The sequence below is a fragment of the Curtobacterium sp. LFS084 genome (assembly GCF_047977705.1).
Taxonomy (GTDB): domain Bacteria; phylum Actinomycetota; class Actinomycetes; order Actinomycetales; family Microbacteriaceae; genus Curtobacterium.
Genome location: NZ_JBFPFM010000016.1, coordinates 1 through 57,671, shown reverse-complemented (window position 1 = coordinate 57,671; position 57,671 = coordinate 1). Strand labels below are relative to the sequence as shown.

The 57,671-nt window shown below is 70.9% G+C and carries 42 protein-coding genes (1 of these 42 running past the window's edge); 12 read left to right on the top strand and 30 right to left on the bottom strand.

All coding sequences use genetic code 11. The features are described 5' to 3' along the window. Positions 1-676: the 5' portion of a pyridoxal phosphate-dependent aminotransferase gene (locus tag ACNQOV_RS10545; RefSeq protein WP_416394446.1), read on the bottom strand. Its footprint begins 509 nt before the window's first position; only the first 676 of its 1,185 coding nucleotides appear in the window; its start codon is at positions 674-676; its stop codon lies off the left edge, out of view. 191 nt (positions 677-867) lie between these two features. Between ACNQOV_RS10545 and rpsT the strand changes: the two genes are divergently transcribed. Continuing rightward, positions 868-1,128: a 30S ribosomal protein S20 gene (rpsT, locus tag ACNQOV_RS10540; protein WP_022905736.1), complete on the top strand. Its 261-nt coding sequence runs from the start codon at positions 868-870 to the stop codon at positions 1,126-1,128. A 469-nt stretch (positions 1,129-1,597) separates the two neighbouring features. Here rpsT and holA read toward each other — a convergent pair whose 3' ends face one another. From holA to ACNQOV_RS10475, 13 genes are all read right to left on the bottom strand, one after another. Further along, complete coding sequence (holA, locus tag ACNQOV_RS10535; RefSeq protein ID WP_416394444.1) at positions 1,598-2,617, bottom strand: DNA polymerase III subunit delta; 1,020 nt, start codon at positions 2,615-2,617, stop codon at positions 1,598-1,600. A 9-nt stretch (positions 2,618-2,626) separates the two neighbouring features. Continuing rightward, positions 2,627-5,170, bottom strand: coding sequence for a ComEC/Rec2 family competence protein (locus ACNQOV_RS10530; protein ID WP_416394443.1), 2,544 nt, complete (start codon positions 5,168-5,170; stop codon positions 2,627-2,629). 11 nt (positions 5,171-5,181) lie between these two features. Beyond that, positions 5,182-5,943 carry a helix-hairpin-helix domain-containing protein gene (locus ACNQOV_RS10525; protein WP_416394442.1) on the bottom strand — a complete coding sequence of 254 codons (762 nt, stop codon included), beginning with the start codon at positions 5,941-5,943 and terminating at the stop codon, positions 5,182-5,184. Between the two features lie 247 nt (positions 5,944-6,190). Beyond that, entirely contained in the window at positions 6,191-8,731 is a 2,541-nt protein-coding gene (gene leuS, locus ACNQOV_RS10520; protein ID WP_402262205.1) for a leucine--tRNA ligase, read from the bottom strand. 125 nt (positions 8,732-8,856) lie between these two features. Further along, positions 8,857-10,605, bottom strand: coding sequence for a thiol reductant ABC exporter subunit CydC (cydC, locus tag ACNQOV_RS10515; RefSeq protein ID WP_416394441.1), 1,749 nt, complete (start codon positions 10,603-10,605; stop codon positions 8,857-8,859). After that, positions 10,602-12,251, bottom strand: a complete 1,650-nt coding sequence (gene cydD, locus ACNQOV_RS10510; RefSeq protein ID WP_416394440.1) for a thiol reductant ABC exporter subunit CydD — start codon at positions 12,249-12,251, stop codon at positions 10,602-10,604. The genes cydC and cydD overlap by 4 nt, the downstream gene beginning before the upstream one ends. A gap of 9 nt (positions 12,252-12,260) precedes the next feature. Next, on the bottom strand, positions 12,261-13,265 hold the full coding sequence (cydB, locus tag ACNQOV_RS10505) for a cytochrome d ubiquinol oxidase subunit II (protein ID WP_402262197.1): 1,005 nt from the start codon (positions 13,263-13,265) through the stop codon (positions 12,261-12,263). After that, complete coding sequence (locus ACNQOV_RS10500; RefSeq protein ID WP_416394439.1) at positions 13,265-14,677, bottom strand: cytochrome ubiquinol oxidase subunit I; 1,413 nt, start codon at positions 14,675-14,677, stop codon at positions 13,265-13,267. The genes cydB and ACNQOV_RS10500 overlap by 1 nt, the downstream gene beginning before the upstream one ends. 272 nt (positions 14,678-14,949) lie before the next feature. Beyond that, positions 14,950-15,885: an ABC transporter substrate-binding protein gene (locus ACNQOV_RS10495; protein ID WP_416394438.1), complete on the bottom strand. Its 936-nt coding sequence runs from the start codon at positions 15,883-15,885 to the stop codon at positions 14,950-14,952. Further along, positions 15,882-16,622 carry an ABC transporter permease gene (locus tag ACNQOV_RS10490; protein ID WP_416394437.1) on the bottom strand — a complete coding sequence of 247 codons (741 nt, stop codon included), beginning with the start codon at positions 16,620-16,622 and terminating at the stop codon, positions 15,882-15,884. The genes ACNQOV_RS10495 and ACNQOV_RS10490 overlap by 4 nt, the downstream gene beginning before the upstream one ends. Further along, a complete protein-coding gene (locus ACNQOV_RS10485) occupies positions 16,619-17,341 on the bottom strand; it encodes an ABC transporter permease (protein WP_022907005.1) in 723 nt (240 codons plus the stop codon). Before ACNQOV_RS10485 ends, ACNQOV_RS10490 begins: the two co-directional genes overlap by 4 nt. Beyond that, the gene (locus tag ACNQOV_RS10480) at positions 17,338-18,207 is read right to left on the bottom strand and encodes an ABC transporter ATP-binding protein (RefSeq protein WP_022907004.1); all 870 of its coding nucleotides are present in this window, start codon (positions 18,205-18,207) and stop codon (positions 17,338-17,340) included. The genes ACNQOV_RS10485 and ACNQOV_RS10480 overlap by 4 nt, the downstream gene beginning before the upstream one ends. A 201-nt stretch (positions 18,208-18,408) precedes the next feature. Continuing rightward, positions 18,409-19,056: a TetR family transcriptional regulator gene (locus ACNQOV_RS10475; RefSeq protein ID WP_416394436.1), complete on the bottom strand. Its 648-nt coding sequence runs from the start codon at positions 19,054-19,056 to the stop codon at positions 18,409-18,411. A gap of 146 nt (positions 19,057-19,202) precedes the next feature. Between ACNQOV_RS10475 and ACNQOV_RS10470 the strand changes: the two genes are divergently transcribed. Next, a complete protein-coding gene (locus ACNQOV_RS10470; protein WP_416394435.1) occupies positions 19,203-20,267 on the top strand; it encodes an App1 family protein in 1,065 nt (354 codons plus the stop codon). A 55-nt stretch (positions 20,268-20,322) separates the two neighbouring features. Continuing rightward, entirely contained in the window at positions 20,323-22,212 is a 1,890-nt protein-coding gene (locus ACNQOV_RS10465) for a glycoside hydrolase family 15 protein (RefSeq protein ID WP_416394434.1), read from the top strand. A gap of 102 nt (positions 22,213-22,314) precedes the next feature. On the opposite strand, the gene ACNQOV_RS10460 is transcribed toward ACNQOV_RS10465, so the two are convergent. The 6 genes from ACNQOV_RS10460 to ACNQOV_RS10435 form a co-directional block, all read right to left on the bottom strand. Beyond that, positions 22,315-23,694 (bottom strand): glucose-6-phosphate dehydrogenase, encoded by a 1,380-nt coding sequence (locus ACNQOV_RS10460; RefSeq protein ID WP_402262177.1) that lies wholly within the window; start codon positions 23,692-23,694, stop codon positions 22,315-22,317. Positions 23,695-23,853: 159 nt separating this feature from the next. After that, positions 23,854-24,270 carry a cytochrome c oxidase subunit 4 gene (locus ACNQOV_RS10455; protein ID WP_402262175.1) on the bottom strand — a complete coding sequence of 139 codons (417 nt, stop codon included), beginning with the start codon at positions 24,268-24,270 and terminating at the stop codon, positions 23,854-23,856. Between the two features lie 4 nt (positions 24,271-24,274). Continuing rightward, on the bottom strand, positions 24,275-26,014 hold the full coding sequence (gene ctaD, locus ACNQOV_RS10450; protein ID WP_402262172.1) for a cytochrome c oxidase subunit I: 1,740 nt from the start codon (positions 26,012-26,014) through the stop codon (positions 24,275-24,277). Positions 26,015-26,026: 12 nt separating this feature from the next. Continuing rightward, complete coding sequence (gene coxB, locus ACNQOV_RS10445) at positions 26,027-26,926, bottom strand: cytochrome c oxidase subunit II (RefSeq protein ID WP_022905380.1); 900 nt, start codon at positions 26,924-26,926, stop codon at positions 26,027-26,029. Positions 26,927-27,184: 258 nt separating this feature from the next. After that, the gene (locus ACNQOV_RS10440; RefSeq protein WP_022905381.1) at positions 27,185-27,559 is read right to left on the bottom strand and encodes a HesB/IscA family protein; all 375 of its coding nucleotides are present in this window, start codon (positions 27,557-27,559) and stop codon (positions 27,185-27,187) included. A gap of 58 nt (positions 27,560-27,617) precedes the next feature. Beyond that, positions 27,618-29,063: a dipeptidase gene (locus ACNQOV_RS10435; protein WP_416394432.1), complete on the bottom strand. Its 1,446-nt coding sequence runs from the start codon at positions 29,061-29,063 to the stop codon at positions 27,618-27,620. Positions 29,064-29,116: 53 nt separating this feature from the next. Between ACNQOV_RS10435 and ACNQOV_RS10430 the strand changes: the two genes are divergently transcribed. Then, positions 29,117-29,692 (top strand): DUF3043 domain-containing protein, encoded by a 576-nt coding sequence (locus ACNQOV_RS10430; RefSeq protein ID WP_416394431.1) that lies wholly within the window; start codon positions 29,117-29,119, stop codon positions 29,690-29,692. 610 nt (positions 29,693-30,302) lie between these two features. Here the strand turns inward: ACNQOV_RS10430 and ACNQOV_RS10425 are convergent. Genes ACNQOV_RS10425 through hisD form a run of 3 tightly spaced genes read right to left on the bottom strand, consistent with a single transcriptional unit; the run spans position 30,303 to position 33,175 of the window. Next, the gene (locus ACNQOV_RS10425; RefSeq protein WP_416394454.1) at positions 30,303-31,370 is read right to left on the bottom strand and encodes a quinone-dependent dihydroorotate dehydrogenase; all 1,068 of its coding nucleotides are present in this window, start codon (positions 31,368-31,370) and stop codon (positions 30,303-30,305) included. Between the two features lie 5 nt (positions 31,371-31,375). Next, a complete protein-coding gene (nrdR, locus tag ACNQOV_RS10420; RefSeq protein ID WP_416394430.1) occupies positions 31,376-31,855 on the bottom strand; it encodes a transcriptional regulator NrdR in 480 nt (159 codons plus the stop codon). Between the two features lie 12 nt (positions 31,856-31,867). Next, positions 31,868-33,175, bottom strand: coding sequence for a histidinol dehydrogenase (gene hisD, locus ACNQOV_RS10415; protein WP_416394429.1), 1,308 nt, complete (start codon positions 33,173-33,175; stop codon positions 31,868-31,870). A gap of 53 nt (positions 33,176-33,228) precedes the next feature. Between hisD and ACNQOV_RS10410 the strand changes: the two genes are divergently transcribed. The 5 genes from ACNQOV_RS10410 to ACNQOV_RS10390 all read left to right on the top strand — a co-directional run bounded on the left by ACNQOV_RS10410 (position 33,229) and on the right by ACNQOV_RS10390 (position 39,956). After that, positions 33,229-34,581, top strand: a complete 1,353-nt coding sequence (locus tag ACNQOV_RS10410) for a hypothetical protein (protein WP_416394428.1) — start codon at positions 33,229-33,231, stop codon at positions 34,579-34,581. Then, on the top strand, positions 34,578-36,023 hold the full coding sequence (locus ACNQOV_RS10405; RefSeq protein WP_416394427.1) for a glycosyltransferase family 2 protein: 1,446 nt from the start codon (positions 34,578-34,580) through the stop codon (positions 36,021-36,023). The genes ACNQOV_RS10410 and ACNQOV_RS10405 overlap by 4 nt, the downstream gene beginning before the upstream one ends. Then, the gene (locus ACNQOV_RS10400) at positions 36,023-38,623 is read left to right on the top strand and encodes a glycosyltransferase (protein ID WP_416394426.1); all 2,601 of its coding nucleotides are present in this window, start codon (positions 36,023-36,025) and stop codon (positions 38,621-38,623) included. Before ACNQOV_RS10405 ends, ACNQOV_RS10400 begins: the two co-directional genes overlap by 1 nt. Before the next feature lie 102 nt (positions 38,624-38,725). Then, a complete protein-coding gene (locus ACNQOV_RS10395; protein WP_022905388.1) occupies positions 38,726-38,881 on the top strand; it encodes a hypothetical protein in 156 nt (51 codons plus the stop codon). Between the two features lie 22 nt (positions 38,882-38,903). Further along, positions 38,904-39,956 (top strand): glycosyltransferase, encoded by a 1,053-nt coding sequence (locus tag ACNQOV_RS10390; RefSeq protein WP_416394425.1) that lies wholly within the window; start codon positions 38,904-38,906, stop codon positions 39,954-39,956. A gap of 40 nt (positions 39,957-39,996) precedes the next feature. Here the strand turns inward: ACNQOV_RS10390 and ACNQOV_RS10385 are convergent, their stop codons facing one another. Together ACNQOV_RS10385 and ACNQOV_RS10380 are read right to left on the bottom strand one after the other, a co-directional pair. After that, entirely contained in the window at positions 39,997-41,658 is a 1,662-nt protein-coding gene (locus ACNQOV_RS10385) for a glycosyltransferase family 2 protein (RefSeq protein WP_416394424.1), read from the bottom strand. Then, on the bottom strand, positions 41,655-43,742 hold the full coding sequence (locus tag ACNQOV_RS10380; RefSeq protein ID WP_416394423.1) for an acyltransferase family protein: 2,088 nt from the start codon (positions 43,740-43,742) through the stop codon (positions 41,655-41,657). Before ACNQOV_RS10380 ends, ACNQOV_RS10385 begins: the two co-directional genes overlap by 4 nt. Before the next feature lie 148 nt (positions 43,743-43,890). Here ACNQOV_RS10380 and ACNQOV_RS10375 point away from each other — a divergent pair, with 148 nt between their 5' ends. After that, entirely contained in the window at positions 43,891-45,495 is a 1,605-nt protein-coding gene (locus ACNQOV_RS10375) for an endonuclease/exonuclease/phosphatase family protein (RefSeq protein ID WP_416394422.1), read from the top strand. 6 nt (positions 45,496-45,501) lie between these two features. Here ACNQOV_RS10375 and ACNQOV_RS10370 read toward each other — a convergent pair whose 3' ends face one another. The 3 genes from ACNQOV_RS10370 to ACNQOV_RS10360 are packed head-to-tail and all read right to left on the bottom strand — an operon-like array spanning position 45,502 to position 49,772. Then, positions 45,502-48,195, bottom strand: coding sequence for a bifunctional glycosyltransferase/CDP-glycerol:glycerophosphate glycerophosphotransferase (locus tag ACNQOV_RS10370; protein WP_416394421.1), 2,694 nt, complete (start codon positions 48,193-48,195; stop codon positions 45,502-45,504). Positions 48,196-48,225: 30 nt separating this feature from the next. Further along, positions 48,226-48,954 (bottom strand): ABC transporter ATP-binding protein, encoded by a 729-nt coding sequence (locus ACNQOV_RS10365; RefSeq protein WP_416394420.1) that lies wholly within the window; start codon positions 48,952-48,954, stop codon positions 48,226-48,228. Next, a complete protein-coding gene (locus ACNQOV_RS10360; RefSeq protein ID WP_416394419.1) occupies positions 48,951-49,772 on the bottom strand; it encodes an ABC transporter permease in 822 nt (273 codons plus the stop codon). Before ACNQOV_RS10360 ends, ACNQOV_RS10365 begins: the two co-directional genes overlap by 4 nt. A gap of 169 nt (positions 49,773-49,941) precedes the next feature. Between ACNQOV_RS10360 and ACNQOV_RS10355 the strand changes: the two genes are divergently transcribed. Further along, positions 49,942-51,312, top strand: coding sequence for a glycosyltransferase family 4 protein (locus ACNQOV_RS10355; RefSeq protein ID WP_416394418.1), 1,371 nt, complete (start codon positions 49,942-49,944; stop codon positions 51,310-51,312). Beyond that, positions 51,309-52,763: a glycosyltransferase family 2 protein gene (locus tag ACNQOV_RS10350; protein ID WP_416394417.1), complete on the top strand. Its 1,455-nt coding sequence runs from the start codon at positions 51,309-51,311 to the stop codon at positions 52,761-52,763. The genes ACNQOV_RS10355 and ACNQOV_RS10350 overlap by 4 nt, the downstream gene beginning before the upstream one ends. 57 nt (positions 52,764-52,820) lie before the next feature. On the opposite strand, the gene ACNQOV_RS10345 is transcribed toward ACNQOV_RS10350, so the two are convergent. Both ACNQOV_RS10345 and dnaE read right to left on the bottom strand, forming a co-directional pair. Further along, positions 52,821-53,603, bottom strand: a complete 783-nt coding sequence (locus tag ACNQOV_RS10345; RefSeq protein ID WP_402262124.1) for a hypothetical protein — start codon at positions 53,601-53,603, stop codon at positions 52,821-52,823. Between the two features lies 1 nt (position 53,604). Continuing rightward, on the bottom strand, positions 53,605-57,087 hold the full coding sequence (dnaE, locus tag ACNQOV_RS10340; protein ID WP_042723464.1) for a DNA polymerase III subunit alpha: 3,483 nt from the start codon (positions 57,085-57,087) through the stop codon (positions 53,605-53,607). Positions 57,088-57,671 lie beyond the last annotated feature (584 nt).

Below are 57,671 nucleotides of genomic sequence, written 5' to 3'. Positions count from 1 at the left end.
TCGCCAGGCTGGCGTGGCGGGTGCCGTAGGTGAAATACTCGTAGACCTCGTCGCTGATCACCCAGAGGTCGTGGCGCTTCGCCAACGCCAGCAGATCGCGGAGGGTCTGCTCGCCGAACACCGAGCCGAGCGGGTTCGACGGGGAGTTCACCACGAGGACGCGGGTGCGCTCGGTGATGCTCGCCTCGAGGGCCTGCAGGTCCGGCTCGAACCCGTGCTGCGGTTCGAGGCGGTACGGCACCGGGGTCGCCCCGATGATGTGCGCGTTCATGGTGAAGGTCGTGTAGCCGGGGTCGGGGACGAGGACCTCGTCGCCCGGGCTCAGCACGAGGGTCATCGCCTGGAACAGCGCCTGCGTCGCCCCGATCGTCATCCAGATCTGCTCGAGGTCGGCCTCGATGCGGTTCTCGCGGCGGAGCTTCTCGCGGATGGCCGCCCGCAGCGGGGCGATGCCGCCGTTCGGCGTGTAGTCGGTGCGGTCCTCGGTCCAGGCACGACGGGCGGCCTCGCCGATGTGGGCGGCGACGGGCACGTCCGGCTCGCCGATGACCAGCATCGCGATGTCTCCCTCGGTACCGCGGTCGGCCTCGTCCGACTGCATGCGGGCTGCTTGCTCGAACACCCGGCGGATGCCGGAGGCGGGGACGGTCTCGATGCGGCGCGCGAGCGATGGCATGCTCGTCACGGTAGCGAACGGTTGTTGCGGCACGGTTTCGGCGTTTCGGTGCTTTGGTCCAGACGCTCCGGCCTGGTAATGTTGGGGGCTGGCTTCCGCGTTCCCCGCCCACGGGTGGAACGCGATGCGACCAAGGGCCCCTCTACCCAGCGGTCGCGACCACCCGTAGAGACGAACAAGGAGCAACACGCATGGCGAACATCAAGTCGCAGATCAAGCGCATCAAGACCAACCTCAAGGCCCAGGAGCGCAACAAGGCCTACCGTTCCGAGCTCAAGACGGTCATCCGTCACACCAACGAGGCCGTCGTCGCCGGCGACAAGGACAAGGCCGTCGCGGCCCTGACCCTCGCCTCGAAGAAGCTCGACAAGGCCGTGAGCAAGGGCGTCATCCACAAGAACCAGGCCGCGAACCGCAAGTCGGCCATCGCGAAGAAGGTCGCGTCGCTCTGACGCACGGACCCTCTGGTCTGAAGGCCCCGCACCGTTCGGTGCGGGGCCTTCGTCGTTCGCGGAGTGCGGGTTCGCCACGCGGAGGGTGGGATGTGCCGGCGCGGGCGGGGTGTGCCGGCGCGGGCGGTGGTGTGCCGGCGCGGGCGGTGGTCTGCCGGCGCAGGCGGAGTGTGCCGGCGTCGGCGGGGTGTGCCCGCGCCGGTGCCGGCGCAGGCGGTGGTGTGCCGGCGCGGGCGGTGAGCGGGCAGTGTTCGTCCCGCTCGGCGTGCGCGCGCAGCAGGTACCGCCCGATGGGCGGAGCTGAGCGGCGGGTCGTGCCCGGTCGCCGTGCCGGTCCGAGCGGTCCGGATCGCCGGCTCGGGTCCGGCAGGTCGGCCGCGGACGGTCGGCTCCAGCGGAGCAGCTCCGGCGGAGCAGCTCCGGCGGGTGGGCTGTCGCCCGTCGGTGATTCCTGGAGGCGCGGCTCGGCTCAGCGCGCCTCGCCGCGCCGGGCGATTGTCCGGACCATGACCTCGAGCGCGTAGTGGGCGTCGCGCGACCCGCCCTTCACCGCGGTGTCGGCCTCGGCGATGCTGATGATCGCGTTCGCGAGGCCGGACTCGCTCCACCCGGCGACGTCACGCTGGGCGCGCTGCACCTGCCACGGCGCCATGCCGAGCGCCGACGCCGCCTGCCCGCTCGGGCCGCGGAAGGCGCTGACCTTCGCCATCGTGCGGATCTTCGAGGCGAACGCCGCGACGACCGGCACCGGGGCCTCGCCCGTCGACAGCGCGTGCCGGAGCTCGACGATGGCCGGTGCCGAACGCCCCGCGAGCGCGATGTCGGCGACCTTGAACGCGTTGGTCTCGACGCGACCGCCGTAGTACTTGTCGACGACCTTGTCCGTGATCTCCGCCGCCTCGTCGGCGAGGAGCTGCCGGCACGCCGCGGCGAGCTCGGCCAGATCGTCGGCGAAGGCCGCGACGAGGGTGCGCACCGCCGACGGGGCGATCTTGCGCCGGGCAGCCCGGAACTCGGCGGTGACGAAGTCGATCCGGTCCGTCTCGCGCTTGAGTTCGTCGCACAGCACCTCGATGCCGCCGCCCACACCGCTGCGGATCGTGTCGAGGAGCTTCTTCCCGCGCACGCCACCGCCGTGTCGCAGGACCAGGGTGACGTCGTCCGCCGGCGCACCGAGGTACGAGATGGTCTCGGTGATGAACGCGTCGGTGCACTTCTCGACGTTGGTGACCCGGACCAGACGCGGTTCCCCGAACAGGGACGGGCTCGCGAGGGTCGCCAAGAGCCCCGGCGCGTACTGGTCGGCTTCGAGGTCGTGGACCTCGAGCGCGGGGTCTTCACCCACGAGCAGGTCGCGGAGCACGCCGCTCGCACGCTCGGCGAGGAACGGCTCGGGCCCGGTGACGAGCACGACCGGCGCCGGGCGGATCCCCGACCAGGGCACCTGGTCGATCTTCGCTGCGGCGCGTGCGGGCTTCTTGGCGGGCATGTCTCGATCCTACGGGCGACGGCCGACGCCGAGCGCTCCGCCCGGACGCCCCTCGCCGACACCGGACGCCGCGCAGACGCCGGACACCGACCTGACACCGGACACCGCCCCGGCACCGGACACCGCGCCGGCGGCCTGCCACCGACGTCGGGAGTCCCGCCCCGGTGCGAGCGCAGGGACCGACGGATCGCGCTGCGGGGACCCGGGAGCACCCCGCGGGGACCCGGGAGCCGAGCGCTCGGTCCACACCCGGAGCCCGCCCGAACCGTCCCGCCCGACCACGATCGTCCCGAGCAGATCGGTCCGGTACGCCCGGGTCCCGGCGGCGTCGAGCATCTCGAGCGCCGACCGGGTCGGGTGCCCGTACGTGTTGTCAGCACCGACACCGATGAGCCCGACCGCTGCCGCCGTCTCGCGGTACAGGAGCGGGTCCTGGTCGGCGGATCCGTGGTGTGAGACCTTGACGACGTCGATCGGGACCCGGTCGGCATCGTCCTCGGCGTCGAGGACACCCCGGAGCCGCCGCTGCGCCGTCTCCCCCAGGTCGCCGAGGAACAACCCGCTCACGCACGACGGGCAGTCGGGTCCGGGCTCCGTGCGGAGGACGAGGCTTGCAGCGTTGCCGCTCTCCCCCGCTCCCGCACGCGGCCACAGCAGCCGCCACCGCAGGGGCCCGAGCGTGCCCGCAGTGGTGTCGTCAGCCGTCCGGACGTCGATGCCCGCGTCCACGAGCGACCGGCGGACCCGCTCGTCCTCGGGGCGGCCGGTGGGCCCGACCAGCGCCGTCCTCACACGGTCCGTCACCGATGCCACCGCGCCGACGTGGTCGCGGTCGAAGTGCGTCAGGACGAGCAGGTCCACCCGGTCGACACCGAGGAGGTCCAGGCAGGCGCCGAGCCGTTCCGGGTCGTCCCCGACGTCCACCATCGCGACGCCGGTCCCGCCGCGGATGACCACGGCGTCACCCTGCCCGACATCGCACGCCGCGATCGCCCAGTCGCCCGGCAGCCCCGCGCGGACGACGATCCGCGGCACGGCGACCGACGCGAGTCCGATCACCGCGACGGCACCCGCGGCGACGAGCAACCGGAACCGGACCGCGCCCGGTGTCAGGACCGCGACGGCGATGCAGGCGCTCACGACGGCTGCGGCGGCCACGCCGGTCACACCCGCGGGCCACGGCGCCGCCGCGACAGGGAGCGCAGCGGCGCCGTGCGCGATCCCGCCGATCGCCGTGGCCGGCGCCCAGGCGATGGCGGCGAGCACCGACGCACCCCACGGCCACAGCGGCGCGAGCACGCAGGCGCCGAGCCCGACCACGGTGACGATCGGCGCGAGTGGCTCGGTGAGCAGGTTGGCCGGCACCGCGTAGGTCGGGAACGCAGCCGACAGCGGGATCGTCACGGGCCAGCAGGCGACCTGGGCCGCGACCGGGATCGCGAGTGCCGCCGCCAACGGCGTCCGGAGGCGCGTGGCGAGGACCGCGGTCAGCGGTGGACCGAGCACGACGATCCCGCTCGTCGCGAGCACCGACAGGGCGAACGCGAAGGAGCGGGCGTACCAGGGATCGGCGACGAGCATGCCGACCACGGCCAGGGCGATCAACGGCACGCCCCGGACCGGGCGACCGGCGAGGTGGACCACGAGGACGACCACCGCCATCACCGTCGCGCGCACGATCGACGGGTCCGGCCGGACGAGGACGACGAACGCCGCCAGGAGCGCGATCGCCACCGCAGCGCGAGCGACGCGGGAGAGTCCCACGAACCGGCCGAGCACGACCACGAGGCCCACGATCACCGCGCAGTTCGACCCGGACACGGCGGTCAGGTGGGTGAGCGCCGAGGTCTCCATCGCCGCCTCGGTTCCGGGGTCGAGTCCGCTCCGGTCGCCGATCGCCAGGCCCCGCAGCAACGACGCTCCGGGTTCCGGCAGCGCCCGGGTGACCGCCACGAACGCCTGCCGTGCCCGATCGGTCGCGGCGAGCAGCCCCGTCGGCGGCGTGGTCCGGACGGCTCCGCGCAGGAAGGCGACGTACGCCGTGGCGTTCCCCGGTTCGTCCGGCTCGAGCACGGCCGCCCCGCGCAGCCGGGAGCCGGCGGCGATCGGTCCGTCGGCGCCGGTCCCAGCCGGGACCACCCGGACCGGGACGTGCAGTCCCTCGGTGTCGCCCGCGTCGACGAGGGTCCCGACGACCGAGCGGTCCCCCGGCGCGAGGTCGCGGGTGAGCACGACCTCCACCGTGACCGTCCCCGCACCGTCCAGCGCGACGGGACTCCGGCGGGCGTCGCCGACCACCACCGCGACCGCCACCACGGTGCAGAACGCCGCCGCGACGACGACGATCCCGACGAGGCCGACGAGGCCGACGGCACGCTGTGGACGCCGGACGCAGAGCCAGCCGATGCCCCCGCACACCGCCGCCGCACCGATCAGCACGACCCATCCGGCACGCTCGGGCGACCCGACGAGCAGCGCGGCCCCGACCCACGCGGCCGCCGCAGGCAGGGCCACGCGCAGGTCGCGGACGCCGGGCGTCGTCTCGACGGCCACCGGGAGGCCGATCAGACCCGCACGCGGTCGCGGAGCTCCGCGAACCGAGCGTCACCGATGCCGCTGACGTCGAGCAGGTCCTCCACCGCGGCGAAGCGTCCGTGCTCGTCGCGCCATGCGAGGATGCGACCCGCGAGCGACGGGCCGATCCCCGGGAGCGTCTCGAGCGCGGTCTGGTCCGCCGAGTTGAGGTCGACGACGGTGCCGCTGGACGCACCGGTGGCCCCAGCCCCGACGTCGGCGCCCGCGCCCGGCGGACCGTCGACGGGCTCCGGGATCGCGGTCTCCCCCGTCGCCGGAACGTACAACCGCTCGCCGTCGGCCAGCACGCGCGCGAGGTTCACCCGGCTCAGGTCGGCATCGTCACGCGCACCGCCCGCCCGGTCGACCGCGTCGGACACCCGGCTGCCGGCGGTCAGGGTGACGAGGCCCGGCCGCGCGACCGCTCCGAGGACGTGCACCACCACCCGGTCGGCCACGGCCGAGGCGGACGGCGACGACCCGCGGACGCCCGGGGACCCAGGACCGCCCGTCGCCGCGGTGGACGACCGGACGGACGGCGCTCCGGTGACCGTCAGCGCACCACCGCCGTCGTCCGGTGCGGACGAGCCCGACCGGGCTCCGAGCAGCACCACGACCAGGGCGATGACGACCACCACGGCAGCCAGGAGCACCGCGGCACGGGGCGACACCGCCAGCGCGGCGAACCGCGACGAGGACGAAGACAAGGACGAGGGCGACGAGGACCCGGACCGACCATCACCAGACGACATGCCGGCACGCTACGGACGCACCACGCCCGACCGGGGGCCCGCCCGGAGACCGGTGGACCACCGGACGGTCCGCTCGCCTGTGGAGGAACGACCGGACCAACCAGACCGACCAGACCGACCGGAACGACCACACCGACCGGAACGACTGAACGGGCCGGAACGACCAGACGGACCGGACCGACCAGAACGACCAGCCTGACCGGACCGCCCGGACCGACCAGCCCGACCGGACCGACCCGCCGGAGCGCTACCCCTTGATGGCGATGTTCACGAGCTTCGGCGCCCGCACGATCACCTTCACGATCTCGCGCTCACCGATGTACCGCTGCACGTTCGCCGACGCCCGCGCCATGGCCTCCAGCTCCGCGGGCTCGATCGACTTCGACACCTCGAACGAGTCCCGCACCTTGCCGTTGACCTGCACGACCGCCGTCAGCGACTCCTGCACGAGCAGCGTCGGGTCGGCCTTCCGCCACCCGTACGTGGCGACGGTCGGCTCGTAGCCCAGCTTCTCCCACATCTCCTCGCCGACGTACGGCGCGAAGACCGCGAGCCCGAGCGTGATGGTCTCGACGGCCTCGCGCACGGCGGGGTCGGCCGCGCCGGGCCCGTTGTCGATCGCCTTGCGGGTGACGTTCACCAGGTCCATCAGCCGCGCGATCACGACGTTGAACTTGAACGACTCCATCATCCCCGGCGCATCGGCCAGGAAGCGGTGCGTGACCTGCCGCAGCGCACGGTCGCCGTCGGCCCAGACGACGTCGGGCGACGAGGTGACGTCGAGCGCCAGTCGGTAGGCACGGGCGAGGAAGCGTGCCGAGGCGGACGGCGAGACGTCCTCCCAGTTGATGTCGTCCTCCGGCGGACCGGCGAAGCCCATCACCAGGCGGATGGCGTCCACCCCGTTCGCGTCGAGCTCGTCACCGAGCGAGACGCCGCCCTTCGACTTCGACATCTTCGAGCCGCCGGACAGCACCATGCCCTGGTTGAGCAGCGCCGAGAACGGCTCGGTGAAGTCGAGGTAGCCGAGGTCGAACAGGACCTTGGTGACGAAGCGCGCGTAGAGCAGGTGCAGGATCGCGTGCTCGATGCCGCCGATGTACTGGTCGACGGGGGCCCACTTGCGCGCGACCGCGGGGTCGAACGCCTGCGTGTCGTCGTTCGCGGCGAGGAAGCGCAGGAAGTACCACGACGAGTCCACGAAGGTGTCCATCGTGTCGGTGTCGCGGAGCGCGGGGGTGCCGTCCACGGGGTTCGGGACGTTCACCCAGTCGGTCGCGCCACCGAGGGGCGAGGTGCCCTTCGGCTTGAGGTCGAGGCCGTCGGTCTCGGGCAGCCGCACCGGCAGCTGGTCCATCGGCACCGGGTGCTCGGTGCCGTCGGCGCCGTGGATGATCGGGATCGGGGTGCCCCAGAACCGCTGGCGCGAGATGAGCCAGTCGCGCAGTCGGTAGGTCTTCGCGGCGCGTCCGGTGCCCCGCTCCTCGAGCAGGGAGATCGCCGCGCTGATGGCGTGCTGCTTCGACATGCCGTCGAGCGGGCCGGAGTTGATCATCCGACCGGTGCCGGTCAGTGCCTCGCCGGTGGACACCGGGTCGAGTGCCGGGAGCTCGGTGTCGGGCGTGATCACCGGGATCGCCCCCGTCACGGCGGCGTTGGTGTCCACCACGACGCGGACGGGCAGGTCGAACGCCCGGGCGAAGTCGAGGTCGCGCTGGTCGTGCGCCGGCACGGCCATGACGGCGCCGTGGCCGTAGTCGGCGAGGACGTAGTCGGCGGCCCAGATCGGCAGGCGCTCCCCCGTCAGCGGGTGGATCGCGAAGCGGCCGAGCGGCACGCCGGTCTTCGGGCGGTCGGCGTTCTGCCGGTCGATCTCGGAGGTCTTCTGGGTGGCGGTCAGGTAATCGGCGAACGCAGAACGCACCGAGTCGTCAGCAGGTTCGACCAGCGAAGCGGCCAGGTCCGAGTCCGGCGCCACGACCAGGAACGTCACCCCGTGGATGGTGTCCGGGCGCGTGGTGAACACCGTGACGGGCTCGTCACGCCCCTCGATCACGAAGTCGACGTCGGCACCGACCGAGCGACCGATCCAGTTGCGCTGCTGGGCGATGACCTTCGCCGGCCACCGACCCTCGAGCTGGTTGAGGTCGTCGAGCAGCCGGTCGGCGTACTCGGTGATCTTGAAGTACCACTGCGTCAGCTTCTTCTTGACGACGACGGCGCCGGAACGGTCCGAGGTGCCGTCCGGCAGCACCTGCTCGTTGGCGAGGACGGTCTGGTCCACCGGGTCCCAGTTGACCCAGCTGTCCTTGCGGTAGGCCAGGCCCTTCTCGTACATCTTGAGGAACAGCCACTGGTTCCACTTGTAGTACTCGGGGTCCGAGGTGTGGATCTCGGTCGTCCAGTCGAACGAGGGCGCGTACCGCTTGAACGACGCCTTCTGCTGCTCGATGTTCGCGTAGGTCCAGTCCTTCGGGTCGACCCCGCGCTTGATCGCCGCGTTCTCGGCCGGCAGACCGAACGAGTCCCAGCCGATCGGGTGCAGCACGTTGAAGCCCTGCTGCCGCCAGTACCGCGCCACGAAGTCGCCGAGCGCCCAGTTCTCGGCGTGCCCCATGTGCAGGTCGCCGGACGGGTACGGGAACATCTCGAGGATGTACTTCCGGGGACGCGTGTCGTCGAGGTCGGTCGTGAAGAGCCCGAGCTCCTCCCAGCGCGGCTGCCACTTCTCCTGCAGACGACGGAAGTCGTAGGCGTTCGGGTCCTCGGGGTACGGCTCGGTGGTCACGGAACTCTCATTCAGTCTGGAGGCACGGATCACGTCCGTCGGACGCGCTCCGGTGGTCAAGGATATAAGGCCGGGAGGAACGGATCACCGCACCGGCGTCGGCCCGCCCCCGGCGGGTGGTCGGCTCACGCCGCCAGGAGCCGCCCGTCGCGCATCCGCAGGGTCCGGTCGACGAGGTCCGCCGCGACCGGCACGTGCGACACGATGACGACCGTCCTGCCGCCCTGCCGCGCGGCCCCGACGAGGTCGCGGAGCACGGCGTCACCGAGGTCGGGGTCGATGTCGGCCGTCGGCTCGTCGAGCACGAGCACCGGGAACGCGTGCAGGAGCGCCCGGGCGAGCGCGAGCCGGTGCGCCTGCCCACCGGAGACCAGTGCCCCGCGCTCCCCCACGCCCGCGTCGAGGCCACCGCGACCGTGGACCCAGGCGGCGAGACCGACCCGGTCGAGGACGGCGAGCAGCTCGTCGTCGGTCGCGGTGTCGCGGGCGAAGAGCAGGTTCTGCCGGACCGACTGGTCGAACACGAACGGGTCCTGCTCGATCAGGCCGACGCGCGCCCGGACGGCGTCGGGGTGCATGTCCCGCGCCTCGACACCGTCGAGCGTGTAGGAACCCTCGTGGTCGACGAACCGGACGAGGGCGTCCACGAGCGTCGACTTGCCGGCGCCGCTCGGGCCCTCGAGGACGACGACCTCGCCGGGGTGCAGGTCGAGCGACACCCGGTCGACGGCGGCGGCCGCGGCGCCGGGCCAGCGCACCGAGACGTCACGGAGGGCGATGGTGACCGGACCGTCGACCACGAGCGAGGCGGGGTCGGCGTCGGCGTCCGGCTCGGGCACGATGCCCGCCGGCACCTCAGCCGGGACGACCCGCTCGACCCGGTCGGCCGCTGCGCGGACCCGGCGGAACGTCAGGACCGCGAGCGGCACGCCGCCGACGACCTCGAACAGCGCGAGCGGGACGAACACGGCGAGGGCCCAGAGCGGCCCGTCGAGCGCTCCGGTGACCACCGCGGGCGCGCCGACGGCCAGGATCCCGACGACCGCGCCGCCCCCGACGAGACCGACGAGCGCACCGACCAGGGACTCGACCGTCCCCCGACGCCGCACCGCCCGGGTCACCCGGGCGTCGAGCCCGGCGATGTGCTCGAGCCGCTCGTCGAGCGTGCCGTACGCGGCGAAGACGTCGAGCGTCCGCACGGTGTCGAGCACGAGGTCGGCGACGTGGCCGCGGTCCGCCGCGGTCTGCTCGTCGGAGCGCCTGGCGACCGACAGGGTGACGACCGTGCCGAGCAGCGCGGCCACGGCGAGGGCGACGAGCAGCACGACCGCCGCCGGCACCGACACGACGGCGACGGCGATGACCGAGAGCAGCGCCGCCACCCCGGCGGACACGAGCGGACCGACGACCCGGATCGGCAGGTCCTGCAGCCGGTCGGTGTCCGTGACGAGCCGGGTGAGGAGGTCACCGCGGCCGGTGGCGCCGAGTCCCGCCGGCGCGACCGAGGACAGCCGGCGGTACATCTCGGTGCGGACGACGGCGAGCTGCCGGAACGACGCGTCGTGCCCGGCGAGGCGGTCCACGTAGCGCAGGGCCGCCCGGCCGAGCGCGAACGCACGCACGCCCACCATGACGAGCGTCAGGTACAGGATCGGCGGGTGCTCCGCCGCCCGGGTGATGAGGTAGCCGCTCGCCGCGAGCAGTGCGACGGCGCAGACCGCGCTGAGCGCGCCGGCGGCGACCGCCTTCGCCCACCCGGCGCCGTGCGGCATCGCGAGCCGCAGGACCGAGCCGTCCCGCGCGGCCCCGCCGCCACGCCGTCGGCGCGTCGGACGGGGGCCGACGTCGGGGGTCTGCCGTGCCTCCTGGCTCATGCGCGCACCCCGTCCACCGGGGTGACCGTGACCGCACCACCGGAGCGCACGTCGACGCGCACGTCCGCAGCCGCGACGACCGCGGGTCGGTGGCTCGCGACGACGACGACCGCGCCGTCGTCGGCGAGACGTCGCAGCGTGCGGACGACGTGCGCCTCGGCGTCGGCGTCGAGCGCGGACGTCGGCTCGTCGAGCAGCACGAGTCGCGTGTCCGCGCGCCGGACGCGGTACAGCGCCCGCGCGACGACCACACGCTGCGCCTGCCCGCCGGACAGGCCGCTGCCGCCGGAGCCGACCGGGAGGCACGGGTCGAGTCCCAGCCCCGCCTCGCGCAGGGCGGTGCGCACCGCCGCGTCGTCGGGGGTCGCGCTGAGCGCGACGTTCTCGGCGACGGTGCCGCGGACGAGTCGGGGGCGCTGGTCGGCCCAGGCGGTCCGCTCGGTGACCGTGCTGCCCCCTCGACCCGGCACGGTCACGGTGCCGTCGTGGGGCAGTGCGCCGCGGATCGCCGCGATGAGACTGGACTTGCCGGACCCGCTCGGACCGGCCAGCACGACGAGCGTGCCCGGCCCGGCCCGCAGGTCGAGCGGCCCGATCACGACGTCGGGACGGCGGACGGTGAGCCCCTCGAGCACGAGGTCACCGGCCGCGGGGAGGCCGCCGGGCCGTGCCGCGGGTGCCGTGGTGTCGTCGAGGACGTCGAGGACCGCCGACGAGGCCTCGACACCGTCCTGCGCCGCGTGGAAGTCCGCACCCACCTGGCGGATCGGGGCGAAGGCCTCCGGTGCGAGCACGAGCACGAACATCGCGGCGCCCAGCCCGAGCGAGCCGTCGACGAGCCGGATGCCGATCGACACCGCGACGAGCGCGACGGCCAGGCTCGCGGCCAGCTCGAGGGCGAACCCGCTCACGAACGAGAGCCGGAGGACACCGATCGTGCCACGCCGGTACTCGTCGGTGACGACACCGATCCGGCCGACCTGGCGCCGCGCGCGGCCGAACACCTTGAGGGTGGCCAGTCCCTCGACCGCCTCGGTGAAGGCACCGCCGAGCGTCGCCAACGCGTCGGACTGCTTCCGCTGCAGCGCCTGGGTGGCGAGGCCGATGAGGATCATGAACACCGGGATCACCGGCAGGGCGCACAGCACGACGAGACCGCTGGTCAGGTCGCCGAGGCCGATCGCCACGAGGAGCACCGGTGTGGCGATCGCGGTGAGCGCCAGCTGCGGCAGGTACCGGCCGAAGTACGCGTCGAGCGCGTCGAGGCCGGGGCCGAGCGTGGTCGCGAACGCCGAACTGGAACGCTCGGCGAGCCACGACGGCCCGCGTTCCGCCGCGCGGGCGAGGACCGTCGCCCGCAGCTCGCTCTTCACCGTCGCCGCGGCGCGGGCGGCGAGGTCGTCGGTCGCCCAGGCGGCCACCGCGCGGACGAGGAACGCCGCGGCGAGGAGCGCGAGCGCCGGGACGAAGGCGCCCGGGACGCTGCCGTCACGGACCGCGTCGACGCCGAGGGTCACCGCCGCCGCGATCCCCCACGCGATCGCGATCGTCGCGAGCGTGCGGAGGACCCCGGTGCCGGCGGCCGCGACGATGAAGCCGCGGGCCGTCCGCGACAGCCGCAGCAGGCGCGGGTCGAGCGGCTTCACCGTCGCCGCCTAGTGCGCGGCCTGGGTCACGTGGGCCCGGGTCACGCGCTTGCGGAAGATCCAGTACGTCCACGCCTGGTAGGCGAGCACGAGCGGCACGAAGATCAGCGCCACCCAGCTCATCACCGTCAGCGTGTACGAGCCGCTCGAGGCGTTGTACACGTTCAGGCTGTTCGCCGGGTCGTTCGTCGCGGGCATGACGTCCGGGAAGATCGCGGTGAACATCGCCAGCACGATGGCGGCGATCGTCAGCGCCATCAGGGCGAACGCGCGCCCCTCCTTGCCCCAGGCCGTGCAGAGCACCGCCAGCACGAGGGCGAGCGCGGCGACGACCGACAGGACGATCGAGGTCGGGGTGGACCGCACGAACGCCATCCACACCAGGAACGCTGCGCCCACCACGATCGTGAGCACGCCGGCACGGGTCGCGAGGCGCTTCGCCCGCTCCCGCATCTCGCCCTCGGTCTTCAGCGCGACGAACACGACACCGTGCGTGAAGAACACGAGCAGCGTCGCGAGACCGGTGAACAGCGCGAACGGGTTGAGCAGGTCGAACAGCGTGCCGGTGTAGTTGTGGCCGGCGTCCATCGGGATGCCGCGGACCACGTTGCCGAACGCGACGCCCCAGAGGAACGACGGCACCGCGCTGCCGACGATGATCATCAGGTCGAACCGGCGCTTCCACTCCAGGTGCTTGTTCTGGTGCCGGTACTCGAACGAGACGCCGCGGGCGATCAGCGCCGCGAGGATGAGCAGCAGGGCCAGGTAGAACCCGGAGAACATCGTCGCGTACCACTCCGGGAAGGCCGCGAACAGGCAGGCGCCCGCGACGATCACCCAGGTCTCGTTGAGGTCCCAGACCGGCCCGATCGTGTTGATCAGGACCCGACGGTCGGTGTCGTCCTTGCCGAGGAACGGCAGGGACATGCCGACCCCGAAGTCGAAGCCGTCGAGGACGAAGTAGCCGACGAAGAACAGGCCGACGATCGCGAACCAGAGAACGGGGAGATCCATCAGTAGACCGTCACTTCGTGCTTGACCTCGCCGGTGGCCTCGTCGACCTCGGCCGGTGCGCCGGGGCCCTCCTGCGCCACCTTCTTGATGAGCCGGAACTCGACCACCGCCAGCGAGCCGTAGATGAGCGTGAACACGATGAGCGAGATGAGGACCTCGACCCCGGTGACGTTCGGCGAGACGCCGTCGCTCGTCTTGAGCAGCCCGAACACGAGCCACGGCTGGCGGCCCATCTCGGTGAAGATCCAGCCGACGATCATGGCCGCCATCGGCAGCGGGACGGTCCAGGTGGCGATGCGCCAGACCCACCGCTGCGTCGGGAAGCGGCCCTTGCGGGTCAGCCAGAGCCCGACGAGCGAGACCAGCACCGCGCCGACGCCGAGGGCGATCATCCAGCGGAACGACCAGTAGGTGACCCAGATGATCGGCTTGTAGTCGCCCGGGCCGTAGACCTGGGAGTACTGGGCCTGCAGGTCGTTGATGCCCTCGACCGTGCCGTTGAAGGTGTGCGTCGACAGGAACGACAGCAGGTACGGCACGCGGATCGAGAACAGCTCGTGCACGCCGTCGGGGGTGCCGAGCGTGAAGATCGAGAACGACGCGTCCTTGCCGGTGGCGGTGTTGTAGAGCGCCTCGGCCGCGGCCATCTTCATCGGCTGCGTGTCGACCATGGTGAGGCCGAGCTGGTCGCCGGTGAGGACCGTGAGGGCCCCCGCCGCGAGCATCGTCCACATGCCGAACTTCAGCGCCGGCATCATCGTCTCGAGGTTCTGGTTCCGCGCGAGGTGGTACGCGGCGACCGAGATGATCACCGCGGCAGCGACCATGAAGCAGGCGAAGAGCGTGTGCGGGAAGGCGGCCAGCGCGACCTTGTTGCCGAGCACGGCCCAGATGTCCGTGAGCTCCGCGCGGCCCTTGGCCTCGTTCATCGCGAAGCCCACCGGGTGCTGCATGAACGCGTTCGCGGCGATGATGAAGTACGCCGACATCATGGTGCCGACGCTCACGCACCAGATGCTCGCGAGGTGCAGCCCCTTCGGCAGGCGGTCCCACCCGAAGATCCAGATGCCGATGAACGCCGCCTCGAAGAAGAAGGCGAGGATGCCCTCGAGCGCGAGCGGGGCGCCGAACACGTCACCGACGAAGCGGGAGTAGTTCGACCAGTTCATGCCGAACTGGAACTCCTGCACGATCCCCGTCACGACGCCCATCGCGAAGTTGATGAGGAAGATGCGCCCGAAGAACCGGGTCAGCTGGAGGTAATGCGCGCGCCCCGTGCGGTACCAGGCCGTCTGGAACACGGCCACGACGACGGCCATGCCGATCGTCAACGGGACGAAGAGGAAGTGGTAGATCGTCGTCAGACCGAACTGCCACCGCGACAGGAGGAGCGGGTCGAGGATGTCGTTCATGCGGCGTTTCCGAGCCGGTTCGCCGCGCGCTGTTGGTGCACGTCAGTTGCTTCCTGTGGAGGGGAACTTCTGGTGTCACTGGCCGTTGGGACACCACCACGTTACCTCCCGGACACATGGTTCGACAAGTTGTAGAAACCCGCTCTGCACGAACGTGCAGGAGAGTTGCACGGCACAACCGTGCGGAACACTGGTGCATGCGCCGTGTGCACCAACGACGACAGGTGCCGGGCAGATTGCCCGACACCTGTCGTTTTGTGGTGCTGTGCGTGCTACAGCAGGTCGTTGTCCTGCAGGAACGCCTTGGCGACGGAGGCCGCCGACTTCTGGTCGACCGAGTTCTGACGGTTGAGCTCGATGAGCGCGTCGGTCGTGAGGAGCTTGTTCACCTTCTCGATGGCGTCCGCCGCCTTCGAGTCGAGGTCCTTCGACACGATCGGGGTGACGTTGTTCGCCGGGACGAGGTGCTTCGGGTCCTCGAGGGTGACGAGCTTCTCGGTCTTGATCGAGGCGCTGGCGGAGTAGATGTCCGCGACCTGCGAGTCACCGTCCTGGATCGCCTTGATCGTCAGCGGGCCGCCCGAGTCGTTCTGCTGGTTGACCTCGCCGGTGATGCCGTACTTCTCCTTGAGGCCCTTCGGACCGTAGGCGGCCGTCGCGAACTCCGGGTTGGCGGCGATCGAGATCGTGCCGCCGATCTTCGAGAGGTCGGCGATGGACTTCAGGTCGTACTTGTCCGCCGTCGCCTGGGTCACCGTGTAGGTGTCGGCGTCGGAGGCGTCGGCCGACGGCAGCGCCTTGACGTCCGACGGCAGCGCCGACTTCAGCGCGGAGTTGATGCCGTCCGTCGTCGTCTCGGTCGTGGTGTTCTTGCCGTCCTCCTGCAGGAGGTAGTTCAGCAGGTTGCCGTTGTACTCCGGGAAGACGTTGATGCTCCCCTTCGCGATCTCGGGCCAGTACGCCTTGCGCTGACCGATGTTGAGCTTCTTCGTGACGGTGAAGCCCTCGTGCTCGAGCTCCTGCGCGTAGAGCTCGGCGATGATCTCGTTCGACGGGTACGCCTGCGAGCCGACGACGATGGTCTTGGAGTCCCCGCCGCCGGAGCCGGAGGAGAGCGGGTCGCTCGACGAGCAGCCCGCGAGGGCGATGGCTGCCGCGGACGCGACGGCGATCGTCGCGGCGAGACGCCGGGTCGTTGCTGTGATCACGGGTGGGTTCCTTCCACAGGGGTTGATGCTCGTGGTGCTGAGCTTCGGGAGCTCCGACGCGACAGACGCGCCGACCCGGCGGAGACACCCGCGGGGACGGCGAGCCGCTGCAGCGCGGCGAAGACGATCTCGAACGCGATGGCGAGGGCGATGACCAGGAGCGATCCGCCGAGCACCTCCGCGTAGTCGGAGTTGGCGATGCCGGAGAAGGCGTAGCCGCCGAGTCCGCCGGCGTTGATGTAGCCGACGAGGGTCGCGGTGGCGACGACCTGCAGCACCGCCGCACGGATGCCGCCGACGATGAGCGGCAGGGCAAGCGGGATCTCGACCTTGCCGAGGACCTGCCAGCCGGTCATGCCCTGCGCCTTGGCGGCGTCGATCGTCACCCGGTCGATCGCCTCGACGCCCGAGTAGGCGCCGGCGAGCACCGACGGGATGGCGAGGACGACGAGGGAGATGAGCGGGGCACCGAGCCCGAGGCCGATCGCCAACGCCAGCAGGGTGAGGAGGCCGAGCGTCGGGAGCGCGCGGATGCCACCGGAGACACCGACCGCGATCGAGCGGCCCTTGCCGGTGTGGCCGATGGCGAGACCGAGGGGCACCGCGATCACCACGGCGATCGCGACCGCGAGCAGGGTGATCCAGACGTGCTCCCAGAGCCGGACGCCGACGGCGTTCTGCCCGACGTTGTTCGCCGGGTCGAAGATCCAGGCGATGCCCTGTGCGAAGAGGTTCATGCGGACACCTCGTTCGCCCGGACGTCGTCGGCGGCACGACGGCGGACGGCACGGGCCGACCGGCTGCTCCCCCGGGTCCACGGCATCACGAGCCGGCCGATCCCGACGAGCAGCACGTCGAACACCAGCGCGAGGACGATGGTGAGGACGATGCCGGTGAGGATCTCGGCGCTGATGGCACGCTTGAGGCCGTCGGTGAGCAGGAAGCCGAGGTTCGGCACGCCGATGAGCGCACCGACCGTGACGAGGCTGATCGTCGACACCGACACCACGCGGATGCCGGCCAGCAGCACCGGACCGGCGAGCGGCAGCTCCACCTTGAAGAACCGCTGCGTCGGCGAGTACCCGAGCGCCTCGGACGCCCCGACGACGTCCTGGTCCACCGCGTCGATCGCGTCGGCGGCGGACCGGGCCATCAGGGCCACGCCGAAGATCGTCATCGCGATGACGACGTTCACCGGGTCGAGGGTGCTCGTGCCGATGATCGCCGGCAGGACGAGGAAGAGCGGCAGCGCCGGGATCGTGTAGAGCAGGCTCGCCACGACGACGATGGTCGACGCGGTGCCGCGCGCGACGCCGCTGCGCTTCCGGAGCCGCGAGACGAGCAGGCCGATCGGGACCGACAGCAGGAAGCTGATGACGATCGGCGGGATCGACAGCCAGACGTGCGCGATCAGGTTGTCACTGATCGTGTCCGTGTTGCCGAGGACCCAGTTCACGCGTCACCCCGGGTCTCCTGGGGCACTGCCGCGGCCGCGTCGACGACCTGCACCGGACCGGTGAGCACGCCGGCGGCGCGCCCCTCGCCGTCGACCACGATCGGGCCGGTCGGCGTCTGCTCGACGCGGAGCGCACGGCGGCCACGGCCGGCGCCGATGAAGTTCGCGACGAAGTCGTCGGCGGGCTCGGCCAGGATCTCGGCAGGGGTGCCGAGCTGGGCGATCTCGCCGCCCTTCTTCAGGATGACGACCTGGTCGCCGAGCTTGAAGGCCTCGTCGATGTCGTGCGTGACGAAGACCACCGTCTTGCCGAGCTCGCGCTGCAGCCGGATGAGCTCGTCCTGCAGGTCGTTGCGGACCAGCGGGTCGACGGCACCGAACGGCTCGTCCATCAGCAGGATGTTCGGGTCGACCGCGAGCCCGCGGGCCACACCGACGCGCTGCTGCTGTCCGCCGGAGAGCTGGGAGGGGTACCGGTTCGCGAACGCGCGGTCGAGGCCCACCGTGTCCATCAGCTCGAGGGCGCGCTGCCGGGCGTCGGCCTTCGAGACGCCGGTGAGCAGCGGCACCGTGGCGATGTTGTCGACGACCTTGCGGTGCGGCAGCAACCCGGCGTTCTGCATGACGTAGCCGATGCTCCGACGGAGCTTGACCGGGTCGACGCCCGCGACGTCCTCCCCGTCGATCTCGACGGCACCTGCGCTGGGGTCGACCATGCGGTTGATCATCCGGAGCAGCGTGGTCTTGCCACAGCCGCTCGACCCGACGAAGACCGTCGTGGTCCTCGAGGGGATGACGAGGCTGAAGTCGTCGACCGCGTTGGTGCCGTCCGGGTAGGTCTTGCGCACCGAGCGGAACTCGATCATGGGTGCCCTTCTGTTCGGAGGTAGCCCGACTCCGAGTGAGAGTACCCGTCGGGTGCGACACCCGTTCCCCCGTGACGGCGTGTGTCGCCTCCTGGACAGCGCGAACGGCGTCCGGACGGGGCGACGCCCGCACCCCTGGCCGGGGTGCGGGCGTCGTCGGATCACCGGTCGGGACGCCGCTCGGGCGCGCCGCGCAGCGGGTCAGGAGGCGGCGATCACCGCTTCGAGGTGGGCCCGGCTCATCGTCCGGTACTCCTCGATCAGCGCGGTCTCCGGGTTCGCCGGGTCGCGGTGGGCGCGGGCGAGGACGGCGTGCGACGACTCGGCGAGGACCACCCAGGTGCGGGCGAGGCGCTCGGTCGTCGGCATGCCGAACCGCTCGTGCATGATGTGTGCGACGGCGCCGCCGAGCGCCGCCATCCGGTCCTCGGCGTCGCCGGTGCCGGTGTCCGCCGCGTCGCCGAACCGGATCGCCCGGAAGCCGGGCTCGGTGCGGTACATCTCGGCGGTGACGTCGATGAGCGCGTCGCAGGCCTGCTGCCAGGTCGTGGCACCGCTGGTGTCGAGGGCGGTGATGAACCGCTCCGCGAGTCGCTGGGTGCTGCGGATCGCCAGCGCCTCGACGACGGCGATCCGGTCCGGGAAGTAGCGGTAGACCGTGCCGATGGACGCTCCGGCGCGCTCGGCGACCATGGCGGTGGTCAGGCGCTCGAACCCGATCTCGTCGATCACCCCGGCGGCCGCGTCGAGGAGGCCGGCGAGGCGCGCCGAACTGCGGGCTTGGACCGGCTCGTTCCTGAGCAGTGATGATCCCCCCGGCAGTGCGTTCGATACCTCGGTGACGAGCACGTGTTCTCCTCTTGCGCGGGCAGCGCTTCTCAAGTGGGTGGCTGACGGACCAACTGTCGCAGAGACCGGCTGGAATATCGCTGCGACTCTCCCAGTACACGTGTGAGGTCGTACGTGAGCCAGGTCCGACGTGGAATGATGGCACGATGCCCGACCCGACGCCCCACGAGCCGTCGCTGGCCGAGCCGATCCTCCACCGGGCCGCCCGCATCGAGGACGCCGTCCAGGAGTTCCGCGAGCACCGCGCACGCCGCCGCGGGCTCGTGCCGACGGTGATCCCCTACAACGGCTACGGCGCACCGGGCTGGATCCGCGTCCTCTGCCGGGTCCTGCTCACCCGACGCGGGCTGGCGTCCGACGCCTCGTACTACGGCGTGCGCGGGTGGCGCAGCTTCACGAGCGTCGCGGTCGACGCGGCCGAGGTCACGATCACGGCCGGCGGCACCTCGCACGTCGTGCAGTCGGACCGCGGCGGGGTCGTCGACACCATCGTGCCGATCGACCTCGAACCGGGCTGGCGCACGATCAAGCTGTCCGCCGGCGGCATGCGTGACGTCGAGGCGGACGTCTTCATCGTGCACCCGGACACCCGCTTCGGACTGCTGTCGGACATCGACGACACCGTCATGGTGACCTCGCTCCCCCGCCCGATGCTGGCCGCGTGGAACTCGTTCGTGCTCACGGAGCACGCCCGCCGGCCGGTCCCGGGCATGTCCGTCCTGTACGAACGGGTGCTCGCGCAGCACCCGGGCGCCCCGACGGTCTACCTCTCCACCGGCGCCTGGAACGTCGCGCCGACCCTGCAGCGCTTCCTGAGCCGGAACCTCTACCCCTCCGGCACCCTGCTGCTGACCGACTGGGGCCCCACGCACGACCGGTTCTTCCGGAGCGGGCAGCTCCACAAGCAGCAGAACCTCGAACGGCTCTCCCAGGACTTCCCGGACGTGCAGTGGCTGCTCGTCGGTGACGACGGCCAGCACGACGAGACCCTCTACGGCGACTTCGCCCGGGCGCACCCCGAGAACGTCGCCGGCGTCGCGATCCGCCAGCTCTCCACGAGCGAGGCCGTCCTCGCCGGTGGTCGTTCGCGTGCGCAGGAACGCTCGCGCGAGTCCCAGGCTCCGTGGGTCTACGCACCGGACGGCGCGGGCATGTGGTCCGAACTCGCCCGCGTCGGCATCACGCGCGCCGATCCGAGCGACCCGGCCTGAGCCATCCCTCAGCAGGAGCCACCGCCAGCGGGGGCGACGGTGGTTGGATCGGCCCATGAGCCCGGCTGACACCCCCACGAACCGCATCGAGGACCACGCCCTGATCGGCGACACCTACACCGCCGCGCTCGTCGGGCGGGACGGCACGATCGACTGGGCGTGCCTGCCCCGGTTCGACAGTCCGTCGACCTTCGCCTCGATCCTCGGCACCGAGGACCACGGGCACTGGACCCTCGCCCCGACCGACCCGGACGCGACCGCGAAGCGCCGGTACGACCCGGACACGCTCGTCCTGTCGACCGTGTGGACGACGGGGACCGGGGTGGTCGAGGTCACCGACTTCATGCCGATCGGGGCGCACCGGGCGAGCATCGTGCGCCGGGTGCGGGGCCTGCGTGGGTCCGTCGAGGTCCGGCAGGTGCTCCGGATCCGCTTCGACTACGCCCGGGCACTCCCCTGGGTGCGGCAGATCGGCGGCGACGAGGACCCCGCACTGCTCGCCACCGCCGGCCCCGGCTCCGTGATCGTCCGCGGCGTGCGCTTCCACGCCGACGACCACCGGCACTCCGCCACGAGCACCGTGCACGACGGCGAGGTGCTCGACACCGTCCTCACCTGGTACCCCTCGCACCGGGAACCGCCGGCGCCGCTCGACGTCGACGCGGCCCTGCACCGCACGGTGCGCTGGTGGCGGGACTGGATGTCGACCGCACGGACCGACGGCCGGTACGCCGAGGCCACCCGTCGGTCCCTCGTGATCCTCCGCGCGATGACCCACGCCGAGACCGGTGGGGTCGTGGCCGCCGCGACGACGAGCCTGCCGGAGGATCCGGGCGGCGAACGCAACTGGGACTACCGCTACGTCTGGCTGCGCGACGCCTCCCTCGCGCTCGCCTCGCTCATCGCGCACGGCTACCGGGACGAGGCGGCACACTGGCGCGGATGGCTCCTCCGCGCCATCGCCGGCGACCCCGCCGACGTGCAGATCATGTACGGCATCGCCGGGGAGCGCGAGCTCCCCGAGCGCGAGCTGTCGAACCTGCCCGGCTTCGCCGCCTCGACCCCCGTCCGCGTCGGCAACGGCGCCTACACGCAGTACCAGGGCGACGTCTTCGGCGAGGTCCTCGCCGCACTGCACGACGCCCGCGAGCTCGGCGTCGAGGAGAACGCCGACTCGTGGGCGCTGCAACGCGCGCTCCTCGGCTACGTCGAGGAGCACTGGCAGGAGCCCGACAACGGCATCTGGGAGATGCGCGGCCCGAGGCGGCACTTCACGCACTCGCGGGCGATGATCTGGGCGGCGTTCGACCGCGGGGTCGCCGCGGTCGAGGAGTTCGGCCTCGAGGGTCCCGTCGACCGCTGGCGCACCCTGCGCGGAGCGGTCCGCGCCGAGATCGAGGAGCACGGCTGGAACGCCGAGCGCGGCAGCTACCGGCAGCACTACGACACCGACGAGGTCGACGCGAGCCTGCTCGTGCTCCCCCAGATCGGCTACCTGAAGGCCGACGACCCGCGCATGACCGGCACGGTCGCCGCGATCGAGCAGGACCTCCGCACCGGCGACGACGGCCTCGTGCTCCGGTACCGCACCTCGTCAGGCTTCGACGGGCTGTCCGGCAGCGAGCACCCGTTCCTCGCGTGTTCGTTCTGGCTCGTCGAGCAGTACGCCGCGTCCGGCCGGGTGGACGACGCCGAGCGGCTCATGGACGTGCTCACCGGGTACGCGAACGACGTCGGCATGCTCTCCGAGGAGATCGACGTCGCCACCGGGCACCACATCGGGAACACCCCGCAGGCGCTCTCGCACCTGACGCTCGTGTCCGCGGCGGACGCGATCGCCCGGGCCCGCGGCACGGCCGCCGGCCACCGCACCCGCCTCGCCGTCCACGACGGCGGCACCCGGTCGTGGACCGGCGAGGGTGAGCGGGCGGGCACACCCGCCTGACGTCGTGGTCGCGACCGCAGACGGACGGGAGGCACGGTGCCAGCCGGCACCGTGCCTCCCGTCCGTCAGCAGCGCCCGATCAGGGCGCCGACGTCACGTCCGTCAGGACGAGGACTCCCAGTCCGCCGGGCCGCGCGAACCCGCGCGGTACTCCTCGAGCGGGACCTCGTCCGCCTTCCAGGCGTCGACGACCGGCCCGACGATCTCCCAGCAGCGCTCGGCCACGTCACCGCGGATCGAGAGCAGCGGGTCGTCGTGGAAGATCCCGTTCAGGACCTCGCCGTAGGGGGTCAGCTCGCCGTCGGCGAAGGACGAGGACAGCGTGACCTGGCCCATCTCGAAGGGGTTGCCACCACCGTTCGCCGACACCGTCAGCTCGATCTCGTCCGGGTTGAGCACGATGCGGAGCGTGTCCGTCTTCGGGCGACCCGAGAGGCCGGAGGGCAGGCGCGTCACCGGCTTGAAGGTGATCAGGACCTCCTTGCGGCTGGCGCCGAGGGCCTTGCCGGAGCGCAGCGTGAACGGGACGCCCTTCCAGCGCGCGGTGTCGACCTCGACCGAGATCTCGGCGAGCGTCTCCGTCTGGCGCGACTTGTCGACGCCGTCCTCGTCCTGGTACGACGGCAGCTCCTTGCCGTCGATCGTGCCGGCCGTGTAGACGGCACGACGCGAGGCGACCTTCGGGTCGCCGCCCTTGAGCTCGGTGGAGCGGAGCACCCGCGCCAGCGACGAGCGGAACTCGACCGCGTCGATGTCCGACGGGGCGTCCATCGTCACGATGCCGAGGATCTGCAGCAGGTGCGACTGGATCATGTCGACCATCGCGCCGGCCTCGTCGTAGTACTGGGCGCGGTTCTCGAGACCGAGGGTCTCGTCGTAGAAGATGTCGACCTTCTCGATGTTCTCGGCGTTCCAGATCGGCTCGAACAGGCGGTTCGCGAAGCGCAGGCCGATGATGTTGAGGACCGTGGTGCGACCGAGGAAGTGGTCGGTGCGGTGCACGCGCTCTTCCGGCACCAGCTTGAGGACCGTCTCGTTGAGGGCTCGGGCGCTCGCGACGTCGGTGCCGAAGGGCTTCTCGAACGCGAGGGTGGTGCCCTCGGGGAGCTCGACCTGCTGGAGCGCCTCGCAGATGTCGGACGCGATCTGCGGCGGGAGCGCGAAGTAGAGGATCGGCTCGGCGTCGGCGTCGGCCGCGGCGAAGAGCGCCTTGAGGTGCTCGGGGTCGGTCGGGTCACCCTGGATGAACTGCGTCGAGGCGAGGGTCGCGTCGACCTCCGGGCCCTTCACGTCCTGCGACGCGAAGGACTTCGTGACGACGTCCTTCCACTGCTCCTCGCTGCGGGCGCTGCGGCCCGTGCCGATGAGCTGGACGGGGACCGCTCGACCGCTCTGCAGGAACGTGCCGAGGCCCGGCAGCAGCAGGCGGGAGGCGAGGTCGCCCGTCGCGCCGAAGATGATGAGAGTGCGCTTGTCGGTCACCGGAGGTGACTCCTTTCGCTGGTGTGGGGGTGGTCCGCTTGAGGCCAAGCCGTGGGCGGACTGGTTGATTCCCGAACGGGTCGGGGAGTTCGTGTCCGGACGCACTTCGGGCGGCACCGGTGTGGTGCCGCCCGAATGTCAGGTGCGCTGCGGGTCCGGTCAGTGACCGAAGTTGCCGCGGTAGTACTCGTAGACCCAGCCGACGAGGGTGACGGCCACGCAGGCGAGCCCGATCGGCACGATCCAGAGGCCGGCTGCGACACCGAGGAAGCAGAGGCCGGTCGCACCGGCGAGCAGGATCGGCCACCACGACCACGGGCTGAAGTGCCCGAGCTCGGCGTCGCCGTCCTCGATGTTGGCGTCCGGACGGTCCTCGGGCAGGACGCCGCCCTGCGAGGACATGACCTTGCCGAGGTAGAACGCGATGAACGCGGACATGATCCCGGTCAGGCCGATCGAGACGGTCCCGACCCATTCGGGACGGCCGTAGCTGATCAGCGACCAGATCGTGTACGCCGCGTCGGCGAGGATGAAGAAGACGAACAGGATCCAGAACAGGTTGGTGTTGGCGCGCATGGCCTTACTTCACCTCGCCCTTCGCGGCGTCGTAGGTCGGGGCGTCGGGGGCGTCCTTCGCCGGGCCCACACCGATCGGCACACCGGCCTCGGGGTGGTTCAGGTCGAACGCCGGCGACTCCGAACGGATGCGCGGGATCGACGTGAAGTTGTGCCGCGGCGGCGGGCAGCTGGTCGCCCACTCGAGCGAACGGCCGTAGCCCCACGGGTCGTTCACGGCGACCTTCGGTGCGTTCCGGGCGGTCACGTAGACGTTGAAGATGAACGGCAGGAACGAGATCGCCAGGATCATCGAGCCGATCGTCGACAGCTGGTTCATCCAGGTGAACCCGTCGTTCGGCAGGTACGTCGCGTACCGACGCGGCATGCCGATGACGCCCAGCCAGTGCTGGATGAGGAACGTCGTGTGGAAGCCGATGAACAGGAGCCAGAAGTGGATCTTGCCGAGACGCTCGTTGAGCATCTTGCCGGTCCACTTCGGCCACCAGAAGTAGAACCCGGCGAACATCGCGAACACGACGGTGCCGAAGACCACGTAGTGGAAGTGCGCGACGACGAAGTACGAGTCGGACACGTGGAAGTCGAGCGGCGGCGACGCCAGGATCACACCGGTGAGACCACCGAACGTGAAGGTGATGAGGAAGCCGACCGACCAGAGCAGCGGGGTCTCGAAGGTCACCGAGCCGCGCCACATCGTGCCGACCCAGTTGAAGATCTTCACGCCGGTCGGGACCGCGATGAGCATCGTCATGAGCGAGAACCACGGGAGCAGGACGCCACCGGTGACGTACATGTGGTGCGCCCACACCGTGACCGAGAGGGCCGCGATCGAGATGGTCGCGTAGACGAGGGTCTTGTAGCCGAAGATCGGCTTGCGGCTGAACACCGGGAAGACCTCGGAGACGATGCCGAAGAACGGCAGCGCGATGATGTACACCTCGGGGTGGCCGAAGAACCAGAAGAGGTGCTGCCAGAGGAGCGCCCCGCCGTTCGCCGGGTTGAAGATCTGCGCGTTGAACACGCGGTCGAGACCGAGGCCGAAGAGCGCCGCCGCGAGGACCGGGAAGGCCATCAGCACGAGCAGGGCCGTGACGAGGGTGTTCCACGTGAAGATCGACATGCGGAACATGGTCATGCCCGGTGCACGCATCGTGATGATCGTGGTGATGAAGTTCACCGCGCCGAGGATCGTCGAGAAGCCGGTCATGCCGAGGCCGAAGACCCAGAGCGTCCCGCCGAGGCCGGGTGTGAACGTCGTGTCACTCAGTGGTGCGTAGGCGAACCAGCCGAACGACGCGGCACCCTGCGGGGTGAGGAAGCCGCCGACCGCGATGAGCGCGCCGAAGACGTAGAGCCAGAACGCGAAGCCGTTGAGACGCGGGAACGCGACGTCGGGGGCACCGATCTGGAGCGGCATGATCGCGTTCGCGAAGCCCGAGAACAGCGGCGTCGCGAAGAGCAGCAGCATGATCGTGCCGTGCATCGTGAAGAGCTGGTTGTACTGCTCCTTCGTCGCGACCACGTGCAGGCCGGGCTCGAAGAGCTGGGCGCGGATGACCAGGGCCATCACACCCGCGAGCAGGAAGAAGATGAACGACGCGATCAGGTACATGTACCCGATGGTCTTGTGGTCGGTGGACGTGATCCACCGGACGATGATGTTGCCCTTGCGGCCGACTCTCGACGCCTGGAAGTCCAGGGTCGTGGAGCCTGCCGCCGGCTGGCCGACGAGCGACGTGGTCATCTGACGGAGCCCCTACTCGTTCTCGGACGCCGTCACGGGCGCCTTGTTGTTCGGTTCGTTCGTGTTGGTGTTGTACTCGTTGCCGAGCAGACCCACCTTGCCCTGCTTCTCGAGCGAGTCGAGGTACTCCTGGTACTCGGTCGGCGTGACGACCTTCACCTGGAAGAGCATGAGCGAGTGGTACTCACCGCAGAGCTCCGCGCACTTGCCCTGGTAGGTGCCGAGCTTCTCCGGGATGAAGTACTCGTCGTTCTGCTTCCCGGGGATCATGTCCTTCTTGTAGAGGAAGTCGATGATCCAGAACGAGTGGTTGACGTCGCGCGAGGAGAGCTCGATGTGGACCTTCTTGCCCTTGGGCAGGTAGAGGGTCGGGAGCTGCGACTCGTCGATCGCGCCGTTCGCGTTCTCTTCTTCCTGGGCCTGGATGCCCTGGTAGTAGACGCTCTTGGACTTGTCGTCCTCGTTGATGTAGTTGAAGTCCCACGCCCAGCGCTTGCCGTAGACGTGGATGGTGGCGTCGGCGTTCTTGAACGGCTGCTCGATCGCGGTCTGGTCCTTCGCGGTGAAGGCGAAGAAGCCGAGCACGAGGATGAGCGGCACGATCGTGTAGAAGATCTCGAGCGGCATGTTGTACCGCATCTGCACCGGCAGGCCGGTCTGGCCCTTGCGGCGGCGGTAGACGATCGCGGCCCAGATGATGAGGCCCCACACGATCAGACCGACGGCGAGGAGCACGACCCAGCTGGTGGTCCACAGGCCGACGATGCGGCTCGTGTGGTTGGTGACGTCCTTCGTCTCCTCCGTGCCGGGGAGCCATCCGTTCAGCTGCTGCTGCGTGCAACCAGCCAGTGCGATGACCAGACCGACGGCCACCGGGACGGCCGCCCAACGTATACGGCGATTCGAACGCACTGTTACCTCTCGGAAGAACGTGAAACCGGAGCAGGCCGCGACGTGAAGGTCGCGCATGGCTCGCTCCCAGCTTGGTTGGAACACTCCTAGCTTACTCGCAGCTCGGGGCCGCTCGCGCACACGCGACACACCTCGGGCCGCTATCCGCAACGGCCCAGGACGGGTTTTCCCTGGTCGTGCCGCATGCCGCGCCCGGGAACGAACGAGCGGGGAGCGACCGTGTCGGTCACTCCCCGCTCGTGTCGGGTCGACGGGTGCTCAGTGGAAGCTGTCACCGCACGCGCAGCTGCCCTGCGCGTTGGGGTTGTCGATCGTGAAGCCCTGCTTCTGGATGGTGTCCTCGAAGTCGATCGAGGCACCGTCGAGGTACGGCACGCTCATCTTGTCGACGACGACCTCGACGCCGCCGTCGAACTCGGCCGTGGCGTCGCCGTCGAGCAGGCGCTCGTCGAAGTAGAGCTGGTAGATCAGGCCCGAGCAGCCGCCGGGCTGCACGGCCAGACGCAGACGGAGGTCGTCGCGACCCTCCTGCTCGAGGAGGCTCGCCACCTTCGCCGCGGCCGCGTCGCTGAGCAGGACGCCGTGCGACGGCGCCTCGGTCGTCGGTGCGTTGTCGGTGATGGTGTCGCTCATCCGCGCGTCTCCCTCCGTGCGGTGTCGATCACCGCGCTCGGATCGATTGTAAGCACCGTCAGCCGCGAGTCGCGAGACGCGCCAGCAGGATCGCCTCCGACGCGATGGCCCGGTGCAGCACGCCGAGGTGCTGCGACTCGTTCGGGCTGTGCGCCCGGGTGTCCGGGTCCTCGACGCCGGTGACGAGGATCTGCGCGTCCGGGAACTGCGCGGCGAGGTCCGACACGAACGGGATCGACCCGCCGATGCCCTGCTCGACCGCCTCGTTGCCCCAGCCCTCGCGCATGGCGACCCGCGCCTCCTGGACAGCCCAGCCGGCGGTGTCCACGAGGAAGCCGTCGCCGGCGTCCGGCTCGGAGATCTCGAGGCGCGCGCCGAACGGCACGTGCGCGCGCAGGTGCCGTTCCACCGCCGCGTACGCGTCGGTCGCCGCCTGCCCGGGCGCGACGCGCACCGACACCCGCGCCGAGACCGTCGGCAGCAGCGTGTTCGACGCGTTCGCGACGCTCGGGACGTCCATGCCCGTGACCGTGATCGACGGCTGGAACCACATGCGGGACAGGACCTCGCCGCGACCGACGGGACGCACGCCCGGCAGCAGTGCGGCGTCGGCGGCGAGCTCGTCCTCGGTCCGCGTCGGCACGTCGGCCTCGTACGCGGTGAGGCCCTCGACCGCCACGGCACCGTCGTCGTCGTGCAGGGAGGCGAGCAGCCGCACCATCGGGATCATGGCGTCCGGAGCCGCTCCCCCGAACATGCCGCTGTGGCTCGCGTGCTCGAGTGTCGTCAGCGTCAGCTTGAAGGTGACGTTCCCGCGGAGGGACACCGTGATCGACGGGACCTCGGTCGACCAGTTGTCGCTGTCCGCGACCACGATGACGTCGGCGGCGAGGTGCTCCTGCTGCTCGCGGAGGAACGTCCGGAACGACCGGGAGCCGAACTCCTCCTCGCCCTCGATGAACAGGACCACGCCGAGGTCCAGGTCGTCGCCGAACCGGGCGTGCAGCGCCCGGAGCGAGGCGATGTGGGTCATCACCCCGGCCTTGTCGTCCGAGGCGCCGCGCCCGTACAGGCGGTCGCCGCGCAGGGTCGGCTCGAAGGGCGGCGTCTCCCAGAGCGCGTCGTCGCCCTGCGGCTGGACGTCGTGGTGGGCGTAGAGCATCACGGTGGGCTTGCCGTTCCGGGCCGGGCGCACCGCGAGGACGGCGGGCTGGCCGAGCTCGCCGCCGGCGGCCTCGACCGTCGCCGTGTCCCCCTCGACCGCCGACCGGACGATCCGGACGGCGTCGTCCGCGAACACGCCCGTCGACCGCGCCAGGTCCGCGACGGCCTCGGCGCTGGCCCGCACGTTCGCCGGGTCGAACGCCGACCAGGACACCGACGGGAGCCGCACGAGGGCGGACAGGTCGGCGATCGTCGTGGGCAGCGATCCCTGCACGTGTTCGCGGAGGGCGTCGAGGAGTGCGGGGTCGGTGGCGGCGGCGTGCTGGTCGGTGTCGGTCATGTCCCGTAATCTAGAGGACGATCCAGCACGCAGACCGCAGTCAGGAACGCACCGTGGCGAAGGCAGCCCCCAAGACCAACACGACCGTCAACCCGTCCGAGGCCGAGCTCCTCGAACAGGGGAAGGGCCGTCCGACGCCGACCCGTCGCGAGCGCGAGGCGGCCAACCGCCGTCCGATCGTTGGCGGCTCCGCCGAGGACAAGAAGGCCGCTCGTGCCCGCCTCGCGAACGAGCGCGAGAAGGCCCGGGTCGGCATGGCCAACGGCGAGGAGCGCTACCTGCCGGCGAAGGACCGCGGCGAGCAGCGGAAGTTCGTCCGCGACTGGATCGACGCCCGCTGGAACGTCGGCGAGATCATGATGCCGGTGCTCGTGCTGTTCCTCATCGTCGGGTTCGCCGCCTCGCAGACCGTCATCGCGTCGTACTCGCTGCTGCTCGTCTGGGCGTTCGTGGCGCTCTTCGTGCTCGACTGCCTCGTGCTCTGGCTGTCCTTCCGCAAGAAGCTGACGGCCAAGTTCGGCACGATGCAGCGCGGGACGTTCCTCTACATCCTCACGCGTGCGTGGCAGCTGCGCTTCCTGCGCCTGCCGAAGCCGCAGGTCAAGCGCGGGCAGTACCCCACCGTCTGACCCCTCCACGAAGCGCCGTCCGGTCCGCCGGGCGGCGCTTCGTCGTGCGCGGGCAGTGGGTCCGATGCGGGCGCGGGCCCGCTGCCTCCCCGCCGAGCGGGCGAAATACGTCCCGCTCGCGGCCTCCAGGCGGCAGTTCTCGCCCGCTCGCCGAACCTGAGCGGCACGTCGTGCCCGCTCGCCGCCGCCCGCTCGTCGAACGTGAGCGGCAGTTCCCGCCCGCTCGACGAACGCGAGCGGCACGTCGTGCCCACTCGCCGCCGTCCACTCGCCCCGCCCGCTCGCCGAACGCGAGCCGCGCATCGCGCTGCCGACCACCTGCGGATCGACGCGCCGACCACCCACCGGACTGGAGGCGCGGTGCACCCCAGCCCCGCGCCTCCAGTCCGTCAGGCGCGCGCCGTGGGCTCGCGACTCGTCCGATCCGCACCGGCGAGGTCGCGAGAAGTGCCGCTCCGCGGCGCGCGCGACGGCACCTTGCGCGACCTCGCGGCAGCGCGCGCGGCGTGTCTCGCGACCTCGCCGCAGCGCGCGCGGCGTGTCTCGCGACCTCGACGACGGAGGTGCGACCTCGCGCGGCGACCCGGACGCGGGGAACGAGACCCGGCGCTCAGCGCGCGGCGCGCCGCAACCGCCGGCGCCGCAGCCGGTTGATCCGCGCGGCCCAGGTCGGCCCCTCGTAGAGGAACGCCGTGTAGCCCTGCACGAGGGTCGCCCCCGCGTCGATCCGGTCCTGCACGTCCTGCTCGCTCGTGACGCCCCCGACCGCGATGACGCAGAAGTCCTCGGGGACGGCGGCCCGGACGCGACCGAGGACCTCCAGGGAGCGGGCGGCGACCGGTGCGCCGGACAGTCCCCCGGCGCCCATCGCCTCGACCTCGGCCGCGGGGGTCCGGAGTCCCTCGCGCGAGATCGTGGTGTTGTTCGCGATGATCCCCGCGAGCCCGATCGACACCGCGAGTCCGGCGATCGCATCGATCTGGTCGTCGGTGAGGTCCGGCGCGATCTTCACCAGCACCGGGGTCTTGCCGGCGGCGTCGCGCACGGCGGTGAGCAGCGGGCGGAGCTGGTCGAGCTCCTGCAGACCGCGGAGCCCCGGGGTGTTCGGCGAGCTGACGTTGACCGCGAGGTAGTCGGCGAACGGTGCGAGCCGCCGGGTGGACTCGAGGTAGTCGTCCACCGCGTCCTCGACCGCGACGACCCGGCTCTTGCCGATGTTCACGCCGATGACGGGTCGACCGGGGTGCCGACGGGCGCGTTCGAGCCGACGGGCGGCCGCGGCGGCGCCGTGGTTGTTGAACCCCATGCGGTTGATGAGCGCGCGGTCCGGGATGAGCCGGAAGAGCCGGGGTCGCTCGTTGCCGGGCTGCGGCTTCGCCGTGATCGTGCCGACCTCGACGTGCCCGAAGCCGAGGACCCCGAGTCCGGCGATGCCACGAGCGTCCTTGTCGAACCCGGCGGCGAGGCCGAAGCGGGACGGGAAGTGGATCCCCATCGTGGTCACGCCGTCGGCGGCCGAGGGGCGGCAGTACTGCTCGACGACCCGACCGAGGACGGGCACGCGCGGCAGCCACTTGATCACCGCGAAGGCGATGTGGTGCGCGCGCTCGGGGTCCATGTTGGCGAACACCGAGCGGAAGACGACGGCGTACCCGTTCCGGACGACCCGCTCGGCGATGCCGCTCACGCCTCGGCCCCGGCCGGGCTGGTGGTGCCGTGGTGGTCGAGGCGGAGCTGGGTGATGGCGTCCTCGAAGTCCTCGAGCGAGTCGAAGGCCTGGTAGACGCTCGCGAACCGCAGGTAGGCGACCTCGTCGAGCTCGCGGAGCGGTGCGAGGATCGCAAGCCCGATGTCGTTCGCATCGATCTGGCTCGAGCCGGACGACCGCACGGTCTCCTCCACGCGCTGCGCCAGCACCGCGAGGTCGCCGTCGGTGACCGGGCGCCCCTGGCAGGCCTTGCGCACGCCGGAGACGATCTTGTCGCGGCTGAACGGCTCGGTGACCCCGTTGCGCTTCACCACGTTGAGCGAGGCGGTCTCGGTGGTCGAGAAACGGCGCCCGCAGTTCGGGCACTGACGTCGGCGGCGGATGGAGGTTCCGTCGTCGCTCGTCCGGGAGTCGACGACGCGGGAGTCCGGGTGGCGGCAGAAGGGGCAGAACATGTCGTGCCCAGGCTACCGGTTCGTGCGCTCCGTCACGGCGGCGCCGTGCGCGGGGAGCTGCTCCTCGGTGGCGAGGGCGGCGATGTGCGGCGCGACCTCGGCGAGGGCGTCGGGCGTGTACCGGACGACCTGCTGGGGCCGCAGGAACGTCGAGGCGGACAGCCCGGACCCGAAGCGGGCCTGCCCGCCGGTGGGCAGGACGTGGTTCGACCCGGCGAGGTAGTCGCCGAGGCTCACGGGCGTGCTCGGTCCGACGAACACCGCACCGGCGGCGTCGATGTCGGCGAGGACCACGTCGTCGTCGGCGGTCTGGATCTCGAGGTGCTCGGGTCCGTACGCGTTGCTCACAGTCGCCGCGTCGGCGAGCGAGTCCACGAGCACGATCGCGGACTGCGGTCCGTCGAGCGCGACCTGGAGGCGCGACACGGTCCCGACGCGCGCCGCGCGTTCCGGGATGGCCGCCTCCACCGCGTCGGCGAACGCCGCGGACGTCGTCACGAGGACGGCGCCGGCCTGCTCGTCGTGCTCGGCCTGGCTGATGAGGTCGGCGGCGACGTAGCCGGGGTCCGCGGTGTCGTCCGCGATCACGAGGATCTCGGTCGCGCCGGCCTCGGAGTCGATGCCGACCGTGCCCCGCACGATCCGCTTCGCCGCGGCCACGTAGTTGTTCCCGGGACCGGTGACGAGGTCGACCGGCTCGAGGCCGATCTCGCCGACACCGTGGGCCAGGGCGCCGACGGCTCCGGCGCCGCCCATGGCGTAGACCTCGTCGATGCCGAGGAGCCCGGCCGCGGCGAGGATCGTCGGGTGGACCGCGCCGCCGTGGGCGCGCTGCGGCGGCGACACGAGCGCGATCGACCGGACGCCGGCGACCTGCGCGGGGACGACGTTCATGACGACGCTCGAGGGGTAGACGGCCTTGCCGCCGGGCACGTAGAGCCCGACGCGGCGCATCGGCTGCCAGCGCTGGTGCACCTCGGCACCGTCGGCCAGGGTGGTGACGGACGCGGCGGGGACCTGTGCGGCACTCGCCGCCCTGACCCGGCGGATCGCCTCGTCGAGCGCCGTGCGGAGTTCCGGCGTCAGGCCGGCGACGGCCGCGGCGATCTCGGCCGCCGGGACCCGGACGTTCGCGGGCGCTCCCCCGTCGAACCGTTCGGCCTGGTCGCGCAGCGCCGACGCCCCGTGCTCGCGGACGGCGTCGACGAGCTCGCGGGCGGCGTCGACCGCGTGCGAGACGTCGCCGGTGGCGCGCGGCATGAGTCGGAGGAGTTCGGCGCGGGCGGGGAGCCCGCCGCGGAGGTCGATTCGCTGCATCATGAGGGTGTCGATCCTACCGAGCGACGCCGTGTGGCCCAGTAACGTGAGGGTCGATGAACTTCGAGAAGGCACGACGCCTCGTCGGCGACCTCGTCCGTGTGAACGAGCGCTACGCCCGGGACGGCCACTACCGGAACGACGTCCGCGAGCGACTCGGGCGGACGGTGTCCCGCGTGGACGTCGGGGTGGCCCGGCGCGAGCGCGACCGTGCACCGCTGACCGCCCGCCCGTTCGAGGGCCTGGTGGAGACGAGCCTCGCGCTCGCCGGCATCCGGACGACCGACCGTGCTCCCGAGGTCGTGCTCGTGGTCGACGAGCTCCGCGAGGGCGCTGCCTTCGCCGGTGTGCAGACCGCACTGGCCGTGGCGCTCGCGCTCGGCGGACGGCTCGGCCGACCGGTCCGCGTGGTGATGGTCCGCTGGACCACGCCGGGCAACAGCGCCGCCGCGGCCGAGGCCCTCGTCGCCGACCGCTTCCCGGAGTCCCTAGTCGACGGCCGCCCGGGGGTCCGGGTGGTCCGCCGCGAGGACGTCCTCGACACGACGTTCGGCGATGACGACGTCTGGATCGCCACGCACTGGAAGACCGCGCACCCGATCGACGTCGCGGTCACCGCCGGGGTGATCGGCCGCGAGCGCGTCGTCTACCTCGTGCAGGACTACGAGCCCGGGTTCAGCCCGTGGTCGACGGAGTACGCCGTCGCCGCCTCGACCTACCGCGCCGGCTTCCGGATGCTCGTGAACTCGGAGCCGCTGCGCCGGTACCTCGCCGAGGTCGAGGCACTCGACGTGCCGCGCGAGCGCACCTTCGCGCCGCACCTGGACCTCGAGCTGCTCGACCGCGTCGCCGAGGCACGCCGGCACGAGGACGTCGTGCGCGTGCTCTTCTACGGTCGTCCGAGCAAGCACCGCAACCTGTTCCGACTCGGCGTCGCCGCACTCCGGGTGGCGGTCCAGGAGCTCGCCGTCGACGGTCTGCGCGTCGAGTTCCACTCGGCGGGCGAGCAGCACGGCGACGTCGAGCTCGACGGCGGTCGCGGCGACGTGAAGCTCGTCAGCCACGGCACGATGCCGTGGGACGACTACTTCCGCTTCATCGCGTCCACCAACGTCGTGCTGTCGCTGCAGCACAGCCCGCACCCGAGCCACCCGCCGTTCGACGGTGCGATCTCGGGGGCCCGCGTCGTCACGAACGAGTTCCGGGACACCCGTGCGCACCTGCACCCGAACCTGACGGCCGTGCCCGCCGACGCCCGGTCCCTGGGGCTCGCCGTCGCCGACGCGGTCCGGCGGGCGGCGGCCGAGGGGCCGACGGGTGCCGTCCCGCTCGCCGACGGCGCGCTCGGGGGTCCGCTCGACGCGGCCGTCGACGCACTCGCCACCAGCCTCGAGGAGCCTTCCGCATGACCCGCACCACCCTCGTCGTCGTCCCGGTGTACGGCGATCTCGAGTCCCTGCTCCGCTGCGTGGACGGATTGGTCGAGCACCTCGCCACGGACCGCCACCGCGTGCTGCTCGTCAACGACTGCGGCCCCGACGCGGACGCGATCGAGTCCGCCCTGCTCGGGCGCATCGCTGACCGTCCCGGCTTCCGGTACGAACGCAACGACCACAACCTCGGGTTCGTCGGCACCTGCAACCGCGCCGTGACCGAGCTCGACGCGGGCGCCGACGGCGAAGCGGTCCTGCTGCTGAACAGCGACGCGGTCCCCACCGCAGGCTTCCTCGACGCGATGCTCGCCGTCCTCGACGAGGACCGCACCGGCGTGGTGACCGCCAGGAGCGACAACGCGACGATCGCGAGCATCCCGTACCGGCTGACGAACCGCGGCGCGGCGCGGACCGAGGCACGGACCCGCGCGGTGTGGGACGCGATCGCACCGCTGCTGCCGGCGTCGCAGGTGCTCCCCGTCGCGATGGGCTTCTGCTTCCTGACCCGGCGCGAGCTCGTCACCGAGCACGGCCTCTTCGACGAGGCGTTCGCCCCCGGGTACGGCGAGGAGAACGACTACTGCCTCCGCATCGCCGCGCACGGCTGGCTCGCGAAGATCGCGAACCGGGCACTCGTCCTGCACGCCGGCGGGAAGAGCTTCGCCGGCAACCGGTCCGCGCTGCGCGCCGCCCACCAGCGCGAGCTCGAGCGCCGCTACCCCTTCCTGCCGGACGCGGTCGCCGCCTACCAGCGGCACGGCACGACGGCGACCGAGCGGTTCGCCGACGTGCTCGTCCCCGCGGGACCCGCCGCGCGGCTGGCGGTCGACCTGCATCACGTCGAGGACGCCGCGGGGCTGGCCCGGCGGATCGACGCGGCCTTCGGGGACGGCTTCGCCCTGGAGGCGCGGCTCCCCGCCGGCACGCCGGCCCCGGACGGCTGGACGGTCACCACCGACGACCCGGACCCGGACGACCTCGTCACCGTGCAGGTGCTGGTCGACCCGACACCGGCCGACCTCGTCACGGCGAACCGCCGTGCGGCCTTCTGGGTCGTGATCGAGACCGGCGTCGCGTCCGTCCCGTGGTCGTCCGCGTCGTACCGCGCCGGGTCGGACCGCGTCGACGCCCTCGTCCGGCCGTTCGCGGACGTGGTGGGCCCGGAGGAGCTGGAGAGTGCCCGCGAGGGCGTGGAGCACAGCATGCTCGCTCCGCTCGAGGGCACCTCTGCCCACCTCGAGCGGCGCTGGGCGGCACTGCTCCCCCTCGACCTCGCTGCCGCCGAGGTCGGTGCACGCGGCGCCGCCACCGAGGTCGCGCGACTCCGCCGGGAGCTCGAGGATCTGCGCACGAGCCGGTCCTTCCGCACCGGTCAGGCGATCGCCAAGGTCGCCGCACGACTGCCGGGGCGTCGCTGATGGCCGACCGGAGCGGCATCGGACGCATCACCCGGCGACTCGCACGCGGGCTGCGGGGCCCCGAGAAGCCGCTGACCGTCACGGACCGGCTCGACCGGTGGGCGCGGCGCATCGGCGAGTTCGGCGTGCTCGACCGCCCGTACCTCGAGGCCCAGACCGGGCGGACCTTCGCCACCGACGACGAGGCGATCGCCTTCTACGTGCACAACGACGGCCAGCGGGGGCTCTCGCTCAGCCCCCTCGTGGAGCACGAGTGGATGCGCGAGCACCAGCCCGTGCCCGCGATGTCCTGGTACGACGCACTGCACCAGGAGGGGCCGGAGCTCTTCCAGACCGGACCGCTCTTCGACGCCGCGGCGTACGCGGCGTCGCTGCCGGCGGCCGACCGACCGGCGTCCACGCTCGATGCGCTCCGCCACTTCCTGCGGAACGCGACCGACGAGACCACGCTCCCCGTGCCTCCAGGCCGTCGCGGACCCGCGCCGACCTGGGCCGCCGTCCGCGAGTCGGCCATGGTTGCGGCTCGCGAGTTCGCCGCGGCCCAGCACCGGACCCGGCGTCGCTACCGGGCGACGTGGGACGGACCGGAGACCGCCGAGGTCCTCGCACGGTACCCGCGCGGGGCCGCCCGCCGCGAGGCCGAGCAGCCGCTCGTCTCCGTCGTGATGCCGGTGCACCGCCGGGCCGACGTCGTCGGCGCGGCCATCGCGTCCGTGCGCGCCCAGCAGCACGCCGCGTGGGAGCTCGTGCTCGTCGACGACGGGTCGGGTGACGACACGGTCGACGTCGTGCGCCGGGCCGCGGTCGATGAACCGCGCATCCGCCTCATCGAGCGCGAGAACGGCGGCGCCGGTGCCGCACGCAACACCGGGCTGGCCGCCGTGCGCGGCGACTTCGTGGCGTTCCTCGACGCGGACAACACCTGGCGGCCCGAGCACCTCGCCGTCGCGGTGTCGGCGCTGCTCGAGACGGACGGTCCCGGGGTGCACACCGGCGTGCGGATGATCGGTGCGAACAACGCCGACGACTCCACCGCGCCGGTCGAGACGTACCGCGGCGAGGACGGCACCCTCGACGACCTGTTCGCCGGGAACTTCATCGACCTCAACGCCCTCGTCGTCCGCCGGGACGTCGCCGCCGCCGTCGGCCCCTTCGACGAGACGCTCCGGCGGTGGATCGACTGGGAGTGGCTGCTCCGCATCGGGAAGCGCTTCGGCGTCCCCGCGTACGTCCCCGTGATCGGCGTCGACTACGACAACGTCCGCGACCCGCGGCGGGTCTCGTCCGCGCAGCCCGCGTCGTGGCAGGAGGTCGCGCTCGCGCGGCACCGCATCGACTGGGACGCCCTCGCCGCGGCGGCGCCCACCCGCGACGCCGCCCTGGTGTCCGTGGTCGTGCCCGTCTTCCGCGACTGGACGATGACCCGTCGGGCCGTCGACACCGTGCTCGGCGCGGCCGACCACGACGGCGACCGGGTCGAGGTCGTGCTCGTCGACAACGGGTCGCCTCGGTCCGTGTCGGCGATCCTCGGCGCGTGGTTCCGCGACGAGCCCCGTGTCGTGCTGCAGCGCGAGGACCGCAACCGCAACTTCGGGCTCGGCAGCGACCTCGGCCTCGCCCGTTCCGCCGGCGGCACCGTCGTCATGCTCAACAACGACACCGAGGTCACCACCGGGTGGCTCCGCCCGCTCGTCGCGGCACTCGAGGACCGTGCCGTCCTCGGCGCGCAGCCGCTCCTCGTCTACCCGGACGGCGTCGTCCAGACCGCCGGCACCGTCTTCGGCGGCGACAAGGTGCTGCCCTGGCACTTCCTCGGCGACCACCCGCGCCACGACGCGTCCCGAGCCTTCGGCGCGACCGCCGGCGACCCGGGCTCCCCCGCCCGGTTCACCGCGATCACCGCCGCGGCGGCCGCCTTCCGGGCCGCCGACCTGATCCGCTGGCACGGGTTCGACCCCGTGTACGCGAACGGCCTCGAGGACGTCGACCTGTGCCTGCGGGCCATCGAGTCCTCGCCTGCCGGATCGGCCTTCGTCGTCGTGCCGGCGTCCGTCGTCGTCCACCACGAGAGCCGCACACCCGGCCGCGACGACGCCCGCGTCGACAACCGCCGGATCTTCGACGAGCGCTGGCGCGGTCGCTACCCGGCCGCCGACGCCGTCGACCGGTACGACACCGCCGGCCTCCGGTACCTCGGCGTCGAACCCGGGCTGCCGAAGGGCCACGACGTGCACGTCCGGTCGTCGCGGCCGGTCGTCGTCCGCGAGGAGGGGGCAGTCGGGCTCCGCGTCGCGATCAAGCACGACGGGACCCGCGTGGCGGACGTCACGGCGCTCGTCGCCGCACTGGAGGCCGCCGGCCACACCGCGGCGGTCGACATGCCGACGTCCTGGTACCGGGGGTCCAGCGGGATCGACGAGGTGACCGTGACCGTGGTCGGCGGTGGCTCGGCGTCCGGCCGCGCCGGTGCGTCGTTCGTGCCGCAGCCGGGCGCACGGAACGTCGTGTGGGCCGCGCCGGGGCAGGTCGTGGCGGACGGGGACTTCGCGGTGGTCCTGCCGGCGGGGGACGGGGCGGAGCAGGTGGTCCGGGCGCTGTAGAGCCGAGGATCCGTCCTTTCTGGGGCCGTTTCTGCGGGCACGTTCACCGCCTTCCAAGCCAGACGCCGCCGTCTGTTCACGTTCGCGGAGCACGATGTCTGCATGTCGCTCCTCTCCGATGCCATGCGGTCGACCTTCACGACTAAGTGCTCCGTGTGCGGTGCCGTCATCCGGAGGCGCGACGCGCTCGCTCACGAGGGGCTGGCGTTCTGCTCGGTCCTGCACGAGGCCGAGTACATCGTCGCCACAGCGGACTGACGACTCCCCGTAGGATCGGGCGGTGCCCGATCGCTCCCTCGCGGTGTTCCCGGCCTACCGGGACAACCCGTACCTGAACCTCATGCTGCTGGCGCCGCGGGCGCGCGGCTGGAACGTCCTCGAGAGCACCCGCCTCGAGCAGCTCGAACAGCAGCTCGGACGCCTCGGCGCCGGTGACGTGTTCCACATGCACTGGACCGCGCCGATCGTGCAGCGGACCGACGACGACCTCGCTGCGGCCGGCGCACGCCTCGACCGCTTCCGCACCGCCGTCGACGCGGCACGTGCCCGGGGCGCCCGGCTCGTGTGGACGATCCACAACGTCCTCCCCCACGACGCCCGGCACCTCGAGCTGGAGCTGACGCTCGACCGGTACCTCGCCGCCACCGCCGACGTCGTGCACGTGATGAACGCGGAGACCGCCGCCGCCGTCGCTGACCACTACACGCTGGACCCGGACCGGATCGTCCGCATCCCCCACCCCAGCTACCAGGGCGTCTACCCGGCGTCGGTCACGCGCTCCGAGGCGCGTGCGGCCCTCGGCCTGGTCGACTCGGACCGAACCGTGCTCGCCTTCGGCCAGATGCGACCGTACAAGGGCCTCGACGTGCTGGTCGACGCCGTCCGCCGGGTCCCGGCCGCGGACCGTCCGGTCCTGCTGCTCGCGGGCCGGACGTCGGACGCGGACCGGGCGTCGATCGACACCATGCTCGGCGACGACCTCCGAGCCGTCCGCGAACACGACCACGTCGGCGACGTCGACGTGCAGCGGTGGTTCCGGGCTGCTGACGTGGCCGTCTTCCCGTACCGGCGCGTTCTCAACTCCGGCGCGCTGCACCTCGCGGCGTCGTTCGGCGTGCCGTCCGTCCTGCCCGACGAGCCGCACCTCCGCGCCGAGTTCGGGGACGAAGGGTGGGTGCGGTGGTTCGACGCCGGCGATGCGGCCGCGTCCCTCGCCGGAGTGCTCGCCGCCCCGGTCGACGGTGCGCCGGGGGCCGAGGAGTTCAGTCGGCAGCTGGCGCCGTTCGGGCGGTCCAGGGACTACGCGCGGTTGTTGGACGAGGTCGCGGCCTGACCCCGCTGCTCCGTGCCGGGCCGTCGCATGCCGCGCGGGCTCATCGGAAGCGACCCGCTGCTCTCCGGAGCAGGCCGCGGACTCCACCCTCGCGCGTCGGACGCCGATCGACGAGGAAACGCCAGCCGTCCTTCCGATCGGCCAACGGCTGCATGGGCATCCCCGGGCCGACCGGCGGAAGCGGCATCCGAGCAGTGACGACAGGGAACGATCCGTCGACCCCGTCGAACGACACGGACACCGAGTACCGCCCCTCGGCGTATTCCTCCGCTCGGACGGACGATCGCCAACCCCCGGTCGCTGGTGCCGGTGTCGTCGACACCTCCTGACGGCTGGGTCCGGCGAGCTGCAGTGCGACACCGCCTTCGAACGCGCTGAGGTCCGCAGGTCCACCGACGACGATGCCCGCGTCGGAGACGTCGACGTGGTCGATCACGAGCGGAACGAGGTGGCGCAGCGCGGAGGCTGTCCTGACCGCAGCAGGGCTCCCGGACCTGACGGCAGCGATCATCGCATCGCTGAGCGCGCTCCCGGTGGGGCGGAACTCCGTGTGGGAGACCGGTCCGAGTCGATCGGCGAGCCAGGCCTCGCCCACACCGTCCGCGCCGTTCACGAGGGCCGGCACGAGTCCTCCGGTCGCGAGGTCCGTCGCGATCAGCGGGTCGGTAGCGAGCAACAGCACCACGGCGTTGATCCACGCATCGAGCCGGTCCTCGGCGTGCGCGCTCGTGGAGCCGATGACGAACGCCGTCGCGGCCGTCCAGTCGCCCTGCATGACGAGGGCCCACAGCATGTGGCGGATCGGAGCAACCCCGGTCAACCCGTCGAGCGGGATCGCTTCGAGCAGCGCTTCCGTGGCGCGCGCGACCGGTGCCACTTGATCGGGCGCCGGTGCGGTCAGCAAGAACCGGTGCAGGTGCGCCCAACCGTCCGCATCCAGCACGATCTCGGCGTGTGCGGTGCGGAGCGCGGTGTCGTGCTGGACCAGTCGGGCGCAAGCCAGTTCCTGCTCCAGGTACCGGGTGGTGACGGTAGCGTCCGCGCGGAGCGACAGCGACGAGGCGTCTGCGCGTTCCCGGTACAGGTACACGCAGGACGGAACGACATCGAGCTTCTCTGCGGACACGAAGGCGCGGGTCATCGGCTCGATGTCCTCGACGCTGTCGATCTCCGGGAAGCGCAGTCCTGCGTGGTCCCAGAAGGCTCGGTGGAACATCCGGTTCCAGCACGGTCTGCTGGACAGCAGTTCCGGCACTGCCCCAGGCACGAGGCCGACGCGCCGCTCGTCGAACGAGTACCAGCGCTCGGTCGGACGCCAGGTCCGTGTCGCAGAGAACTTGAGGTGATCCGCGATGACCATGTCGGAGCCACTCGCCTCGAGCGATCCGAGCATCTCGCGGTAGGCACCTTCCGGGACCAGGTCGTCAGAGTCGGCGAACACGAGGTAGGTGCCGTTCGCGTGTGCGACACCGTCGTTCCTGGCCGCAGCCGCGCTGGAGGCCGATGACGTCACCAGTCGGACGCGGGAGTCGCGCGCAGCGACCGCCCTCACGATCTCCGTCGTACCGTCGGTCGATCCGTTGTCGACCACGATCAGCTCCAGCCCGAGGTCGCCCTGACCGAGCACGCTCTCGATGAGCTCGGCGATCCACGGACCGCTGTTCCGTGCGGGGACGACGACCGAGAGGCGGACGTCGGTCATCCGAGCGCAGCCTTGTCCAGCGTGCGCTCGGAACGCAGTTCACCCGCGAGCCAGGGTCCGAGTGAGGTGCTGTAGGTGTTCGACAGGTGCGAGCCGTCGAAGTAGACCGACACTCCACCGATCGCCGAGTAACACCGTGCATCGTCGCAGAACCGGTCCTGGACTTCGACGTACCGCACGGAGCGAGCGAGACCGTCCTCCTTGAGCGCACGGAACACGGAACTCGTGGCCGGCGGGTACGCGGTGGCGATCGGGTTCGAGCACGACGAGGCTTCCTGCTCCGCGAGGCAATCCGGTCCCCAGACCTTCTTCTCCAGCGTCGGCCCGGTCAACGGCACGTGCTGCATGACCGTGACGTCACGCCCTCGCGCCTGCGAGCCCTGCACGACCCGCTCGTACCCGGCGGCTTGATCGCCTCGCCCCCCGTCGAACACGTAGTTCGCCCAGAGGTTCGCGAGCACGACACGGTCGGCACGAGGGACCACGTTCTTCAGCACCCAGTCGTTCCGGGCGCCACACCACTCCTGCTGGTCCGCCGGGAGCTTCTCTCCCCACGCCGTCTCGTCGGGAGCGATCAGGGATGAGGGGCACTTGTTCCGCGCGGCGACGATCACCTTCCAGTGGTTGATCTTGCCCGCGATGTCGAACGCGGACGACCACGCTCCCGCGTGCGAGTCCCCCCAGAGCAGCACGGTCTGCGTGCCGTCGGGGTCACCCAGTTGACAGAGCTTCTCCGAGTTCCGCGTGATGTCGTCGATGCAGTCGTCCTGCCACGCGAGCGGCTTGTCGGCGAGTGATTCGGGCAGGTGCGCTCGGTCCACCCGGCCGAACGCGTCGTGGCAATCCGGGTTGTCGAGGGCCGCAGCCGCGTAGCAACTGTCCCCGTTGGTCACCTTCGCGATCAGCGCCGCGTTCTCGCTCGCGGTCGCCGAGGCACTGACACCGACGGCACCCACCGAACCGACAGCGAGCACGAGGGCCGCCGTGGCGCCGGCGACGAAACTCCGACGGCGGCGAGCGGTGAGCCAACCGGTGGTCCGGAACGGCTTCTCGACGTACCGCTCCGAGAGGAAGGCGAGGATCAACGTCGTGACGATGATGAGCACCTTCGCTCGCGTGTCGAGGGCCCGGCCCATCGCCAGTGGGACCAGCACGATCAACGGCCAGTGCCAGAGGTAGGCCGAGTAGGAGACATCGCCGAGCCATCGCACGGGGCCGAACCGGGAGAAGAACGCCCATGACCACGGCGCGTCCTCGTCGGAGGCCGTGGCGATGACCAGCCCGGCACCGAGGGTCGGGAGTGCTGCTGCGAACCCCGGGAACGCCGTCGAGTCCGAGAACGCGAACGTGGACACCGCGATGCACCCGATCCCGACCCACGCGGCCGCCGACGGCAGGCGGAACCGCACCGGGAGCATCGCGATCGCGCCGCCCACTGCGAATTGCCAGGCTCGCGCCGTCGTGTCGAAGAATGCGACGTCCGGATCGGTTGCGGTGTGCACGAGCGACCAGACGAAGCTGAGCGCTCCGAGGACGACGACGGCGCCGACGACCGCTCGCCTCGTCGACACACGGCGACGGCGAGCGATGAGCGCGGCAGCGACGAGGAGGATCGGCCAGATGATGTAGAACTGCTCCTCGACGGACAGCGACCAGAAGTGTTGGAGTGCACTCGGCTGCGTTGCGGTTTCGAGGTAGCTGACCGACTGCGAGGCCAGGTACCAGTTCTGCGAGAACAGCGTCGACGCCAGCGCACTCCACCCCGTCGGCGCCAGGCTGGTCGACGGGAGCAGGACGTACGAAGCCACGAGGACGAACGAGATGACGAGCACAGCAGCCGGGGCGAGCCGCCGGATGCGACGTGCGTAGAAGTCGATGAGCAAGCGCGGGGTCGGGTTCGATCCGATCGCCTTGACGAGGTGTCCCGTGATCAGGAACCCGGAGATCACGAAGAAGACATCGACGCCGACGTAGCCGCCAGGAAGTCGGTTGGGCCACAGGTGGTACAAGATGACCAGACCGATCGCGAGCGCTCGCAGACCCTGTATGTCGGCTCGGAAGTGCTGGATTCGTCGGTTCGGCACCAGAGCACTGTAGTGGAAACGAGCCTCCGTCAGCCCACTGAGCCGCGACCAGCGGGCGCCGCGCCGAAGTGGGCGTCCCCCGTTCGGCGGCTACCGGTGGGGACGGGATCGGGCTAGCGTCGGACCAGGATCAGATCAGGGGGTCGACGTGTCTCGTCGCTGGGTTACCCGCGTTGCCGTCATCGGAGCGCTCACCGTCGCTGCAGCCGGCCTCAGTGCGCCCGCGCACGCCGCGACCAAGCCCGCGCAGGTCACCGGCGTCGCGAAGGCGACACAGGACTGGGCCGGCAAGAGCGTCAAGATGACGTGGAAGGCCGTCCCGAACGCGACGTCCTACGTCCTCAAGTGGTCAACCCGATCGGACCTCGCGAGCCCCGTCTACCGGGACTCGTCCGTCGTCGGGGCCTGGATGACGAACCTCCGGCCGGCGACGACCTACTACGTCACGGTGGCTGCGAAGAACGGGACGACGGCCGGCTCCTGGGCGAAGACCGTCACCACGACGCTCCAACCGAACGCCGTCGCGACGTTCGGGACGATCACGGCGAAGCCCGCGCAGAACGGCGTGACGGTGTCCATCCCCGAGGTGGCGAACGCCAGCGACTACCAGGTCCGGTGGTCCGCCGGCCCGAACGAGAACCGGACGCCGGACCGTTGGGCGCCGCACTTCACTCCGTGGTCGTCGGCGTTCGACCCTGCCACGCGGACGTGGACGCTCCCGGCGTCGGACAGCGACCTCACGTCCGTGGCGTACGGCAACCCGATCTACGTCCGTGCCATGGCGCGGAACACCTACTTCAACTCGACCTTCGTCCGGAAATCAGCGCAGGTCAGCGCTTGGCCCGTCCCGACCAAGCCGGTCTCGACGGACCTCCCGGTCCACCTGGCCAGCTACAACGTCCTGTGCTCGGGGTGTGAGACCGGCGGGGCGCCGGGCTGGTCGACCCGCGCTCCGGCGATCGCCGCCACGATCAACGCGAAGGACCCCGACGTGCTCACGGTCCTCGAAGCGAGCGGGCCGTCCGGTGGGACCGGCTCCGCCCAGGCGTACCTCGACCTCGACCGCCGGCTTCCGAACCTGCAGCTCGTCGACAGTGCCCCGATGACGGTCAGCGCCTCGCATCAGGGCAACCGGATCCTCTACGACCCCTCGAAGTACACCGTCGTCGACCACGGGGTCCTCAGCGGCATCAAGGACTACGAGGTGTACCCGGCGTCCGCTGCGCCGGACACGAACACCCCCTGGGCGAAGCTCCGGTCGCGTGACGGCAGCAGCACCACCTTCATCGTGGTCGCCGCGCACTACGGGATCCCGTCGAACTCCTACCCGCAGGCGCGCAAGACGCTCCTCGGCCAGAACTCGACCCAGCTCCTCGCGGCGCTCGATCGCGTCAACCCGGCCAACGCGGACGGGAAGCGCCTCCCGGTGCTCCTGGGCGGCGACCTCAACGACAACCGCTACCCCGAGGACGCGATCGACGGCGCCCAGCCGACACTCGTCCGGGCCGGTTTCTACGACGCGTCGGCCTCGCAGCACCGCTACGGCACCGCGAAGACGACGTACAACAACTACCAGCCGCCGTCGAAGCAGGCAGACGACCCGAACAAGGACGGTCAGCGCATCGACTACATCCTGACGCAGGGGCTCCAGGGCAGCGATGAGTTCGTCAACAACTGGAACCCGGGAACGTCGGTCATCCCGTCCGACCACAACATGATCGAGACGAAGGTGCACGTACCGAACGTCGGCTGACGGTCGTCAGCGCGCCGCTGCGGAGACGTCCTCCTGCGTCGGTTCCTTGATCCGGGGAGCCCCGTCGAGCGCTTCCATCGCTCGGAAGACGCGCTCGGAGTTCTGCTCGTCGCGCGTCACGAAGGCTGCTCTCGTGCGGTCCAGGTACCGGGCCGCCGAGACGTAGTCGTTCAGGCCGATGTCCTCGACCGCCGCCTCGACGCCCGGCACGTCGTCCGAGACCGGACCGAAGCCGTCACGCTCGTAGTCGAAGTAGCCTCGTCGGCCGACGTGCGTGCCGTCGAAGAAGGACGACGCGTCGAACTGGAAGTAGACGAGAGGGACGTCGAGGAACGCGGCCTCGAAGCCGAGCGACGAGTAGTCCGTGATCATGAGCGCTGCGCGGGCGAGGACGTCCTGCACGTTCCGCGAGCCGAAGTCCCAGACCTCCACCCACTCGGGGACGTCGAAGTCGTCGAGGTACGGACGCATGTTGGGGTGCGGCATGAAGACCACGCGCTTCCCGGTCCTCGCCGCGACGTCTCGGATCCGTTCGGACCCGATGAGCGCGTTGTACTGCTGCGCGTACTGGCTGGTGAGGAACGCGGGGTTCTTCAGGCGCTCGTTGCTGCCAGGGACCTGCTTGCCCGCGAGCTTCTTGCGCCAGGTCGGCATGATGAGGATCAGGTCTCGTTCGGCGTCCGGCACGGCACGACGCTTTCGGAGGAGCTCATCGTGTCGCGGGAACCCGGTCAGCACGACTTCACGGTCGGTGAACGTGTAGGGCCCGTCCCCCGCGATGGAGGCCTTCTCCTGGGGGGTCACGACCACGAAGAGCTCCGCCGGCTTCGAGTTGACCCACCGCGAGATGTCGTAGTTGGTCACGCCGTGCTGCAGCCACGTGAAGGTGAACCGCGGCTCACCGTAGCGTCGGCGGTCCAACGGGCTCACGACGTAGACGTCGATGTGCGACGACGCGAGGTGGACCGCGTGCAGCAGGAGCTTGCGCCACGCGGCCGACTTGTAGGCCACGAGCCGGAAACCCTCCGCGCGCAGGCGATCCCAGTCCTTGGACCCCGCGTCGAGGACGAACCAGGCATTGATGTCCGGTCGGTTGCGCTGAACCCAGCGGTAGAGGTGCTCGGCGTTGTCGTTCGCATCGGTGTCGCGGTCCATGAAGACCCAGGCGTCCTGGTACAGATCGCGGACGCGCTTCGTCCGGACCGAGACACCGAGCAGCGTGTCCTGCAGCTTCCGCTTGTAGACACCCTTGCGGGTCTTGACGTACACCGCCTGCGCCGCACGCTTCACGTGTCGGAGCGCCGGTGTCGTGACGTCCGCCCACTTGTTCTCGAGCCGCTTCCGCTGGCCGAGGATCTGCGGGTTGAGTTGCCGTCGCGTGAGGGTCTCGTCGGCTTCGTAGCGCTCGCCCCGCGAGAAGGGCACGACGCGGCCGTCGAGCCAGATGCGGGTCAGGCGCCCACGCTCGATCCACACGTGCCGCTGGCGGAGCACGGCTCGGCCGTAGAAGACGAGGTCCTGGTCCTTCTCGTGGACGGGCACCACGTCGCGCCCGTCGACGACGATGCGCTCGGTCGGACGGGTCCCGGTGAACCAGTACGTCAGCTTGACGTGCTGGCGGCGCTCGTCGACGCGCTCGAGCTTGACGTAGGACGGGCGCTCGGACTGACCCGTGTACCCGGTCAGCAACGCCTTCCGCACGGCGAACTCGACCCACATGATGTCGAACGAGTGGATCGCGTCGTCCGAGATCTTCTCGCGGATCGCGGCGACGAGCGAATGGAACTCGTCGAAGGTCCGAGCGGGTGCCAGGGCCGACGGCGAGTTCAGCGCACGTTCGTTCTTGAAGTACCAGAACAAGTCGTACAGGACCGTGTTCTCGAGCCAGCGCGGGACACCGCCCGCTCGCTCGGCGGTCGCGAGGAGGTCCAGGAGCCCGTACCGGAGCACGTCGGTGTACTTGCCCGCGTGGTCGAAGTGGGTCTCCATCAGCGAGGTTCCGTCGCCGCGCATGCGGTAGTGGTACTTCGCGGACGCGAGGACGCCCATGTCGTTCTTGCCGGTCGCGAGCAGGTACCGACCGATGAAGTGCGCGTCCTCGAACACCGGGCGCACCCGGCCGTCGAACTCGAGGCCGTGCCGCTCGATCTCCGCCGTCCGGAAGAACGCCGAGTTCACGGCGAGCTGGATCACGGGTTCCTGCTCGAGGTCGATGATCCGCGATCCCTTCGCGAACTTCATCCGCAGCGGGTGCGAGTTGATGAGTTCCAGGCCCTCGTTCAACCGCATCTGGTGCGTCGCGAGCATGCCGACACGAGGTGCACCGTGGAGGTCGATGAACTTCACGACCTCCTCGAAGTAGCGGTCGTCGAACACGTCGTCCGGATCGGCGAACGTCACCCATTCGGCGTCGAGGTGTCGGATGCCGGTGTTGCGCGCGGCGGCGACCCAGGCGTTCTCCTGCGTCGTGACGACGACGTGGTCCTCCCGTCCGACCGCCCAGGCACGCAGGACCTCGAGACTGTCGTCGGTGGACCCGTCGTCCACGAAGACGAGCTGCGTCTTCGTCAGCGGGTAGGTCTGCCGCTCCAGCGAAGCGAGCAGGTCCGGCAGGTACCGCGCGACGTTGTAGACGGCGAAGACCGCGCCGACCGTGAAGCGGCGGCGCGACGGTGCGGTAGCGGGCGTCAGTTCTGACACGTCTGTCCCCTCGTGCTGTCGAGCCGGAGCTCAGACGGTCTCGTTGTACGCCTTGACGACGTCGTCGGTCTTGCCGATCATCTTCAGCTCACCCTCGTTGAGCCAGGCCACCTCGTCGCACATGTCCTTGACGGTGTTCATCGAGTGGGAGACGAGGATGACCGTGCGGCCCTCCTCCTTCATCTCCTTGAACTTCGTGCGGCAGCGCTTCTGGAACGTGGCGTCACCGACGGCCAGCACCTCGTCCACGACGAGGATGTCCGGCGTCACCGCGACGGCGACCGAGAACCCGAGCCGCACGTACATGCCGGACGAGTAGTTCTTCACGGGCTGGTCGATGAAGTGGCCGACGCCGGAGAACGACACGATGTCGTCGAACTTCCGCGCGACCTCCTTGCGGCTCATGCCGAGGATGGACCCGTTCAGGAAGACGTTCTCGCGGCCGGACAGCTCGGGGTGGAAGCCGGAGCCGACCTCGAGCAGCGATGCCTGCTTGCCGCGGGCGGTGATCGCGCCCTCTTCCGGCCAGAGGATCTTCGCCAGGCACTTGAGCAGTGTGGACTTGCCGGACCCGTTCTTGCCGATCAGTCCGAAGGTGGTGCCGTGCGGCACCTCGAACGAGACGTCCTTCAGGGCCCAGAAGTCCTCGTGCACGGACTTCTTGCCTCGCATGACCATGCTCTTCAGCGAGTCGTTGCGCTCCTTGTACATGCGGAAGCGCTTCGAGACGTGGTCGACGGTAACGGCAGCATCGGTCACAGCAGTTCAGCCAGCTTCTTCTCGTTGCGGGAGAACACGAAGTAGCCGAGTGCGAGCGAGGCGCATCCTGCGATGGCGCACGCGACCAGGTCGGTCCAGTTCGGGAATCGGTTGTCGTACATGAGGTTCCGGAAGACCTCGGAGAACCGCTCGATCGGGTTGAGCTTGTACACGTGGATGATCCACGGGTGCCCGGCCTTGTTCGCCGCGTCCTCGACCAGCGACAACGGGTAGATGATCGGCGACAGGTACATCCACATCTGCAGGGCGATGCCGACGAGGTGCTGCATGTCGCGGAAGTGCACGTTGACGATGGAGAGGATCAGCCCGAGGCCGGCGGCGAACATGGCGAGGAACACCATGGTCAGCGCGATCACGGGCAGGTAGATCCAGAAGTTCGAGCCGGCGATGGCGAGGGCGATGAGGAGCACGCCCATCTCGACGAGCCAGGTGAAGCCGAACGAGCCGACGGCCGCGAGCGGCAGCGTCATCCGGGGGAAGTAGACCTTCTTGATGAGCGAGCCGTTGGCGACGATCGACGTCATGCCGGAGTTGATGACGTTCCGGGCGAAGATCCACGGCAGGAGTCCGCACATCAGCCACAGCGGGTAGATGTTCAGTCCGCTCGGGTCGCCGACCTCGAGCCGCGCCCGGAAGATGAACGAGTACACGATCGTGTAGATCAGCATCGTCGCGAGCGGGTTGATCAGCGACCACAGCTGCCCGAAGACCGTGCGGCGGTACTTGCCCTTGACCTCTCGCGCTGTGAGGTTCGCCAGCAACTCGCGCGAGGACATGAGCTCGTTCAGGTACGTCATGCTTCGGGTGCTGGCTCCTCCGGAGCGCAGACAGCGCGCTCCTCGCGGGATTCGGGGGACGAGGCATTCTCGCACAACCGTTGCATGATGCACGATCCGCACCGTGAACGCTGTCCACAGAAGGTGTCGAGATGACGAAGACTCGCCGAAACCTTTGTAGAGTGACAAGGTGATCGTCAGTTTCGCCAACCACTCCACGGCGCCGGTGAACCTCGGTGGTGCGGAGCGGTCACTCCTCCGGTTCGTCGAGGACTGGCTGACGATCGACCCGACCATGACCCCGACCTTCGTCACGAAGGCACCCCGGGGCAAGTTCATCGAGGCGCTCGACGAGCGCGGCTGGTCCTACGACGCGCTGCGCTTCCGCGGCTGGGCCCTGCCGAGCCCGCAGCCCGCACCGGCTGCGGAGCGCGCCGCGTTCGCCACCGTCGACTACGCGGCCGTGAACGCGATCATCCGGCTCTACGAGCGCCAGCGCCCGGACCTCGTCGTCACGAACACGCTCGTCGCCCCGTGGGCGTCCTTCGCCGCCGCCGTGCTCGGGATCCCCCAGGCCTGGTTCGTCCGCGAGTACGGCGACCTCGACCACGGGTTGCAGTTCCAGACAGGACGCGCCGGGGTCCTCGGCGACATCGGCCTCCTGTCCGGTGCCGTGGTCACCAACTCCGAGGCGATGCGCGCGCACCTCGCGCAGTACGTGCCGGACCACAAGCTCTCCGTCGCGTACCCGACGGTCGACACCACGCGCCTCCAGGCCACCCGCGACCAGACGCCCGCGGTGGCGCCGTTCCCGCAACCCGACCCCGGGCTCCGCATCACGGTGCTCGGCCGCGTCGAGGAGTCGAAGGGCCAGTTCCGCGTGGTCGATGCGCTCGGCGCGCTCCGCGCGCGCGGCGTCACCGCGAGCGTCTGCTTCGTGGGCAGCTGGAAGCACCCGGGCGAGGACCAGCGCCTCACCGACCGCGCCCGGGCGCTCGGCGTCGCCGACCACGTCGTGTTCGCCGGCGAGCAGCACATCCCCGCGCCGTTCATCGAGGCGGCCGACGTCTGCGTCACGCCCTCGACGATCGAGGCGTTCGGCCGCACCACCGCCGAGTACATGACGCTCGGCAAGCCGGTCGTCGCGACCCGCCAGGGCGGGAGCGCTGAGCTGGTCGAGCCCGGGGTCACCGGCACGCTGGTGGACGCGGACGACACCGCGGCCCTCGCGGACGCCCTCGCTGCGTACGCGGCCGACCCCGACTCGGCCAGGAGGCACGGTGCGGCTGCTCCGGAGCGACTCGCCGCCGTCACGGGGTCGGGTCAAGACAACGCCGCCGCGATCGAGCGGCTGGTCGCCCTGGTCGGCACCGAGGGCTACCGGCTCCCCCAGGCCGCGCGCTACTGGTTCGAGCTGCCGGGGGCCTACGCGTCCCTCGGCGCGACGAGCGCCCGCGCCGCGGTGGGCCTGCTCGCGAACCGGGTGCGGTCGCGCTCGGGTGCGGTGGGCCGGCTGCTCGCCCGTCCGGGTGTCGTCGTGCGGAAGCTGGCTCGCCGGTGACCCGCGACCGCCGTGCGGTGACGATCGTCGTGCCGGTCTACGACGACCTGCCCGGACTCGAACGCTGCATCGAGGCGCTCCTCGAGACGGTCGACTTCTCGGTCGACCGGGTGCTGCTCGCGAACGACGTCGGCCCCCGCGTCGACGTGATCGAGGCGCGGATCCTCGAGCTCGTCGGCGACCACGACGGCTTCGAGTACACCCGCAACGCACGGAACCTCGGCTTCGTCGGCAACTGCAACCGCGCGGTCCTCGAACTCGACCGGACCGGCAACGACGTGCTGCTCCTCAACAGCGACACCGTGCCGATGCCTGGGTTCCTCGACGAGATGACGGCGGTGCTCGCCTCCGACGACGTGATCGGCGTCGTCTGCGCCCGCAGCGACAACGCCACGATCGCGTCGTTCCCGTACGCGCGTCGGAACCCGAGCGCGAACCTCGCACCCCGACGGACCCGCGAGCTCCACGGCCGCACGAAGTACCTGCTCCCCCGCCACACGGTCTCCCCCGTCGCGATGGGCTTCTGCTTCCTCATCCGCCGCGAGATGATCGACCGCTTCGGCCTCTTCGACGAGGTCTTCTCGCCGGGCTACGGCGAGGAGAACGACTTCTGCCTGCGCATCAACGAGGAGGGGTTCACCTCGGTCCTCGCGAACCGTGCGCTCGTCCTGCACACCGGGTCGACGAGCTTCAGCGGTGACCGCGGCCCGTCGCTGCGGCTGGAACACGAGCGCATCCTGCTCGAGCGCTACCCGTTCTACGGCGGCGCCGTCGCCCTGTTCCTCGCCCGGTACCGCGACGCGGTGGACGTCTTCGCCGACGCCTTCCTGCCCGACGACGACGTGGTCCGGGTCGCGCTCCACCTTCCCGGCGACCTCACCGACGAGCTCGTCGCCCGCGTCCGCAGCACCCTCGCCGCAGTGTCCGACGACATGGTCGTCACCGTCATCGTCCCCAAGTCGCAGGTGCGCGCGGCCCGGCAGGCCCTGCCGGGCGCGTCGATCGCCGTCGGCGGGCGTCCGCGGCAGATCTTCGACGTCGCCGTCGCCCTGGGCGCGCTGACGACGTTCGCCCAGCTCTCCGCGCTGAACGCCAACGCGCCACGGTGGGTCCTGGTCGATCCCGTCTCGCACGACCACCGCTGGTCGCTCGCGGTCGCGAACCACCGCGCGTCGGCCATCGACCGGATCCTGCGCCGCTTCGAGAACCACAGCACCGTGTGGCACGGCGGCGACGACCTCGTCAAGCTGGTCCGCATGGCCGCGTCGTCCGAGATCGACCCGGTGGCGCTCCGCGCGCGCTGGCACGCGGTGTCCGACATCGCCGAGGCCACGGGGCTGCTCGTGCACCGCGCGACCGTCTCGATCCGCCGACTGACCGCGCTCACCTTCGGTGCGCGGAGCCCCCGTCTCGTGGCGCGCATCCGCGCCATCACCGGCCGCGGGGCCTGACCGGACCACCCGCCGGTCGGGAGGCGCGGGGCGGCGCCGCCCCGCGCCTCCTGGCCGTCAGACGAGCGCGTCCACGACCGGATCGTGCCGGTGGGCGGTGGCCGGGTCCCACGCGTCCAGCAGCTGCAGCGTCGCGATGCGGAACGCGAGCGCCCGCACGAGGAGCTGCGCCCACTCGGCGATCCCGTCGCCGAGGGCGCCGACCGCGTCGACCGGGTACCCGTGCCAACACACGGCGTCCACCGCGGCGATGGCCGCGCCGAAGCCGGCGGGACGCCAGGACGGTGGCCAGTCGATCACCGTCGGCGGCTGACCGTCGGCGAAGAGGACGTTGCCGAGCAGGTCCCGGTGCACGAGCTGGGACGGCGACCGGACCGGCCGGAACGCGGCACCGAGCCGGTCGAGGGCGGGCTGCCGCGGGAGCGGAGCAGTCCCCCAGGCCATGCCGTCGGCACGACTCCACGCGTCGTCGGCATGGTCGAGGAAGGCCGGGCGGTCCAGGTGCGCGACCGCCTCGTGGAACGCCGTCCCCGCGGCGATGACGTCGGCCACCCGGGTCGGGACGGCATGCCCCGGCACCCACTCGAGCGCTTCCCACTCGCCGACGCGCCAGGACCCCTCGGACGTCGGGACCGGCCGTGGTGTGCGGAACGCCGGCGTGTGCTCCAGCTCGGCGAGGACCTCGGCCCGCCAGTCCGTCACCGCCGCGCCGTCGTGCGGCCGGAGGACCACGGTGTCGGCGCGCCAGGTCAGCCCGCGGCCGCCCGCGAGCAGGACCGGTCGGGCACCGGCCACCCCGAACGCCCGCAGCACGGCGGGGTCGGGGCGGACGGGCAGCACGTCAGACCAGGCAGCGCGGGCCGAGCAGGCTCTTCAGCTCGCCGAACAGGTCGGGCGTGAGGTTCACCGGGAACGGCAGCTCGAAGGTACGAGCCACGTCGTCCTTGATGAGCTTCAACCTGACCTCGGTCTCGCCGCTGTGCCGGCCGAGCACGGCGGCGAGCTCGGTGACCGTCGTCGTGGTCGCCTGGCGCTCGGGCAGGCTCAGCGTGAGCGGTCCGGACCCCATCGCGTCACCGACGTTCGGCTGGAACATGCTCACCGCGTGCAGGGCCTTGCCGTCGTCGCGGACGTTCACCCGCCCGCGCAGGACGACGATCGAGTCGGCGACGAGGGACGGCCCGAACTCCTGGTACGTCTTGCCGAGGAACATCACGCCGATCTGCCCACCGAAGTCCTCGATGTCGACGATGCCGTACGGGTTGCCGCTCGACTTCGCGACCCGGTGCTGGACGCTCGTGAGCAGGCCGGCGACCGTGACGGTCTCGCCCTCGACCGAGTCGTCGGCCGCGATGAGGTCGGCGATGGTGATCGACTGGTGCTTGGCGAGCTCGATCTCGAGCCCGGCGAGCGGGTGGTCGGAGACGTACAGGCCGAGCATGTCGCGCTCGAACGCGAGCTTGTCGCGCTTGGACCACTCCGGCCGGTCCGGGACCTGCGACACCACGGCCGCCGAGGGCTGTTCCTCGGCCACCTCGGCGAAGAGCGAGTCGAAGTCGAACCCGACGTTGCCGTGGGCCTCGTCGCGCTTGACCTTCACCGCGCCCTCGACCGCAGCCTCGTGGATCTCGACGAGCGCCCGGCGGGAGTCGCCGAACTCGTCGAAGGCACCGGCCTTGATGAGCGACTCGACGGTGCGCTTGTTCGCGGACGAGATCGGGATCTTGCGCAGGAAGTCGTGGAACGACTCGAACGCGCCCTTCTCGGTGCGGGCCTTCACGATGTCGTCGACGACGTTGAACCCGACGTTGCGGATGGCGCCCATGCCGAAGCGGATGTCCTCGCCGACGGCCGCGAAGAAGCCGATCGACTCGTTGACGTCCGGTGGCATGACCTTGATGCCCATGCGGCGGCACTCGTTGAGGTACAGCGCGAGCTTGTCGCGGGCGTCACCGACACTCGTCAGCAGCGCCGCCATGTACTCGGCCGGGTAGTGCGCCTTGAGGTACGCCGTCCAGAACGACACCACGCCGTACGCCGCCGAGTGCGCCTTGTTGAACGCGTAATCGGAGAACGGCAGCAGGATGTCCCACAGCGTCTTGATGGCAGCGGCCGAGTAGCCGTTGTCCTGCATGCCCTTCTCGAAGCCCGCGTACTGCTTGTCCAGCTCGGACTTCTTCTTCTTGCCCATCGCGCGGCGGAGGATGTCCGCTTGGCCGAGGGAGAACCCGGCGACCTTCTGCGCGATGGCCATGACCTGCTCCTGGTAGATGATCAGGCCGTAGGTCGTGCCGATGATGTCCTGCAGGGGCTCGGCGAGCTCGGGGTGGATCGGGGTGATCGCCTGCTCGCCGTTCTTGCGGAGCGCGTAGTTCGTGTGCGAGTTCGCACCCATGGGCCCCGGACGGTACAGGGCGATGAGCGCCGAGATGTCCTCGAAGTTGTCCGGCTTCATCAGGCGCAGCAGCCCGCGCATGGGCCCACCGTCGAGCTGGAACACACCGAGGGTGTCACCGCGCTGCAGGAGCGCGTACGCCTCGGGGTCCTCGAGGCCCATGGTCTCGAGGTCGAGCTCGATCCCGCGGTTCGTCTTGATGTTGTCGAGGGCGTCGCTGATGATCGTCAGGTTCCGGAGGCCCAGGAAGTCCATCTTGATCAGGCCGAGCGACTCCGCTGCCGGGTAGTCGAACTGCGTGACGATCTGGCCGTCCTGCTCACGCTTCATCACCGGGATGATGTCGATCAGCGGGTCGCTCGACATGATGACGCCGGCGGCGTGCACGCCCCACTGGCGCTTCAGCCCCTCGAGCCCGAGCGCGGTGTCGAACACCGTCTTCGCCTCGGGGTCGGTCTCGACGACCGTGCGGACGTCCACCGCCTCCTTGAAGCGGGGGTGGTCCTTGTCGAAGATCCCGGTGAGCGGGATGTCCTTGCCCATGACGGGCGGCGGCATCGCCTTGGTGAGCTTCTCGCCCATGCCGAAGGGGAACCCGAGGACGCGCGAGGAGTCCTTGAGTGCCTGCTTCGCCTTGATGGTGCCGTACGTGACGATCTGCGCGACGCGCTCGGACCCGTACTTCTCGGTGACGTACTTGATCGCCTCACCGCGGCGCCGGTCGTCGAAGTCGACGTCGAAGTCGGGCATCGAGACGCGGTCCGGGTTGAGGAACCGCTCGAAGATCAGACCGTGCCGGATCGGGTCGAGGTCGGTGATGCGCATCGCGTACGCCACCATCGAGCCGGCACCGGAACCACGGCCGGGGCCGACGCGGATGCCGTTGTTCTTCGACCAGTTGATGAAGTCGGCGACCACGAGGAAGTACCCCGGGAAGCCCATCTGGTTGATGATCCCGACCTCGTAGTCGGCACGCTCCTGCACCTCGGGCGTGATGCCCTCGGGGTAGCGGTACTCGAGCCCCTTCGCCACTTCCTTCTCGAACCACGAGTGCTCGGTCTCACCGTCGGGCACCGGGAACTTCGGCATGTAGTTGGCCGCGGTGTCGAACTCGACGTTGCACCGCTCGGCGATGAGCAGCGTGTTGTCGCAGGCCTCGGGGTTGTCGCGGAAGAGGTGCCGCATCTGCTGCGGGGTCTTCAGGTAGAACTCGTCGGCGTCGAACTTGAAGCGGTTCGGGTCGTTCAGGGTGGAGCCGGACTGCACGCACAGCAGCGCCGCGTGCGACTTGGCGTCGTGGGCGTGCGTGTAGTGCAGGTCGTTCGTGCCGACCAGCGGGATGTCGAGGTCCTTCGCCAGGCGGATCAGGTCGCTCATGATCCGTCGTTCGATCTCGAGCCCGTGGTCCATGACCTCGGCGAAGTAGTTCTCCTTGCCGAAGATGTCGCGGTAGTCCGCCGCCGCCTTGACGGCTTCGTCGTACTGCCCGAGCCGCAGGCGCGTCTGGATCTCGCCGGAGGGGCAGCCCGTCGTGGCGATGATGCCCTCGTGGTACTCCTCGAGCAGTTCGATGTCCATGCGGGGCTTGAAGTAGTACCCCTCGATCGACGCCTTGCTCGAGAGCCGGAACAGGTTGTGCATGCCCGTGGTGTTCTCGGCGAACATCGTCATGTGCGTGTACGCGCCGGAACCGGACACGTCGTCCCCGCCGCCGTCGCCCCAGCGGATGCGGGTCTTGTCGGTGCGGTGGGTGCGCGGCGTGATGTACGCCTCGGTCCCGATGATCGGCTTCACGCCGCCGGCCTTGGCGGCCTTCCAGAACTCGAACGCGCCGAACATGTTGCCGTGGTCGGTCACCGCGACGGCGGGCATGCCCTGCGCCGCGGTTTCGGCCACGAGGTCGCCCAGCCTGGCGGCGCCGTCGAGCATCGAGTACTCGCTGTGCACGTGCAGGTGGACGAAGGAGTCGGAATCCGACACGGAACCTCCGGTTCGCGGGAGCTGCTGCGGTCTGGGAACAGCCTAACCGCGACCGAGGACAAACCCGGGCGCGTCGGCGCGGTCGCCGGGCCCCGGCGCGGCACACACGCGGACCGCGACGCCGAGGTCGCGCAACACGCCGCGCGCGTGCCGCCCAGGTCGCACGATGTGTCGCTCCTCGGCGCCGTGAGCGACAGATCCAGCGACCTCGCGGACGAGGTGGCCGGGCCCGAGGTTGCCGGGTCCGGCGAGCCTGGCGCCCGGCGCGACCGACACCGGACGGGAGGCACGGTGCGGGGCCGGCCCGCGCCTCCAGGCCGTCGGGGGTCGCCCAGCGCCCGACGCGACGCGACGCCGAGCGGGCGGGACACGGCGCGTGCGTGCCGCCGAGCGGGCGGGACACGCCGCGTGCGTGCCGCCGAGCGTGCAGAACGTGCCGCTCGGAGGCGCCGAGCGTGACGTATTTCGCCCGCTCGGCGGGACGGGACGGGGCCGCGCGGGACGGGACGGGGCCGCGCGGGACGGGCCCGCGC

Bases quoted from the DNA above. Each gene is read 5' to 3' on its own strand.
- rpsT (WP_022905736.1), top strand. From the start codon at position 868: ATGGCGAACATCAAGTCGCAGATCAAGCGCATCAAGACCAACCTCAAG.
- holA (WP_416394444.1), bottom strand. From the start codon at position 2,617: ATGCCCGCCAAGAAGCCCGCACGCGCCGCAGCGAAGATCGACCAGGTG.
- ACNQOV_RS10525 (WP_416394442.1), bottom strand. From the start codon at position 5,943: ATGTCGTCTGGTGATGGTCGGTCCGGGTCCTCGTCGCCCTCGTCCTTG.
- cydC (WP_416394441.1), bottom strand. From the start codon at position 10,605: ATGAGCCAGGAGGCACGGCAGACCCCCGACGTCGGCCCCCGTCCGACG.
- cydB (WP_402262197.1), bottom strand. From the start codon at position 13,265: ATGGATCTCCCCGTTCTCTGGTTCGCGATCGTCGGCCTGTTCTTCGTC.
- ACNQOV_RS10500 (WP_416394439.1), bottom strand. From the start codon at position 14,677: ATGAACGACATCCTCGACCCGCTCCTCCTGTCGCGGTGGCAGTTCGGT.
- ACNQOV_RS10490 (WP_416394437.1), bottom strand. From the start codon at position 16,622: ATGAACCTCTTCGCACAGGGCATCGCCTGGATCTTCGACCCGGCGAAC.
- ACNQOV_RS10480 (WP_022907004.1), bottom strand. From the start codon at position 18,207: ATGATCGAGTTCCGCTCGGTGCGCAAGACCTACCCGGACGGCACCAAC.
- ACNQOV_RS10470 (WP_416394435.1), top strand. From the start codon at position 19,203: ATGCCCGACCCGACGCCCCACGAGCCGTCGCTGGCCGAGCCGATCCTC.
- ACNQOV_RS10465 (WP_416394434.1), top strand. From the start codon at position 20,323: ATGAGCCCGGCTGACACCCCCACGAACCGCATCGAGGACCACGCCCTG.
- ACNQOV_RS10455 (WP_402262175.1), bottom strand. From the start codon at position 24,270: ATGCGCGCCAACACCAACCTGTTCTGGATCCTGTTCGTCTTCTTCATC.
- ctaD (WP_402262172.1), bottom strand. From the start codon at position 26,014: ATGACCACGTCGCTCGTCGGCCAGCCGGCGGCAGGCTCCACGACCCTG.
- ACNQOV_RS10440 (WP_022905381.1), bottom strand. From the start codon at position 27,559: ATGAGCGACACCATCACCGACAACGCACCGACGACCGAGGCGCCGTCG.
- ACNQOV_RS10435 (WP_416394432.1), bottom strand. From the start codon at position 29,063: ATGACCGACACCGACCAGCACGCCGCCGCCACCGACCCCGCACTCCTC.
- nrdR (WP_416394430.1), bottom strand. From the start codon at position 31,855: ATGTTCTGCCCCTTCTGCCGCCACCCGGACTCCCGCGTCGTCGACTCC.
- hisD (WP_416394429.1), bottom strand. From the start codon at position 33,175: ATGATGCAGCGAATCGACCTCCGCGGCGGGCTCCCCGCCCGCGCCGAA.
- ACNQOV_RS10410 (WP_416394428.1), top strand. From the start codon at position 33,229: ATGAACTTCGAGAAGGCACGACGCCTCGTCGGCGACCTCGTCCGTGTG.
- ACNQOV_RS10405 (WP_416394427.1), top strand. From the start codon at position 34,578: ATGACCCGCACCACCCTCGTCGTCGTCCCGGTGTACGGCGATCTCGAG.
- ACNQOV_RS10400 (WP_416394426.1), top strand. From the start codon at position 36,023: ATGGCCGACCGGAGCGGCATCGGACGCATCACCCGGCGACTCGCACGC.
- ACNQOV_RS10395 (WP_022905388.1), top strand. From the start codon at position 38,726: ATGTCGCTCCTCTCCGATGCCATGCGGTCGACCTTCACGACTAAGTGC.
- ACNQOV_RS10385 (WP_416394424.1), bottom strand. From the start codon at position 41,658: ATGACCGACGTCCGCCTCTCGGTCGTCGTCCCCGCACGGAACAGCGGT.
- ACNQOV_RS10360 (WP_416394419.1), bottom strand. From the start codon at position 49,772: ATGACGTACCTGAACGAGCTCATGTCCTCGCGCGAGTTGCTGGCGAAC.
- dnaE (WP_042723464.1), bottom strand. From the start codon at position 57,087: ATGCTCGACGGCGCCGCCAGGCTGGGCGACCTCGTGGCCGAAACCGCG.